The organism is Chitinophagales bacterium (assembly GCA_040877935.1).
Lineage (GTDB): Bacteria > Bacteroidota > Bacteroidia > Chitinophagales > CAIOSU01 > JBBDNB01.
The window spans coordinates 1-57671 of the sequence record JBBDNB010000028.1 but is presented as its reverse complement, the minus strand read 5'-3'; the positions used below and the strand labels follow the sequence as shown (position 1 = coordinate 57671).

The 57671-nt window shown below is 39.9% G+C and carries 53 protein-coding genes (1 of these 53 running past the window's edge); 22 read left to right on the top strand and 31 right to left on the bottom strand.

The features are described from left to right. Both WD048_07525 and WD048_07520 read right to left on the bottom strand, forming a co-directional pair. Positions 1-1035, bottom strand: partial view of a T9SS type A sorting domain-containing protein gene (locus WD048_07525; GenBank protein MEX0812052.1) — the 5' portion only. Its footprint begins 594 nt before the window's first position; the window shows 1035 of its 1629 coding nt (coding positions 1-1035); the start codon lies at positions 1033-1035; its stop codon lies beyond the left edge, outside the window. Positions 1036-1333: 298 nt separating this feature from the next. Beyond that, positions 1334-4834, bottom strand: coding sequence for a CUB domain-containing protein (locus WD048_07520; GenBank protein ID MEX0812051.1), 3501 nt, complete (start codon positions 4832-4834; stop codon positions 1334-1336). Positions 4835-5149: 315 nt separating this feature from the next. Here WD048_07520 and WD048_07515 point away from each other — a divergent pair, with 315 nt between their 5' ends. The 13 genes from WD048_07515 to WD048_07455 all read left to right on the top strand — a co-directional run bounded on the left by WD048_07515 (position 5150) and on the right by WD048_07455 (position 17102). Then, the gene (locus WD048_07515) at positions 5150-6007 is read left to right on the top strand and encodes a hypothetical protein (GenBank protein ID MEX0812050.1); all 858 of its coding nucleotides are present in this window, start codon (positions 5150-5152) and stop codon (positions 6005-6007) included. Positions 6008-6273: 266 nt separating this feature from the next. Further along, positions 6274-7386 carry a squalene synthase gene (locus WD048_07510; protein ID MEX0812049.1) on the top strand — a complete coding sequence of 371 codons (1113 nt, stop codon included), beginning with the start codon at positions 6274-6276 and terminating at the stop codon, positions 7384-7386. Positions 7387-7390: 4 nt separating this feature from the next. After that, positions 7391-8830, top strand: a complete 1440-nt coding sequence (locus WD048_07505) for an FAD-dependent oxidoreductase (GenBank protein ID MEX0812048.1) — start codon at positions 7391-7393, stop codon at positions 8828-8830. Positions 8831-8834: 4 nt separating this feature from the next. Continuing rightward, positions 8835-9830 (top strand): polyprenyl synthetase family protein, encoded by a 996-nt coding sequence (locus WD048_07500; protein ID MEX0812047.1) that lies wholly within the window; start codon positions 8835-8837, stop codon positions 9828-9830. 95 nt (positions 9831-9925) lie between these two features. Further along, positions 9926-10381 (top strand): DUF2147 domain-containing protein, encoded by a 456-nt coding sequence (locus WD048_07495; GenBank protein MEX0812046.1) that lies wholly within the window; start codon positions 9926-9928, stop codon positions 10379-10381. Beyond that, positions 10382-11653 carry an AraC family transcriptional regulator gene (locus WD048_07490; GenBank protein MEX0812045.1) on the top strand — a complete coding sequence of 424 codons (1272 nt, stop codon included), beginning with the start codon at positions 10382-10384 and terminating at the stop codon, positions 11651-11653. It abuts the gene before it with no gap. A 4-nt stretch (positions 11654-11657) separates the two neighbouring features. Next, the gene (locus WD048_07485) at positions 11658-12713 is read left to right on the top strand and encodes a hypothetical protein (GenBank protein ID MEX0812044.1); all 1056 of its coding nucleotides are present in this window, start codon (positions 11658-11660) and stop codon (positions 12711-12713) included. A gap of 14 nt (positions 12714-12727) precedes the next feature. Continuing rightward, complete coding sequence (locus WD048_07480) at positions 12728-14062, top strand: hydroxymethylglutaryl-CoA reductase, degradative (protein ID MEX0812043.1); 1335 nt, start codon at positions 12728-12730, stop codon at positions 14060-14062. Positions 14063-14254: 192 nt separating this feature from the next. Then, positions 14255-14812 (top strand): hypothetical protein, encoded by a 558-nt coding sequence (locus WD048_07475; protein MEX0812042.1) that lies wholly within the window; start codon positions 14255-14257, stop codon positions 14810-14812. Between the two features lie 121 nt (positions 14813-14933). Then, on the top strand, positions 14934-15371 hold the full coding sequence (locus tag WD048_07470) for an Rrf2 family transcriptional regulator (GenBank protein ID MEX0812041.1): 438 nt from the start codon (positions 14934-14936) through the stop codon (positions 15369-15371). A 94-nt stretch (positions 15372-15465) separates the two neighbouring features. Next, positions 15466-15855 carry a group III truncated hemoglobin gene (locus tag WD048_07465; GenBank protein ID MEX0812040.1) on the top strand — a complete coding sequence of 130 codons (390 nt, stop codon included), beginning with the start codon at positions 15466-15468 and terminating at the stop codon, positions 15853-15855. Between the two features lie 44 nt (positions 15856-15899). Continuing rightward, positions 15900-16628, top strand: a complete 729-nt coding sequence (gene ric, locus WD048_07460) for an iron-sulfur cluster repair di-iron protein (protein ID MEX0812039.1) — start codon at positions 15900-15902, stop codon at positions 16626-16628. 9 nt (positions 16629-16637) lie between these two features. Continuing rightward, positions 16638-17102 carry a hypothetical protein gene (locus tag WD048_07455; GenBank protein ID MEX0812038.1) on the top strand — a complete coding sequence of 155 codons (465 nt, stop codon included), beginning with the start codon at positions 16638-16640 and terminating at the stop codon, positions 17100-17102. 24 nt (positions 17103-17126) lie between these two features. Here WD048_07455 and WD048_07450 read toward each other — a convergent pair whose 3' ends face one another. Next, a complete protein-coding gene (locus WD048_07450) occupies positions 17127-17510 on the bottom strand; it encodes a hypothetical protein (GenBank protein ID MEX0812037.1) in 384 nt (127 codons plus the stop codon). Between the two features lie 188 nt (positions 17511-17698). On the opposite strand from WD048_07450, the gene WD048_07445 reads away from it, so the two are divergent. Next, on the top strand, positions 17699-18649 hold the full coding sequence (locus tag WD048_07445) for a hypothetical protein (GenBank protein ID MEX0812036.1): 951 nt from the start codon (positions 17699-17701) through the stop codon (positions 18647-18649). Here WD048_07445 and WD048_07440 read toward each other — a convergent pair. The 21 genes from WD048_07440 to WD048_07340 form a co-directional block, all read right to left on the bottom strand. Then, the gene (locus WD048_07440) at positions 18646-19332 is read right to left on the bottom strand and encodes an aspartate/glutamate racemase family protein (GenBank protein MEX0812035.1); all 687 of its coding nucleotides are present in this window, start codon (positions 19330-19332) and stop codon (positions 18646-18648) included. The two genes, WD048_07445 and WD048_07440, sit on opposite strands and share 4 nt — an antisense overlap. A gap of 3 nt (positions 19333-19335) precedes the next feature. Then, positions 19336-20280, bottom strand: a complete 945-nt coding sequence (egtD, locus tag WD048_07435; protein MEX0812034.1) for an L-histidine N(alpha)-methyltransferase — start codon at positions 20278-20280, stop codon at positions 19336-19338. A 3-nt stretch (positions 20281-20283) separates the two neighbouring features. Further along, positions 20284-21435, bottom strand: a complete 1152-nt coding sequence (gene egtB, locus WD048_07430; protein ID MEX0812033.1) for an ergothioneine biosynthesis protein EgtB — start codon at positions 21433-21435, stop codon at positions 20284-20286. After that, complete coding sequence (locus WD048_07425) at positions 21435-21716, bottom strand: DUF427 domain-containing protein (GenBank protein MEX0812032.1); 282 nt, start codon at positions 21714-21716, stop codon at positions 21435-21437. The genes egtB and WD048_07425 overlap by 1 nt, the downstream gene beginning before the upstream one ends. 47 nt (positions 21717-21763) lie before the next feature. Next, positions 21764-22474: an NAD(P)H-dependent oxidoreductase gene (locus WD048_07420; GenBank protein MEX0812031.1), complete on the bottom strand. Its 711-nt coding sequence runs from the start codon at positions 22472-22474 to the stop codon at positions 21764-21766. Between the two features lie 116 nt (positions 22475-22590). Further along, complete coding sequence (locus tag WD048_07415; protein MEX0812030.1) at positions 22591-22797, bottom strand: GDCCVxC domain-containing (seleno)protein; 207 nt, start codon at positions 22795-22797, stop codon at positions 22591-22593. 43 nt (positions 22798-22840) lie between these two features. Then, positions 22841-23461 (bottom strand): peroxiredoxin-like family protein, encoded by a 621-nt coding sequence (locus WD048_07410; protein ID MEX0812029.1) that lies wholly within the window; start codon positions 23459-23461, stop codon positions 22841-22843. A gap of 318 nt (positions 23462-23779) precedes the next feature. Beyond that, positions 23780-23926 carry a hypothetical protein gene (locus WD048_07405; GenBank protein ID MEX0812028.1) on the bottom strand — a complete coding sequence of 49 codons (147 nt, stop codon included), beginning with the start codon at positions 23924-23926 and terminating at the stop codon, positions 23780-23782. A gap of 33 nt (positions 23927-23959) precedes the next feature. Beyond that, positions 23960-24397: a DUF6789 family protein gene (locus WD048_07400; protein ID MEX0812027.1), complete on the bottom strand. Its 438-nt coding sequence runs from the start codon at positions 24395-24397 to the stop codon at positions 23960-23962. Between the two features lie 36 nt (positions 24398-24433). Next, entirely contained in the window at positions 24434-24790 is a 357-nt protein-coding gene (locus WD048_07395) for a hypothetical protein (protein ID MEX0812026.1), read from the bottom strand. 125 nt (positions 24791-24915) lie between these two features. Then, positions 24916-26067 carry an alanine racemase gene (gene alr, locus WD048_07390; protein MEX0812025.1) on the bottom strand — a complete coding sequence of 384 codons (1152 nt, stop codon included), beginning with the start codon at positions 26065-26067 and terminating at the stop codon, positions 24916-24918. Between the two features lie 14 nt (positions 26068-26081). After that, complete coding sequence (locus tag WD048_07385; protein ID MEX0812024.1) at positions 26082-27233, bottom strand: amidohydrolase; 1152 nt, start codon at positions 27231-27233, stop codon at positions 26082-26084. A gap of 119 nt (positions 27234-27352) precedes the next feature. Continuing rightward, positions 27353-29107, bottom strand: coding sequence for a thiamine pyrophosphate-dependent enzyme (locus WD048_07380; GenBank protein ID MEX0812023.1), 1755 nt, complete (start codon positions 29105-29107; stop codon positions 27353-27355). A 118-nt stretch (positions 29108-29225) separates the two neighbouring features. Next, a complete protein-coding gene (locus WD048_07375; GenBank protein MEX0812022.1) occupies positions 29226-29582 on the bottom strand; it encodes a hypothetical protein in 357 nt (118 codons plus the stop codon). 132 nt (positions 29583-29714) lie between these two features. Continuing rightward, positions 29715-31874, bottom strand: a complete 2160-nt coding sequence (locus tag WD048_07370) for a thioredoxin domain-containing protein (protein ID MEX0812021.1) — start codon at positions 31872-31874, stop codon at positions 29715-29717. Between the two features lie 50 nt (positions 31875-31924). Next, the gene (locus WD048_07365) at positions 31925-33394 is read right to left on the bottom strand and encodes a TolC family protein (GenBank protein ID MEX0812020.1); all 1470 of its coding nucleotides are present in this window, start codon (positions 33392-33394) and stop codon (positions 31925-31927) included. A gap of 4 nt (positions 33395-33398) precedes the next feature. Continuing rightward, positions 33399-33764 carry a four helix bundle protein gene (locus WD048_07360; protein ID MEX0812019.1) on the bottom strand — a complete coding sequence of 122 codons (366 nt, stop codon included), beginning with the start codon at positions 33762-33764 and terminating at the stop codon, positions 33399-33401. A gap of 98 nt (positions 33765-33862) precedes the next feature. Next, a complete protein-coding gene (locus WD048_07355; GenBank protein ID MEX0812018.1) occupies positions 33863-35053 on the bottom strand; it encodes an efflux RND transporter periplasmic adaptor subunit in 1191 nt (396 codons plus the stop codon). Further along, positions 35050-38154: an efflux RND transporter permease subunit gene (locus WD048_07350; protein ID MEX0812017.1), complete on the bottom strand. Its 3105-nt coding sequence runs from the start codon at positions 38152-38154 to the stop codon at positions 35050-35052. The genes WD048_07355 and WD048_07350 overlap by 4 nt, the downstream gene beginning before the upstream one ends. 150 nt (positions 38155-38304) lie before the next feature. After that, positions 38305-38694 carry a hypothetical protein gene (locus WD048_07345; protein ID MEX0812016.1) on the bottom strand — a complete coding sequence of 130 codons (390 nt, stop codon included), beginning with the start codon at positions 38692-38694 and terminating at the stop codon, positions 38305-38307. Between the two features lie 100 nt (positions 38695-38794). Beyond that, on the bottom strand, positions 38795-39154 hold the full coding sequence (locus WD048_07340; protein MEX0812015.1) for a hypothetical protein: 360 nt from the start codon (positions 39152-39154) through the stop codon (positions 38795-38797). 66 nt (positions 39155-39220) lie between these two features. Here WD048_07340 and WD048_07335 point away from each other — a divergent pair, with 66 nt between their 5' ends. Then, on the top strand, positions 39221-40324 hold the full coding sequence (locus tag WD048_07335; protein MEX0812014.1) for a BamA/TamA family outer membrane protein: 1104 nt from the start codon (positions 39221-39223) through the stop codon (positions 40322-40324). On the opposite strand, the gene WD048_07330 is transcribed toward WD048_07335, so the two are convergent. Continuing rightward, a complete protein-coding gene (locus WD048_07330; protein ID MEX0812013.1) occupies positions 40325-41263 on the bottom strand; it encodes a bifunctional riboflavin kinase/FAD synthetase in 939 nt (312 codons plus the stop codon). Beyond that, positions 41260-41958 carry a tRNA pseudouridine(55) synthase TruB gene (truB, locus tag WD048_07325; protein MEX0812012.1) on the bottom strand — a complete coding sequence of 233 codons (699 nt, stop codon included), beginning with the start codon at positions 41956-41958 and terminating at the stop codon, positions 41260-41262. The genes WD048_07330 and truB overlap by 4 nt, the downstream gene beginning before the upstream one ends. A 332-nt stretch (positions 41959-42290) precedes the next feature. Here truB and WD048_07320 point away from each other — a divergent pair, with 332 nt between their 5' ends. Next, the gene (locus tag WD048_07320; GenBank protein ID MEX0812011.1) at positions 42291-42524 is read left to right on the top strand and encodes a hypothetical protein; all 234 of its coding nucleotides are present in this window, start codon (positions 42291-42293) and stop codon (positions 42522-42524) included. A gap of 278 nt (positions 42525-42802) precedes the next feature. Here the strand turns inward: WD048_07320 and WD048_07315 are convergent, their stop codons facing one another. The 3 genes from WD048_07315 to folD form a co-directional block, all read right to left on the bottom strand. Continuing rightward, entirely contained in the window at positions 42803-44734 is a 1932-nt protein-coding gene (locus WD048_07315; protein MEX0812010.1) for an OmpA family protein, read from the bottom strand. A gap of 123 nt (positions 44735-44857) precedes the next feature. Then, a complete protein-coding gene (locus WD048_07310) occupies positions 44858-45487 on the bottom strand; it encodes a 7-carboxy-7-deazaguanine synthase QueE (protein MEX0812009.1) in 630 nt (209 codons plus the stop codon). A 1-nt stretch (position 45488) separates the two neighbouring features. Next, the gene (gene folD, locus WD048_07305; GenBank protein MEX0812008.1) at positions 45489-46370 is read right to left on the bottom strand and encodes a bifunctional methylenetetrahydrofolate dehydrogenase/methenyltetrahydrofolate cyclohydrolase FolD; all 882 of its coding nucleotides are present in this window, start codon (positions 46368-46370) and stop codon (positions 45489-45491) included. Positions 46371-46832: 462 nt separating this feature from the next. On the opposite strand from folD, the gene WD048_07300 reads away from it, so the two are divergent. Both WD048_07300 and WD048_07295 read left to right on the top strand, forming a co-directional pair. Beyond that, the gene (locus WD048_07300; GenBank protein MEX0812007.1) at positions 46833-48371 is read left to right on the top strand and encodes an acyl-CoA dehydrogenase family protein; all 1539 of its coding nucleotides are present in this window, start codon (positions 46833-46835) and stop codon (positions 48369-48371) included. Positions 48372-48440: 69 nt separating this feature from the next. After that, positions 48441-49892, top strand: a complete 1452-nt coding sequence (locus tag WD048_07295) for a CoA transferase (protein ID MEX0812006.1) — start codon at positions 48441-48443, stop codon at positions 49890-49892. Between the two features lie 151 nt (positions 49893-50043). On the opposite strand, the gene WD048_07290 is transcribed toward WD048_07295, so the two are convergent. Together WD048_07290 and WD048_07285 are read right to left on the bottom strand one after the other, a co-directional pair. Beyond that, complete coding sequence (locus WD048_07290) at positions 50044-50412, bottom strand: YrdB family protein (GenBank protein MEX0812005.1); 369 nt, start codon at positions 50410-50412, stop codon at positions 50044-50046. A gap of 205 nt (positions 50413-50617) precedes the next feature. Then, entirely contained in the window at positions 50618-51244 is a 627-nt protein-coding gene (locus WD048_07285) for a transglycosylase domain-containing protein (GenBank protein ID MEX0812004.1), read from the bottom strand. Between the two features lie 524 nt (positions 51245-51768). Between WD048_07285 and WD048_07280 the strand changes: the two genes are divergently transcribed. The 4 genes from WD048_07280 (at position 51769) to WD048_07265 (ending at position 57593) form a co-directional block, all read left to right on the top strand. Beyond that, entirely contained in the window at positions 51769-51996 is a 228-nt protein-coding gene (locus WD048_07280) for a UPF0175 family protein (GenBank protein ID MEX0812003.1), read from the top strand. A 52-nt stretch (positions 51997-52048) separates the two neighbouring features. Beyond that, positions 52049-52327: a hypothetical protein gene (locus WD048_07275; GenBank protein ID MEX0812002.1), complete on the top strand. Its 279-nt coding sequence runs from the start codon at positions 52049-52051 to the stop codon at positions 52325-52327. 204 nt (positions 52328-52531) lie between these two features. Beyond that, positions 52532-53728: a DUF2062 domain-containing protein gene (locus WD048_07270; protein ID MEX0812001.1), complete on the top strand. Its 1197-nt coding sequence runs from the start codon at positions 52532-52534 to the stop codon at positions 53726-53728. 13 nt (positions 53729-53741) lie between these two features. Next, positions 53742-57593, top strand: a complete 3852-nt coding sequence (locus WD048_07265) for an MMPL family transporter (GenBank protein MEX0812000.1) — start codon at positions 53742-53744, stop codon at positions 57591-57593. Positions 57594-57671: the final 78 nt, after the last annotated feature.

Here is a 57671-nt window from a genome sequence, read left to right as displayed (position 1 = left end):
AGTCCCTGGTTCATCTACATCATTTAATATTGCTCCAAAACCAATTGTATCATTTCCTGAAACCCAAGTATAATTAGGACTAAGTGTTGCTCCATCTATAGTCGTTGAAATATCAATATTACCTCCACAATCAAGGAGTAATGGATTTGAACCATTGACATCTATTGTAATGTCTGCGAAAGTGTATTTTACGCCTGCAGTGAAAGTTGAATCACCATCAAAAATAGTAACAGTGTATGAGTCAATAGCGGCATCTAAGTTTACATTAGTTTTAAGAGCATTAGGATCGCTTAAACCAGTAATCGGATCCCATTGAACTTGTAATTGACCTAATGGAACAGCAGCACCAGATACAGTTGTGTATAAAGTATCAGTTTCTCCTGTGCATCTTGCATTTGTTCCTTTTGAGGATATTGATGCACCAAGATCTACATTTTCTAAAGTTACCCAGCATGCGATGTTTTCTGCCCAGTTAACCCATGCATTTTCTAATTTTAACCATCCGTTGTTAGGTGCGCCCGGAAATCCTCCTATTGATCTTCCAGAATTCAAATTGTCTTCAATTGTTACTAAACCTAAAGTATCATCTATCGCAGTTAGGTCCACTTCAATAGTCACTGCAAATTTGCCTGAAACTGCTACAGGTGGGTTGAAGAAAAATAAATTGCCTCCATCAGCAAAACTTGACCCAGCAAAGATACTGTCAGAATTTACTAAGATAGATCCTAAAGAAGGTCCGGTTGGAAGGCCATTTTGGGTTGCATCGTACACCTTAATTGTAAAAGTATCAGGAGCACCAATTTTTTCTAATTCTCCTGCCCAGAATACAAAACTGGTTAGGTCGCCACTGGTTGTTTCAAATACCTGACCTATTTCAGTATTAAATAAGTTTGAACCTGCAACAAATCCTCCTCCAGGAGCAGAAAAAATTGTTGCTGCTTGTCCGTCAAAAAACGGGTAATCTAAAGTGTCGTTCTGCCCATAGGCAAAGAGTGTGAAAAAACTTGCTACTGCAAGTGCTAAAATCCTTTTCATGTGTTTGAAATTTTGTTTGGGTTTGTTTAATGTTATATTAAGTAAGGGTGAAGTTAAGTTTTTCCTTTTTAAAGGAAAAATTAATTCTCCAATTTTGTTTTGCTGATACCAAATAGAATCAGTTTTGCATTGATAAGTTGCATGCCTGTTATTAATAACCTGACTCGATAATTATTTAAGAGCTCAAAAAAGCGGTCTGACGGCTGCTTAATGGAATTGTCAGATGCATATTGGGCTACCTTGCAAATTTTTGAAAAGCCGTCTGACCGCTATTTCCCGCCCGCCTAAAATCATGATGTTAATACTGAATAAACAATTTGCGACTGAGTTTTTCAGTATTTAGAATAATTTCTACAAAATACAAACCTGCAGCTGCCTGATCGAGTGCTATACGCTGGGTGTGTTTGCCCTGAATTTCAATTTTCTGTGTACTGTATATTGTTTTGCCTATAGTGTTGAGCACCCTAAATTGAACTTCACTGGATTCTTTACTCTCCATTTCGATATAAAATGAACCAGTGCTTGGATTTGGGAAAATACTTAAACTATTCAAGCCATCAATATTTTCAATCGCATCGATGTTTACACAAGCGGGATTGGATTCATTGAAGCAACTCGGATTTCCAAATTCAGTAATGCGCACTTTATAGCAGCCATTAGAAGTAACCGTATAGAATTGTCCGGAAGCTACAGGTGTAGGATCATTGCTTTTGTACCAGGCATATTCAACATTGCCATGGTTACTTGCCAAAAGTTGCGGTTCGTTGTTTCGGTTGATCGTAGGTTGGGCTAGGCCACAGCCACTTGTATTGGCAGCCTGAACTACTGTATGTGTTTGGTTGCCCACTAAAATAGTTGCAACTCTTGGATTGGAATTGAGATTGTCAGCTACATCAAAAGTAACAATACCGGAGCCGTTTCCTGATGCTGAAGCCAAAGATATCATATTCCCGGGATTGTTGATCAGGCTGGCTGTCCATGAACAATTGCTGCCGCTTGCAACATCTACCTGGAAAAACAACCCTGTTCTTGCAGCAGCAGAAATATTGGTGCTATCAGGATCCAATACATATGTGCATTGTTGAGGTGGACATGGAGGTGAACTTGTGGTGATAGTTACTCTTTCTGTTCTTACAACCGAATTAACCCCATCACTAACTGTAACAGAGTAGTCAGTAGTATTAACGGGAGTTGCAATGGGAGAAGGGCAGTTGGAGCAACTTAATGTCGTGGGATTTGACCATGAATAGGTATAGCTGCTTCCGCTTCCTCCATAGGCATTGGCCGACAACTGACTTTGCCCACCAATACAAATGGTTTCAGGACTTGCACTTGGGGAAGCCCCCAAAGGAATATTGCAATTTGCAGAAGCTGTTAGTCCACTGCTTCCTGTATTTACGGGAGGGCAATTGGAACCCTGGGTATTTTTTACTCTTAAGATTAGTTTAAAATCGGAACCATTACCGCCAACTACTAAATCTATAAAATTCTCAAGAGTTTCATAAATAACGATACCATCAAGATCAATTTCAATATAGGTGTCCAAATTGTATTGACCGGCAGGATCATTGCTGATGCCATTAAAAGTAATGCAGGCCACTTCTCCTCCATAATAAAATCCATTTGGCCGGTCAAGGGTATAATTGATACCGCAGGGTATATTGGAAATGTTATCAATTTGGATTGAATTGACTGTAGTTCCACCTATGCTTTGTGGCACTTCAAATTCTACTTGCTCAGAATAAAACTGTCCATTTACAATACAGTCCACAAGATTGTTGTCCGGCCTGTAAAATGGTTGACCTGTTGCAGGACCCGGGCAGTTACTCGTGCCCGTATTACAGGAATAATTGGCCGACCATCCAGATTCAGTTATAGAAGCATCAGTAGTAAAACGTACCAACATACTGCCTCCTGAAGAAGTTACAGAAGGGGGAATTGATGAACCTGAAAAGTATCCAATTGAAGGTGCAGATGTAGTAGCACCATCATATACCTCTACATAATCACAACAGGATTCAGTATTGAATGAAGAGAAATTTAAAGTAATAGAATTTGCCCCGGAAGGTTGTATCAGCCAGCTACAATCTGTATTGTTTAAATAATTGCTTCCACCGCTTCCATCATTAAAACTGCCTGAGCAATTTGTAAGCGTAGTAGTGCCGCTGCAATAATTGCTTCCACCGCAATTTTGATCTACAATATATGTAAATGTTCCACCTTGTCCAGAAACTGTTATGTCACCAATTCTGGAGCCAGTACCTGTACAAGCATCGTAAGCAAAATTTACAGAACCACTCCCACTACCAGAACTAGTTAAAACGGTAATCCAGGGATCATTGGTAAAAGCATTCCATGAGCATGAACTTCCACCGGATTCGTTCACAAAAAATGATGCTGTACCTGAGTTTGAACCGACATTTGTGAAAGTACTTGGGAGTGTAAGATTACAGGTTTGGCAATTTTGCACTGTAATGCTTTTTGTTGTGCTTAAGGTACATGAACCTGAATTGCCTTCCAGGGTTATATCATAGGTTCCTGAAGGGAAGGTTTCGCTCAGGTTTTGGGTGCTTGAGGCAAAGAAACCGTCAACAAACCAGGAGAAACTCCAGCCGGTCAGAATATCTGAAGTATTGGTTAATGTAGTTTGTTGTCCTGCACAAATTTGGGAAGGGATGTCAAAATCCAGGTTTTGACTGCTGTTTAAGACTACATCAATTTGATCTTCAGCAGAACACCCAAATGCATTTGTTCCGGTAATAGTATATGTGCCGGGTTCATCCACATCTAAAAAACTTGTACCAGAGCTGCTCGTATTGTTCGGCCCGCTCCAGGTAAAACTCGACCCTGCTGTTACGCCCCCGATTGAAGCAGAAAGATCTACACTACCGCCACAGGGCAATTGTACGGGGTCTGACTGATTAATAGCCACAGCCAGGTCATTGAAACTGTAATTTATGGTTTCTGTATAAGTGTTGTTCAGAACCGGGTCATAAACACTGACCGTATAAGAAGGAACTGAAGCATCAACTACTATTTCTGTTTGAAGACTGAATGGGTTAGAGACCCCGGTTGTGGGACTCCATTGTACATTTAATTGATTTTGAGGTGCTGCCGAACCTGAAAAAATTGCAATAACCGTATCTACATCTCCTGAGCACCAGGAATTGCCCTTTGAATTAATAGATATTCCGGGAACCACATTTTCCAGGGTAACCCAGCATGCAACATTTTCTGACAAATCAACCCAGGCATTTTCAAGTTTTAACCAACCTCCACCTCCTGGGAAGCTTCCTACTGATCTTCCAGTGTTCAAATTGTCTTCAATTGTTACCAAGCCTAAAGTATCGTCTTTTGTGGATAGATCAACATCAATAGCAACCGCAAATTTCCCCGAAACTGCTACAGGTGGGTTGAATAAAAATGAATTGACCCCATCAGCAAAAGCTGATCCACTAACAATATCACTTGCGGATAAAACTCGTGAAGCCAATGGAGCACCAGTAGGAACCCCATTAGTGTTGACATTGTAAACATTAATGTTAAAATTATTCGGGGTACCGATGATATCTAATTCTCCTGCCCAGAATACAAAACTGGTTAGGTCGCCACTGGTTGTTTCAAATACCTGACCTATTTCAGTATTAAATAAGTTTGAACCTGCAACAAATCCTCCTCCAGGAGCACTGAATAAAGTTGCTGCTTGTCCGTCAAAGAATGGGTAGTCCAGTGTGTCGTTTTGACCATAGGCCAAAAATGTGAAGAAACATGCAAGTGCAAGTGTTAGAACCCTTTTCATGAGCTTAATATTTTGTTTGTTTTGAGATAAAGTGAATATACTGCGTCAGCACATCTAATTTTCGCAAGGTGAATTTAAAAATAATTTATGAATTAATGGAATGACATTCTAATTGCATTAGTTGAGTACTTGATTTTGGAAATGAAACCGACATGTTAAAAATAATCATTATCTTGTATGTTAATGATTATTTTTAACATCAAAGGTTCCATGTGACCATATAAGATAAATATAAACACATGAAATAAAAGCACTCATATTCTTGTTATTAAAGCTTTAGATTTATCTTTGAAGGAGTTTAAAAATCGAATTATTATGTCTCGTGAATTTCAGACACTAAAAGAAAAAATACAGTACTTATTTGCCAAAATAGATGCGGGTGAAGCTATACTTCCTGTTGAACTGGATTTACTGAAAGCCTATTCCAATGGTCTTGCACAGGAAATTGAAAGTAATGGCACAGATTTACTGGAGCATTTTTCAAAAAATGAAAATGAACCAGGGCAAAAGCAAACGGTAATTGATAAACAGGAATCAATAAGCCAAAAACGGGAAACTGCACCTGACAAAAGTAGCGAAAGTGAAAAGATAGCAGGACCTGAAGCAGAAAGATCAGCACCTCCAATAACTGAAAAAGAAAAGACAGCAGAGCTCTTCTCTAAAGAGCCCACACAAGTACCGGACGAAAAAGAAAAGCAAGCAAATAAAGAAGAAACAGCTACTCCTGAACCAGAAAAAACTCCTGATAAAGCAGTTGATAAAGCGGAAAAAAGTGCGGCAGAAAATGAAGTTAAAACAGCCACTGAAAAGCCTCTTGAAGCAGAAAAAGACCCAGATTCTAAAACTGAAAAAGTGCATGGCAGTAATAATGGAAAACAAACTGAGGAAGAAGTTGAATTGGATGAAGATTATGGCATTGGCCTGAAATTCAAACAAGCCAAACCCCTGAGAGAATTGATCGACCTGAGTGAGAAATATGTCTTTATTCAATGCCTCTTTGACCACGACCCCGATCGTTTTTCCAAAGCACTCAGAAAAATGGATGAGGCAGGAGGTGTATCCGAAGCATTGGATATTCTAAACAATTATTTAGTTGTAGCTGATGAAGCTGAAAAACAAAGTGAAGAACTTCTGCAAAAATTGAAAACCTATTTGAGAATCCGATTTTCTTAAGGTAAACATAGATTTTAAAATGTTTTTTTGTGATAAACTTTTTACTACAAATCCCAGATTTATGGTTATCCACAGCATTGAAGTTCAGCTTGACTAAAAATTGATTCATTCAAACGCTTGATTGTTTTAAACGAACTTCGTTAACTTTCTGATAATCAATCAAATACTTCCTTTTGCTACTATAAGTCACTTTTTTTTGTTTAAGCAGCCACTACGCCTCTTGTTGACACTTACTTTAGCTAATGAACAATCAAAAGCTAAGTATTATGTCAAATTCAATCCTAAAGTATAAAGAGCGCGTTCGCCAAATTGGCAAATACGCCAAAAGCAGCATACTCCCAAATACAATCAGCAAAAATGAAGCAGAGCAGTATTGCTATGAGACCCTTGAAAAAGTGTCCCGTTCATTTGCTGTAGTCATACGTGAATTAAGACCGGAATTACGGGATGGTGTTTGTGTCTTTTACCTTTCGCTCAGGGCGCTTGACAGCATAGAAGATGATCTTGAAATCCCGCTTAGCATTCGCTTGAAGTACTTGCATGCATTCCACAAGCACTTGGGGGATGAAAGTTTTTCACTCCAAAATATTGGTGATCATCCCGATTACAGAAATCTTCTCGAAAACTACGGCCTGGTAGCTAAAATGTACAATCAATTGCCAGAACCCTACAGAAATACCATTCATGAAATAGCCTCAAAAATGGGGCAGGGCATGGCCTATTACAGTCAGACACCGGTAGAAAGCAAGCACGATTACAATGAATATTGTCATTATGTGGCCGGATTGGTCGGTATGGGCTTATCGGAGCTTTTTGTAGCCTCGGGAACTGAAAGTAAGGAATTGGTAGATAAGTGGGAAAAATCCAATGCAATGGGGCTGTTTCTTCAGAAAACCAATATTACCAGGGATTTTGCCGAAGACCTGGATTCAGGCCGCTTTTTCTGGCCGGAAGAAATCTGGGAAAAATACTGCAATGCGCCATCGGAACTGCAGGCAAAACCGGAAAGCCCCGAAGCACTTATGTGCCTGAACGAAATGATCCTGAATGCACTGGAGCATTTCAATGAATGTATTGATTATATGGAGCTTTTGCAGGATAAATCTGTATTTCGTTTTTGTGCCATTCCACAGGTAATGGCATTGGCCACACTGAAAAAATTGTACAACAACCCATTGGTTTTTACTGAAAATGTGAAAATCAGCAAAAAGGAAAGCACTAAAGTATTTCTCGATTGCAATGATATGCAAAGCTTCCTCAGCCTGTGTGCATCAATTTTAGATCAGTGGGAAATAAACGGGGAGACCGCAATTGACCAGTCATTGAAAGTAGTCTTGAAAAGGATTGCTGAAAAAAATAAGGCTGCTTTAGTGGCCTGAAATTATGGGAACTGTAGTTTTTGATAAAAAACCGATTTCAGGAATTTTCAATCCTGTTTCGGCAGTAAAAGATCATTTTGACCTTTGTATAATCGGTGCCGGGGTTACCGGAGCTGCACTTGCCGCTTATCTCGGTAGAAAAGGTTTGAAAATTGCATTGGTAGAAAAACAGTGGGAAGCACCGGACAGGATTGTTGGTGAACTCTTGCAGCCCGATGGTGTACGGCAGCTTGAATTGATGGGCTTGTCTTCTGTGCTGGAAAATATTGATGCACAGCCTGTCAATGGTTATGCTGTTTTCCACAAAGGGGATCATCTGTTGCTGAATTATCCTGAAAAAGACGGAATGCCCAAAGGCTATGGTCTGCGCAACAAGTATTTGTTGGAAGCACTTAGAGCAGAAGTTTCAGGCATTCATAATGTAAAAATATTTGAGGCTAAAGCAGAGCAAATTTGCTATGAGGGAAACAAAGCAACAGGAGTGCGCATCAAGTCTAACAATGTAACTCAATCCAACAAAATTACTGCTGCATATACTGTGATCAGCGATGGTTTCTTTTCAGTTTTGAGAAAAGAGCTGCATTTGTGTCAGCCAAAAGTTACAGGTTTTTTTATTGGAATGCTGCTGCACGATACCACCCTGCCTTTTTCAAATTACGGGCATGTTTTTATTGATCAAAAAGCAAAATTTCTGGCATACCCTACTGCTACAAATACCATCCGGCTTTTGATTGAAAGAAAGGACAAAGGGCCAGCACTGAAAAGTGCAGCTATGAAAGAATGGCTCTATGAGAATATTATGACACAATTGCCGGGGCATATGTATTCCGCATTCGACAGAGCAGTAGAAAAAGCTGATTTTCAGATGATGCCCAGCCATATGTTGCCCGGAAAAGTACAGCAAAAAGAAGGACTCGTATTGCTCGGAGATGCCTTGAATATGCGCAATCCGTTAACAGGCGGGGGCATGACAGCCGGGCTTACAGATGCCCGGAATTTGGGCAATATTTTAATTAAAATACGTGAAAATGGGGAGCCTAAGACACCCGGAAATTTGATTGCGGGATATTATCAACAGCGCAAGGAAAATGCAAGCATTAATATCCTTGCTGATGCACTTAACCAGGTGTTTTCTGATCCCGAATTGGCAACAGCTTGTTTTGATTATTTAAAAAGAGGAGGGCTTTATGCAGAAGAACCGCTTGGTTTGCTTGCCGGCCTCAATCGTGATCAACAGGTTTTGCTCCGCCATTTTTTTGCAGTGGCGCTTTACGGAGCATCCCGGCAAATAAAACAAAGGGGAATTGCCAAAGGCTTTAGCAGTGCAGGGAAAATGCTCGGCAGGGCAAGTGGCATACTTTCTCCCCTGATTCTAAATGAAGATCAGGGTTTGTTTATGCGGACGGCATTTAATATTGCTGATAAATTCAACCGAAAAAAATAAGAACATGGATACATTATTGAAAGAACAAAAAGCACTCAGTAGTGCGAAGCTGTTGGAGCTTTTCGAAATTCAACTTGAAAAAAACAAGATCAATGCAGCTTCTGAAGAATTGACTGGTGCGGCCAATCATATACTCAGTACAGGAGGCAAACGCATTCGCCCGATGTTGCTAATGCACTGTGGGCAAATGTTTGGTGCAGAGGCCCAAAACCTGATCCCCGCAGCTATGGCCGTGGAATTGTACCACAATTCTACGCTTATCCATGACGATATTATGGATGCAGCAGATGTGAGAAGAGGAGTTGAAGCAACGCATTTACGCTATGGAATAAATACGGCCATTAATGCCGGAAATCTTTTGACATCCCTGGCATTTCAGTCGCTTTTAAAGTATGAGGGCTATACTTACAGGCAACTTATAGGACAATTTAATGAAGTTACCATTCAGGTGATTGAAGGCCAAAGCATGGATATGGATTTTGAAACCCGAAAGCAGGTCACTAAGCAGGAATATTTGAAAATGATTGCCTGGAAAACTTCTGTGCTATTGGCGGCTTCGGCTGCTATGGGGGCTATTGTTGCGGGTGCAAGTTCTGAAAACATTCGCAAGATTTATGATTTTGGACTCAACCTGGGCATTTCCTTTCAGTTGAAAGACGATTATTTAGATGCTTTTGGCGATATGGAAAGCTTTGGAAAGAAGAGAGGCGGAGACATTTTGCGCAATAAAAAGACACTTTTGCTAATTGAAGCGCAGCACAGAGCTGATAAAGCCGACAGGGAAATTTTAATGCAGCTGGAAAATTCAGATGATGCTGAGCAAAAAGTAAAGCAGACACTGGAAATATTTGAACTATCTGGTGCTAAATCTGCTGTGGAATCAGAAATGGAAAATTATTACAATCGTGCTGTAACTGCTTTAGAAGGTGTTTCACTTGATCTTGAAAACAAGCAGGCTTTATTTGGGCTTGCCGAAAGTGTTTACAATAGAAAGTATTAGTTGGGAGTTGGGATTGAAAGTAATTTATTTAAAAGCGGCACGATAGTTCCAAATTATTATAAAAGTATCTTTGCGTTATAAAGCGTATCTGAATTATGTTAAAGCTTCTTACACAAGTATTTTTCTACATTTTTATTCTGAGTTCTACAGCATTGTCACAGCCGGCAGAGGAACTACTGGAAGGACACTGGCAGAATGAAGAAGAATCCATGGTCATAGAGTTTTATGAAAAAAATGATCTGTGGCATGCGCGTATTGTAGCTATTGAAGACAGTCTTGATCGCTATGGCGATAAGAAAAGAGATATCTACAACACTGATGCCTCCATGCGGGCAAGAAAAATCATCGGCATCGATTATCTCTATGGTTTGAAATACAAGGAAAATTCCAAAAAGTGGACAGGTGGGACTTTGTACAATTATCAAAACGGCAACACCTACAATGCTATAATGAATATGGATGAAGACGAAAACCTTTACATCAAAGGCTATTGGTCGTATTTCCGCTTTTTGGGCAGTGCAACACTTTGGCAAAAAATAAAAGAAAAATAATTGGCAGACGATCTGGTCATATTGTGTTATGTGGGCTTAAGCCAAGCTATTTTTGCAGTGTTTTTGCTGTTTACCAAGCGGCCTGTACTGTTGCCCGACCGCATTATGGTCTTTTGGTTGCTGATCATCGCATTGCGGTTTTGGCTGGTAGCCAATGGAATCAGGCACAAACCATTTTTTGACATCAATTTCTCAGATGCTTTGATTCCGCTTACTTTTGGCCCTTTTCTATACCTCTATTCCAAATACCTGATCAGTGAGGATACTAAAATGGCAGCAAAGGATTATGTGCATTTCATTCCTTTTATATTTCTTACTGTTTATTTCCTGGTGATTAAAAACATTGACAATCGTATATCCGACCTGGATTATGGGATATCGCTGAATTTACTTTTCCTGATTTCTATACTGGTTTATTCATCGCTGGTATTTATTCAGTTGAGAAAATACCGTCAGAAAATCCGCTTTCAGTTTTTCTCCTATGACACTTCCTCAAACCGCTTGTTCTGGCTCAATTATGTAGCAATTATCTCTGTAGTGACTTTCGTACTCTATTTTTTCTATATGCTCATCAGTATTCCCGATGAAGCTTCAAATTATAATTTGCAGTTTATCAGCAGCCTCGGGCTTGTGATCTTCTCTTTTTCAGTAAGCTACTTTGGCGTCAATCAGCGGGCATTAAACATAAGTTATAGCAAGGGAAATTATTACGGCATCAGAAATATGCTCAGTGATCTGGTAGATAAAGTTTTCAGGATTTCCAAAATTGGCAGAAGTGATTTGGTAATTGCAAAAAACATAAAAAATAGTCCGGTTGAAGCAAAAGCATCTGAAATAGAGGATGAAGAAATTCCGGAAGCTAAAAAAAGACAGATTGATCATTTAATAGAGCATATGGAAAGTGATCGCCCCTATATGAATCCAATGCTTACACTTCAGGATTTGGCAGAACAAACAAATATCCCAAAACACCAATTGACCATACTTTTCAATAGCCATATGGGGCTGAATTTCTTTGAGTTTGTCAATCAATATCGCCTGGATGAAGTGAAGAAAAGATTGCTGAACCCAAAATATGCGCATTATACTATTATGGCCATTGCATATGATTGTGGGTTTAATTCAAAATCGACTTTCAATACGCTTTTTAAAGAAGTAACAGGCAAGACACCAACACAGTGGAGAAAAGACAGCAATGATGAAAACGAGAAAAAAAAGTCTGAAGAGAATGATCAATTGGATGAAAACGAAAAATTAATGCCTAAACAATAGTATTATGCAAAAGGAAAATTTCACAGTTCAAACAGATAACAATACGGATACCAATGCAGCAGGCCGTAAAAAAGATCATATAGAGCTTGCATTTGCTTCGCAGAAAAATTCCTCCGGGGCAGATCCGCGCTTTTATTATGAACCGGTATTGTCCGGCCATCCCGATAAGGCTGTTTTACCTGAATTTAAAATAGCCGGAAAATTGATGAAAGCACCGCTGTGGATTTCGAGCATGACTGGTGGAACTGAGAAAGCTGCACGCATCAATCAACACCTGGCAATGGCATGTCGTGAATTTGGTCTTGGTATGGGGCTTGGTTCTACACGCTCTTTGTTGTACAGCAATGAAAGGTTTGACGATTTCAATCTACGTCCATTAATAGGAACCGAACAAGCTCTATTGATCAACCTGGGAATAGCACAGGTGGAACAGCTGCTGACTGAAAATGAAACATACAGGATTGATGCACTATTAGAGAAATTAGATGCCGATGGCCTGATCATTCATGTCAATCCATTGCAGGAATGGCTGCAACCCGAGGGCGATCATATTGCAGAAGCACCAATTAAAACAATAAAAGCTTTACTGGAAAAAGCGGATTATCCCATTATTGTAAAAGAAGTAGGGCAGGGAATGGGCAAAGAAAGCCTACGTGCATTATTGCAATTGCCCATAGAAGCCATTGATTTTGCAGCACATGGAGGTACCAATTTTTCTAAGGTGGAATTGCTCAGGAAAAAAATAGGTGAACAGGCTGAATTATTTGAGCCACTTGTTAGTGTTGGACATTCAGCAGAAGATATGTTGCAAATGTGCAGCGAATTAACACATGAATTAGGCTCCAAAAGAAAATGCTCTAAACTGATTATTTCCGGTGGGGTAAAAGATTTTTTAGACGGTTACTACTTTGTGCATAAAAGTCCATTGCCGGCAGTTTATGGCCAGGGATCGGCACTGCTGAAATATGCACAGGAAGATAATTATGAACCGCTTCAAGCATTTGTGAAGCAGCAGATGGATGCTTATAAGGTGGCCACTGCATTTTTAAAAGTGAAATAAAAACAACAGTTATAATGAAAGAAATTAAAGGATTTTCAAAGCTTTCGAAAGAAGCAAAACTCGAATGGGCAGCCAATACATTTTTCAGCGATCCTGAATCTGCAGTTCAGGAATACAGCAGCTACTGGCATCCTGATAAATCCCAGCAAAAACTTTTTGACGAATTCAGTGAAAATACGGTGAGCAATTTTGTAATGCCTTATGGACTTGCCCCAAACTTTCTGATCAATGGCAAGCTTTTTTGCATACCAATGGTTATAGAAGAAAGTTCTGTAGTGGCAGCAGCCTGTAAAAGTGCCAAATTCTGGCTGGACAAAGGTGGTTTTAAAGCAGAAGTGATCAGTACTACAAAAATTGGGCAGATTCACTTTATATGGAATGGAAGCACTGCTAAATTGAGCAAATTCATTACAGATGTAAAACCTGTATTGCTGAAAGAGGCTGCTCCGCTCACCCGAAATATGGAAGCGAGGGGAGGAGGAATTTTGGATATTGAGTTGGTGGATATGACTGACCACGATAAAGGTTATCACCAGTTGAAAGTACATTTTGAAACCTGTGATTCTATGGGGGCCAATTTTATCAACTCTGTTTTGGAAAAATTTGCAGCCACTTTAAAACAACAGGTTTTGACTTATCCCGATCTGCAAGATGAAGAGAGGGATATTCGAATAATCATGTCTATTCTTTCCAATTATACGCCCGAATGCAAAGTACGTGTAAGTGTTTCCTGTCCGGTAGAACAATTGGCAGGGCTTGAAAATGAACTGGAAGCTGAAGATATTGCCGAGCGTTTTTCCAAAGCAGTAATGATAGCCAAAGCCGATCCGCACCGGGCTACTACCCACAACAAAGGGATTTTTAATGGCATTGATGCAGTAGTCCTTGCTACCGGAAATGATTTTCGAGCAGTAGAAGCCTGCGGACATACTTATGCAGCGAGAAGTGGCAAATACACCAGTTTAACCGATATGAAAGTGGAGCATGGCATTTTTGAATATTACCTGGAAGTTCCTATGGCACTCGGCACGGTGGGTGGCTTGACCAATCTACACCCCATGGTAAAGCGCTCAATGGAAATGCTTGGGAATCCCGGAGCCCCTGAATTAATGATGATTGCAGCAACAGCAGGTCTGGCCAATAATTTTGGTGCATTGCGATCCCTGGTGACTACCGGCATTCAGAAAGGACATATGAAAATGCATTTGCTGAATATCCTCAACAGTATGGACGCCACAATGGGTGAGGTCAAAAGAGCAAAAGAGTATTTTAAAGACCATGTGGTGAGCTACCGCAATGTGTGTGATTTTTTAGAAACCATCAGAAGCAATAAGCCCGAACTATTGTAAAATAGCTGCATTAGAATTCTAATCCAAAATGCTCAATTATAAATCATTGTGATAGGGCTGAATAAATTTTATTTGCCCTGTAGTGTAGAGTAGGAGCCATTCAGTGATAAATTGGACAACATTTTTTAGAAAAGTGTAACCTCTTCAATTGGCTTGCGTAAAAGATGTGTGTAAACAAAAAAACACACAATCATGACAACTAAAATTTCAACAATCATTTTCAGCGCAGTCACAACATTCTGTTTTATGCTGCAACCGCTGATGGCACAAAATCAAAAAGATTTTGATCTTAAATCCCCACAGGGATGGGAAATGGAAAGCACTGTTGCTGAAAAGCAAGGCTTGAAATATGTCTTTGTTCCACAGGGAAAAACATGGGAAAACACAGATGCAATCCTTTTTTCTAATCAGGCTAAACTGAAGTCATACGAAAGTATCTTTGATTATATCGATGATGATATTCTCTTCTATACTGCATCAGTAAATGATCTTCAGGTAAAAAGAGCCAGAGTCATTGAAATTGGAGAAGGACACAATCTTGCAGTGGTAAAACACTTGATTTCAAAAGCAGATGGTGTTTATGAAGCATATGCCTACATACCTGAAGAAGGACATGTAAACTTCATTACACTACGTGCCGACACAGAAGAAGCTTTTAACAGCAACCTTGCTAAATTTGAAGAGTTGGTTACTACCTACCGATTTGAAGAAACTGCAACAGCTCCGGGAATGATGGTTGATAGCGAATAAAATTAATGTACCTAAATATTAAGAGGCCTCTTTTTAGGCCTCTTTTTTTTGATTGTTTTCTTATTTCGGATAAATTTGTCCGAAATAAAAAATATTAGTAACTTTGATTCAAATTTGAGCAATGATTTTTTCAAAAGCATGTGAATACGGGATAAGGGCTACGCTATATATTGCTCAACGTTCTTTGGATGGAGAAAGGGTAAGCCTAAAAAATATTGCAAATGAAATTGATTCACCAGTTGCCTTTACGGCAAAAATACTTCAACTACTGGCAAAAAACAATATTGTAGAATCTTTAAAAGGTCCCACCGGGGGATTTTATATTCAAAGAGAAGACATTGATAAACTCAAGTTGGTACAAATTGTAACTGCCATTGATGGGGATGCTATTTTTAAGGGGTGTGGCCTGGGTTTGAAAGAATGTAATGAATCATATCCATGTCCGGTGCACGATAAATTCAAAGCTATTAGAGATGATCTTCAAGAAATGCTTTCCCAAACAAGTATTTATGAATTGGCAACAGGACTTGAAATTGGTCTAACTTATTTAAAAAGATAAAAAAAAATTCAGAAATAAAAGGATAAAAAGGTATTAATATCGTTTTAAGACTAAATAGAAATTAAGAACGAACAAGCAGAAAAATTTTAAACAGATGAAAAAGCAAATTGAAAACAGGAAGGATATTGAATTTTTGGTAGATGCTTTTTATTCAGAAATAAGAAAGGACGATTTGCTGAAGGATATTTTCAATCAAATCATTCAAGACAAATGGCCGGCACACCTGGAGAAAATGTATCGTTTTTGGGAAACTGTTTTATTAGAAGAGCACAGCTATTTTGGAAGTCCCTTTGTTCCTCATGCCAAATTAAAAGTAGAGCGCAAGCATTTTGAACGATGGTTGCAACTTTTTTCTAAAACCCTGGACGAACATTTTACAGGTGAAAAAGCAATAGAAGCCAAATGGCGGGCAGAGAAAATGGCAGAAATGTTTTTACTAAAAATACAATACTACCAAAACAATCCATCTAAGCCTGTTATTTGAAAGTATATAAAACGCAAATTAAATTATAAATAAAAAACAAAATTATGAAACTGCAAGAAAATAATATCATTGGTGATTTGGTTGCTAATGATTATCGCACAGCAACAATATTCCAGGCCTATGGAGTGGATTTTTGTTGCAATGGAAACCGAAGTATAGCAGATGCCTGCAAAAGCAAAAACATTGATACTTCAAAGCTTATTGGTGATTTAGAGCAAATTGTCCAATTGAAGGAAAGCACATCAATAGATTACAATTCCTGGCCGGCAGATCTGTTGGCTGATTACATTGAAAAAAAACACCACAGATATGTAGAAGCTAAAATTCCTGAAATAAGCGCATACCTTGAAAAAATCTGCAAAGTACATGGTGCCATGCATCCTGAGTTGCATGAAATTGCAGAACAATTTGAGGCTTCAGCAGGAGAACTGGCCATGCACATGAAAAAAGAAGAGCTGATATTGTTTCCTTTTGTCCGCAAGCTCATGAAACACAAACAAAGTGGCACCAACCCGGAAACACCACATTTTGGGAGTGTAGAAAACCCTATTCATATGATGATGGAGGAACACGATATTGAAGGAGAAAGATTCAGGAAAATAGCAGCACTGAGCAATCAATATACGCCCCCTGCTGATGCCTGCAATACTTACAATGTTACATTTGCTTTATTGAAAGAATTTGAGGAAGATTTGCACTTGCACATTCATCTGGAAAACAATATTCTATTTCCCTCTGCTATTGCAATGGAAAAGGAATTAAGCAATTTGTAACGCACAATTATGGAAAAAAGAAACCCAATAAAACGACACAAGTACCTTCAGCCCTTTAGCAGAGAACATCACCACAGTTTACTTTTGTGTTGGAAAATCAGAACCGGTTTTACAAAAGATATTGATGTAAAGCGGATAAAAAAATACGCTGATTGGTTTTTTGAAAATTATATTCGCGAACATTTTGAAATTGAGGAAAAACATATTTTCACTATACTGGGCAATGATCATAAAAATGTGCAAAGGGCAATAGAAGAACACCGGAAATTAGAGACGCTTTTCCAAAGTAAGGATAATTTAAAGGCAAATCTTAGTGAAATTGAAAAACAACTGGATGCCCATATTCGCTTTGAAGAGCGACAACTTTTTAATGAAGTGCAGGAAGCTGCAAGTGAAGCACAGCTGCAATCAATATCAAAATTCCATCAGGAAAAAGCTTTTCAGGAGAATACAGAGGACGAGTTTTGGAGGTAAAACTTTGACGGGAACTGTCTATTGTTAGTGTCTGTCCATAATGTTCGGTTTCTTCAAAGCCCTGTATTGATTGGCCGCCATAGCAAATACCACAAGGGCAATAATGAAAATGATTTTGTTTCCCGCTGATGAAATTCCAAACGGCTCTGCAAGCAAAACAATGATGCTGCCAACAACCCAAAGCATATCCTGTGCGATGATCCACAAAACTGCCAATCTTCTTTGCTTTTTTATTTCGTAAACAATAGTCAATGCAAAGTATATCAACGCAATACCGATTGCCCAAAAGGCCGTACTGTCTTGTATTTCAAAAAGGGACGCTATTTTTTGGTGCAGCGATATCATTAAAATTCCAGATGCGCCAGAAAATAGGGCGTTTGCCAAAAGTGCTTTTTGTAAAGGATTCATAGCTTTTTTTAAGCAAAGATATTTTGATGAAATTATTAACTGTTGATATTTTACGCCAATTTTACTCGATAATCGAGATTTAAACCTGCCTGACTAAGCAGGTGGGTGCTCCGAGGCCTGTCTGCCCTGCCTTTTCCGGCTAGCAGGCGACAAAGGCAGGCTTGCCCCGAAGTAGTTTACTTGTTAAGATGAAAATTTCCGCACCACATATAGCCAACCTGTTCCACTATGCAGCACATTTGGGCTATGAAGATGCTGAATTGAGGCAATTTCTTGAAAATCCCAATCAAGATATTAGGGATGTTTCAGGGAAAATAAACAGCTCGGAATTTGTCAATGCGTTGGGATTATTGTCTGCCAATACAAAATATGCGGGTCTGTATTTTGGCTGTTCTCTAAATTATAAGACATTGGGTTTTGTAACGCAATTACAGCTCAATTCATACAGTTTTGAACAAGCTGTATTTATATTGCAGAATTATCTCCAAAATGCTTTCCCAATTGTTTTTTTGGAAGCAAGTGTCAAGAACAAGAATTATACGGTTTCCCTTAAAAGCAATATTGAGGATGAAAAACTAAGACTTCAGGTCTTGGATATGGTGTTCTGTTTTATTTATAGGGAGTTTAAATTGATTCTATCCACAAAATATTTCCCAAAGTTAATTTTGCCTTATTCTAACTTGAGTGAATACAGGCAAATGCTGAAAATAGATTTGGCCTCGGGTCAGGAGCATCTGTTTGTTTTTGATGCTAAGGTTATGGAGGCAGAGCTCAATCAAGGAAAAATAAAAGCTATAGAAGTTTTACTCCCGAAATTCATGGATTTAATAGGGTTCCATAAATCAGCTTATCCTACTTTTTCGGCAAAGGTCAGGAGCATGATATTGAACATGAGCACTCCAGAACTTCCGGATTTTTCTCAAGTTTCAAAAGCAATGTTGATGAGCGAAAGAACCGTTCAGCGCAAATTAAGCATGGAAGGGCAAAGCTATAGAAAAATCAAAAATGACATAAAAAAAGAGCTTTATCAATACTTGTCTAAAGCCAGGCAAATCAAAGTCAGGGAATTGGCTATGCTGCTGGGCTATTCTGATTCCAGCGCGCTATTACATGCCGTAAAGGAATGGAAAAGGCCTTAACGGTTTTCACTGAAGATATCCAGGGCCTTTTGCAACTGAAGCGTTGCAAGATCAATAAAATTATTGCTGTTCTTTTTATTCAGTGCAAGGGACAATTCAGTACAGGCAATTAAAACCCTTTGCTTTCTATGGTATTTGTAAAGAATTTGTTCAAAAGCAAGCTTAGATTCTCTTGTTGATTCACCGATATATACTTCATTTCTCAGTTTGTCAATTTGTATAACCTCATTTTGTGTAGGTGCCAAAAGCTTTATTCCCTGCTGCTTAAATTTCTCTTTGACATATCTTGATTTCATAGTGTGAACAGAACCCAATACCAGTACTTCCTTTGTGTTTTCACTGCGCAATTTTTCAATGGCAAGTTCATAAGGATGAATGATTTTATGTTTTGGAAGAAAATCTTCTGGCAAGTGATCAACGGTTTGGTGCAGGGTAATGTTGGGAATTAGGATTTTATCTACGCCTAACCGGTTCATTGCTATTAAATGCCGATGTAACTCAGGAACAAGCTTTTCATATTGATTGGGCAAATAGGGGTTGAAAAGATTGAAATTGGCATTGAGCATTTTAAAAGGACAGGTGCTGTCCCCACCGAATTTTTGGTGATAAAGGATATTGAGCTTTTCTATATAAAAAAGCGTAGTGCTGCTACCCATGCCCAATACACCTAATTGCTGCTGCATTTTTCAGGTTTTTACCAGGATATAATCAGCAAAATAGCCTTTTGAATCGGTGAATTTGGCTTTGGTTTCAAAAGAAGTATCGCGTGTGATTTTTTCAATCATCGCATCATTGTACTTGCGCGATATTTCAGTATTTATGCGCTCACCTTTTCTGAAGCTATAGCTTTTACTAATTTGCCCAATATAAACTTTTTGGTCTTTATTGCTTACAAGGTAACTTTTTACAATACCTAATTCTTGTGTATAATCTACTTCGTGGTGGAATGCACTGAGGTCAAAATCACCGTCCAGTTCACGGTTTATTCTTTCCAATATATTCAAGTTGAATGCAGCGGTTATGCCTTTTGCGTCATTATAGGCCGGTACCACAATTTCTGCTGGTTTGATCAAATCCACCCCGAGCAGCAGATGATCTCCGGTACTGAGTTTTTGGCCGATTTGCTTCAAAAACTTTTGGGCATTTTCATCTTTTAAATTCCCGATATTAGATCCCAAAAACAAAACCAACTTGGGATGGTGTGTGTGTTTTATGCCTTCCAATACTTGAAAGTAATCCCCTTGCATGGGTGCTATTTTCAGGTTGGGAAACTCTTTCAGCATCGAATTTTGAAGTATTCCCAGTACATTTTGTGAAATATCAACAGGCATATATTTGAACTTGAAATTTTCCTGCATTAAATAGCGGATAAATTCCTTGGTCTTTTCGCCATCACCTGCCCCTAACTCAATAATTTCAAATGTTGTATCAGGATTTAGGGAAAGCGTTTTGGTTATCTCAACCGCTTGCTTTTGCAGGATTTCAAATTCAGCCCTTGTTAGATAATATTCAGGCATTCGCATTATTTCAACAAATAGCGCATCGCCTTTTTTATCGTAAAAATACTTGGAAGATAGGGTCTTGGATGCTTTGCTCAATCCTTCATCAACATCTTTTATAAAATTTGCCATCATTTATCTTGCTAGTCTAATGCCCGAATATTGCCACTGCAAATGCGGATGAAAAAAATTGCGATAAGTCTTGCGGGAATGTCCCGGAGTTGTTGCCACTGAAGCACCACGCAGAACCATTTGGTTGATCATAAACTTGCCATTGTATTCACCCACTGCTCCCTCGGCAATCTTAAATCCCGGATAGGGCAAATAAGCAGAATTGCACCATTCCCAGCGTTTTCCCCAGCTCAATTGATCGGCTGCCGCTTCCCACTCAAACTCAGTAGGCAAGCGCATTCCCTTCCATCTGGCGAATGCATCGGCTTCGTAAAAAGAGATATGTGCTAAAATTTGCTCTCCTTGAATCTTCCTTAAACCAGATAGGGTAAACTGAAACCACTCATCCTCTATTTTTTTCCAGTAAAGCGGTTGGGAAATATCCTTTTCGATTTTCCATGCCCATCCATCATCCAGCCATAGATTAAAATCTTCATAGCCTCCTGCTTCAATAAAATCCAAATATTCTCCATTTGTCACAAGCTGTCTGGCAATTTGAAAATCCTGCAAATAGACTTTGTGGCTTTTGTGCTCATTGTCATACGAAAATCCATCTCCATCAAAACCTATTTCATACAGTCCCTCCTGCATTTTCAGCCAGCCACTTTCTTTGTTTTTGTCACTTAGAAAATCATTTTTTAAGTCATAAGCCGGGTAAACAGGATTTTGGAAAAAGGTGTATTTCAAATCAGTAAGCAAAAGTTCCTGGTGTTGCTCTTCGTGGTTTAGCCCCAGTACAATCAACTCGCGGCATTTTTCAGAAGGCCTGGATTGGATTAATTCCAGCATTTTTTCATCCACGAACTTTCGGTATTGGTAAATTTCATCTAAGCCCGGTCGCGTTATAAAGCCTCGATTATCACGTGGGTTTTTGTCTCCAATATTGTTGTAATAGCTATTGAACAAATAACTGAAGTCGGGATGAAAAACTTTATGGGTTTTTTTAAAATGCTTCAATACCATTTCTTCAAAAAACCAGGTGGTGTGGGCTAAATTCCATTTTGCAGGACTTACAAAAGTTTCTGGCTGAGGCAGGTAATCTTCCACTTTTAGCGGTTTGCAAAGCAAGACAGACCTTTGTCGGGTTTTTTGATAGTAATTCTCTAAATCCAGCATTATTCCTTAATCTCCACGCCCCTCCAAAAAGCTATTCTTCCCTCGATCTGCTTGGCCATGTCTTTTGGTTGCGGATAGTACCAAGCTGCATCTTTATTGGTTTTACCATCAACATTTAGATTGTAATAACTTGCCTCACCTTTCCACGGGCAAACGGATTTTTGATCCGATTTTTCAAAATATTCACGCTTAATTGCATCAGCAGAAAAATAGTGATTGCCTTCCACAACCACGGTATCATCACTTTCCGCTATTACTTGATTGTTCCAAATTGCTTTCATGTCAGTTTTTTTATTTTATACCCGATCACTATGAATTAAATAATATTTTATCGATACTCGGGATTTTCAAAACTCCAGCGCTCACCATCTTGCCAGTCTTTTATGGCATTTCCATAAGTAGGGTAGCCACCATTTGATTTGAGCATTTTAGCCAGGTGCATAAGATTATAGGTCATAAAGGTGGTGTTTCTGTTGGTAAAATCGCTTTCTGATGAATTTGCTTCTTTGTCGAGATAACTTGGCCCTGGGCCAATCTCGCCTAGCCAGGCACAATCTGCCTGTGGTGGAATGCTGTAGCCAATATGTTGCAGGGAATATAAAATACCCATAGCGCAGTGTTTTGCGCCATCTTCATTTCCGGTAATCACACATCCGCCAGCTTTTCCGTAGTATAGGTATTGGCCTTTGGCATTGCGTTCCCCGCTCATGCTGTAAAGTCTTTCTATCAGTTTTTGGGCTTCAGATGATCTTTCTCCCAGCCAAATAGGAGTTCCAATTACAAGTATATCAGCCTCGAAAACTCTTTTGAATAAATCTGGCCACTCGTCCTTTTCCCAGCCTTGCTCGGTCATATCCGGATAAACACCTGATGCTACATCATGGTCAACCAAACGGATATAATCTACTGAAACACCTTCTTTTTCCATGATATTGATGGATAAATCCATCAAACCTTTGGTGTGGCTTTGTTTGGGTGATTTTTTTAATGTGCAGTTTACAAATGCAGCTTTGAGTCCTGAAAATTCTTGTTTACTCATTTTTTTCTTTATTAGTCGTATAATATAAACAAAACTGACAAGCCAATTGAAAATAATAATTGTTGATACAACTGCCCTAATTTACAATAGCTCGGTACATTCGTGTGTGATTTTTATCAACAACAATTTTCACCTTGCTGAACTGGCGGGCATTTCGCACTTCCAAAACTACAATACACGCAACAATCACCTTGCTTTGGTTTTAATATTGTCTTGCAATTTTCACATTCGTAAAAATACTGGCAGGCATCAGTTGGCATTGTTTCTTCTTTTTGATGTCCGCATATTGGGCAGGTGATTGTGGATCGTAACTCAGTTGTCATTTCAGCCTGTATTTGCTCGTGAATTTTTTAGCTGTTTTTGATGCTACAATTTCTCAAGTGCAGAAACAATAGAAGCAACCGATGCCCTTTCTTTATAATTCCTATCGAAATGTCGCCAAACGACTTCTCCCTGTTGATTGATAACAAAAGTAGCCGGAACTGGCAAGCGCTGTGATTCATCTGAATGGGCTTCAGTAAGATTTGCGCCCAAGCGCTTGTTATAAACCGATGTGGTTTTCTCTTCGGGACGGAAAAGGACATCAAACATTTTTGAGATTTTGTAATCCTTGTCATAAAGCAAGGTAAAAGTGGCATTGCTTTTTTCCTGGGTCTTTTTCAGATATTCTTGTTTTTCAGGGGAAATTGCTATTACTTCTGCGCCCATTTCATTGATGAAAGACAGGCTATCCTGTAAATTACTAAGGTGGCGGCTACAAATTGGGCACCATTGGCCTCGGTAGAAAATTACAACTACGGGCTTTTCTTCTAATGTTTCCTTGAGCCTAAATATTTCTCCATTTTGATCTGTGGCTTCAAAATCCGAAACGCTTGCACCAACCTGAATGCCATTGGTTTCTTCTACAGTTTTATATTTTTCCTGCGCCTGGGATATTGAATTAGTGAAAATAAGGAGTATCAATAAGAGGTTGGTAAGCGTTTTCATGGTATGGGTTTGTGAAGTTTGGGTGTAAATTAAGTTTTTCTTCTTAATCAAAAAAAGGACAGCGGCTATAAAAAAGCCACTATCCTGTTTTTTCATCAATCTTTGGCATTAAACTGTAATAATTTGGTATCCATCATTTACAAGGTTGCGAACACTCGGGTGTCCCTTATAATCTTCAAGGAATGAGACACCTGATTTTTTCACATCATCTTCAGCTTTAAAAGCCTTTGAACAGAAAGCGCAAGCTCCCAGAATATTTGGTTTTACCTTTTTGAAAATCGGGTGAATTGGGTGGTCTTCATCCGCCAATTTGCCCGGTCAGGTTACGCCTGCTCCATCGAATATCAATGTTGCTTCATCTCCTGCTTCAGTAAATTCGTTCACGATTTCCATTGCATTTGTTACCCTACCCATATCTGCATGGGATTCAGAATCTGCAAATACAATTACGGCTACTTTAGTCATAACTTTTAATTTTTGGCCTAATAGTCAAAAGGTTTATGAACTTGCGTTCACCTGTTTAAAAAAGAGCGCCACCACGATCGCAAAGATCACGTGGCCGACAATGCTACCAACAATCATCAACATCATGTTTCCCTGTGGGGCGGGCATAGAAGAAAACATTGCTCCCATAACTTGCATCATGATCTGCGCAAAGACAAAAATAATCACCCCGTAAATGGCGCCTTTGGCGACCTTGCTCTTGATCTTTTGAACCTTTGGCAAGAACAGGTATCCATAAGCCAGGGCAAAAATAATCCCGATAATGAAGTGCATGATCCATCCCATAGCAACTGAGAAACCCATAGTGGTAGCCAGCATTACAGGCGGATTCATTTTTGGCATTCCCATTTTAGCGGCAAGAAACATAATTACCGTCATTACAATTGTGCCTACAATACCTCCTACAATAGAACTTGTCAATTTATTATTCATCGCTTAAAATTTTTATTTAGATTAGATTTTATGAAATTAGACAGTAATTATTTGATAACCCTCTTTCACTAAATTTCTCACGCTGGGGTGACCCTGATAATCCTCTAAAAACGGAATTCCCGATTTTTCAACTCCCTCTTCCGCTTTAAAAGCTTTTGAGCAGAACTTGCAAGCTCCCAGGATATGGGGCTTTATTTTATCAAATGACTTGTGCAAGGGATGATCTTCATCGGCTAGTTTTCCGGGCCAGGTCACTCCGGCACCGTCAAACAAGAGCTTGGCATCGTCTCCGTTTTCTGCAAACTCCGAAACTATTTCCATGGCATTGGCAATGCGTCCCATGTCTGCATGTGATTCTGAATCTGCAAATACAATAAGTGCTACTTTACTCATAATTCTGTTTTTTTAAAGTTTTCAAAAGATGAGTCGTATGATACTTCAAAACCTGACAGAATAAGTCAAAGTTTTAGAAAGTGGGCATTAGAAACACCACCGCTCTGATAGTTCATCTGATTGTTTTATGCGATAACTTTTTTGGGAATATGATCTGGCAAACGGGTCAAGAGTTCATAGTTCATACTGTTATTCATGTCGCTGAAAGAATCTACAGTTATGGCCTCCTCTCCCTGTTTGCCGATAAGTACCACTTCATCACCTACTTCCACAGTATCCAAATCGGTAACATCCACCACTACCATATTCATGTTCACTTTACCCACTACAGGCACAAGCTTTCCGTGAATCAAAACATGCCCCTTGTTGCTAAGTGTACGACTGAAACCATAACCGTAACCGACAGGAATAGTAACTATTGTGGTGGGGCGATTGGTTAGATATGACTTTCCATAACTTACATATTCATTTTCGGCCACATGTTTTACACTTAATACAACACTCTTCCAGTTCAAGACCCTTTCAAGCGGATCTTCTTCACCTTCCTTTTCTCTCAAATGAAGCAGCTTCGTTTCGGTACTTGGCCAGAAACCGTAGCTCGAAATGCCAATCCTCATAAGATCCATGGCGGTATCAGGAAAATTAAACAGCGCAGCAGAACAGGCAGCATGCCGATACTCCGGATAGATATTTTGCTCATTAATCCATGAACACGCTTCATTAAAGTTTTGAATCTGCTTTTCTACACGGTCAAAACTGGCCATTTCCTCGGCCCCGGCAAAATGCGTGCAGACTCCCTTGACCTCAAAGTAATCTTCGTTATCCTTAATAATCTGCACAGCTTCCTTTAGCTCTTCAGTATCAAATCCAGTACGATGCATACCAGTTTCCACTTCAATGTGAATTCCAGCAGGTTTCCTCATTTTTTTTGCTACTTGACAAGCTGCACGAAGTCGTTCAATTGTGAAAACGAAAAATGAAACTTCATGCTCTATCGCCCAACTTATCTCATCGGTATCAACCCACCCTAAAATCATTAGGTCGCAGTCTTTATTTTTAATCTTATGTGCCCGCTTGGCTTCTGCCACGCTGAATACAGAAAAGTGATCTACCCCACACTCCTCTATTAATGGTAAAATATCCTCTATTCCATGGCCATAAGCATTGGCCTTGATCACCATTGAATAACGCGTATCCTTTTTTGCAAGGCTTTTGAGATAGCGAATATTGTTATTTAAAGCCTTTTTGCTTAGCTCTATATATGAAGTATGTAGCATAATTATTCATTCGTTTAATCCCCAAGAATTTGATCAATAATCTCCCTAAACATCACCACTCCAGTTTCAATTATATCATCCGGGAAATCAAAGTCATTGTTGTGAAGCTGTGGTTGATTTTTTCCGGAACCTAAGCCAAAAAGTGCCCCATTGTAGTGGCTGGTGAACAATCCAAAATCCTCTGACCAGGGAAAAGGGTGATCGACCACACGGGTTTTTATATCCCTGTCTTCAGCCACAGCTTTAATGAACTGCATGCAATTTTTATTATTTTTTACTGCTTCGAATTCTTCCGTCCAGGATATTTCGGCTTCCAAGTCATGTACATCGGCAATTTTATGAATCACTTCCTGTGCTTTATCGGCAATATTTTTCATATCATCGTCCTCATGAGTTCTGAGAGTCGCCATCACTTCGCCCTCGCCCGGTGAAGTTCCAAAAGAGGGACTCCCTACCCTTATATAAATAGGGGTGATCAGAGAGGCTTTGTGAAATAAAGTATGCATTTGCGGAATTTCAAATAAATGTTGGGTGATTTTAGAAGCTGCAAGAGAAGGGTTTCTTCCATCTTCAGGATGGCTGGCATGAGAAGGGGTGCCTTTAAGCTTTACTATCAATCCTCGAGATGCAGAGGCGAAAATATTATCTTTAATTATAATTTGGTTTTTTTCAAAACCCGGAAGATTGTGCAAGGCATATATAAAATCGGGCTCCAATGCTTTAAATTTCTCATCTTTGAGAATTTTTCTGGCCCCCTCACCAATTTCTTCTGCCTGTTGGAAAAGCAATATCACTCGTCCTGAGGAAGGACGATTCTTGGATAGTAGCGTTGCCAAACCACATACGATAGTCATATGACCATCATGCCCACATTTATGGCTAACACCTTCGTTCACTGACCGATACTCCATGTCGTTGACTTCTTCAATCGGAAGAGCGTCCAATTCACAACGGATCATAACCGTAGGACCTTTTTTCTCCCCATTAAAAATAGCTGCAATACCATATTCGCCTATTTCATTGATGAGATCATCAGGTTCCGTTGTTTTTAGAAATTCTGTGATTCTCTTAGCCGTATGTTTTTCTTTATTTGATACTTCAGGATGCTTATGAAGCTCATGACGCAAGCTGATGAGCTTTTCCATATTGAGAGATGTGTCTTTCATAAAGTGAGTTTAATGATGTGAAAAAAAATTCTTAAATAGAAAAACCTAATTTTTACTTAAAAAAGGAAATCGTTAAAAGTTGCTAACACTCCTTCAAATTGGACATAGTGAACTTCCATTCAAGACTCTTTATCAAAGTAGGCTTGCACCTCACTCTTTATATTTTCCCATTGAGCTTTATTTCCTTTTGCCGCTTCAAGAAGTTCCTTCATTTTTGATAAACCAAAATTCTTAGCCTGACTAAAACTTATATGAGAGGGCAATGATAATTCCCCGCTTGAAACATGAGCGTTTAGTATAAAAGGCTTTTTTGATTTTTGAGCCTTTTTTATAGCTGGAATAATTCCATCATTTTGGGTTACATTCAACCCATCGCCTCCCACTAATTTTGCATAGGCTGCGAAATCAAAATTCTTTACCTCAATGGCATCAAAATTAGGTGCAAAACCGGCTTCCTCCATCTCTATTTTCACAAAACCAAGCTCCGAATTATTAAGCACAATAATCTTAATGGGCAATTCATATTCTACAGCTGTTGAAAAATCCTGAAGTGACATATTAAAAGCTCCATCCCCCACCAAAGCCCAAACTTCCCGGTCAGGAAATTGCATTTGAGCTCCAATAGCAGCTGGTAGCCCTACAGCCATGGAGCCATGATTAAAGGAGCCAATAATTCTTCTCTGCGAGTGGAAATTCATAAAGTTACTCGACCAGATAGCGGATGTACCTGTATCAATGACAAATATTGCATCATCGGCAGCAATATCGCTTATTTGCCTGGCCACCACCTGCGGATGCATGATTTTGAAGTCCTTTTCTCCGTCAGAGGTTTTGCAGTTATGATCGAGCCAATTTTTAAACTCTTTATTTAATTTTTTAACCCATTCAGAATTCTTCTTGATCTCGCAGTTTTGACTAACATAATTTACAAAATGCTTGATATCAGCATGCAAGCCAAGCGTAACAGAGGTACGGTTACCAATATTTTCTGGACGTATGTCTACCTGAATGGTTTTGGTGTTGTCAGGCAGGAATGAGGTATAAGGAAAATCAGTACCCAGCATGATTAACAAATCACATTTCATCACTGCCTCATAGCCTGACGGATTGCCGATAAGTCCTGTAAGTCCTACTACATTTTCGCTGTTATGATCAAAAATATCGGATGCTCGTACGGTGTGCGTAATAGGGGCATTTATTTTCTTTGCAAACGCCAGCACTTCTTGCCGGGAAGAACGGCAACCGGCTCCTGCCAAAATCCCTACTTTATCGGCCTGATTAATTAATCTCACAGCTTTTTCTAAGTTTTCCTGATTTGGCATCACTGTAGAATGAGATCGAAATACAGTATGAACAAAATCCTCATTTGCTGAAGGCATTTCCGCTATATCAGCAGGTAATTCAATCCTGCATACACACTTACGATTAATAGCAATACGCAAGGCTCTCAATATAACCCGTGGAGCTTCTTCAGGTGAGCGAATAATTGCCTGGTATTCACATATATCGTCAAACACTTTGGTCAAATCTACTTCCTGATGATAGTTTGTGCCAATGTGTTCTACAGGTACTTGCCCGGTAATAGCTAAAACAGGTGAACGCTCTTTTTTGGCATTATATAATCCATTTACGAGGTGCAATGCTCCCGGGCCAACCGTGCTGGCACATACACCGATATTATCATTTAGTTCACCTTGCGCAAATGCGGCAAAAGAAGCATTTCCTTCATGTTTCGTTTTTACCCATTTCACCTCACTTTGCTTGGCCATAGCAGAAATAAGAGGGTTGAGAGCGTCACCTGCTACTCCAAAAATATGCTTTACGCCTTCATTGGTTAATATTTGCAATAATTGATCAGATACATTTGTACTCACAGCTTTTGTTTTAATGTTTGAAATCCAAAAAATAATCTGTAGCTAAAAGAACCTACCGATACAGCACCTGAGTCAAGCGATAGTTTTTCTTGAACAAAAAGTCTGTGGTGCATACGGCTTAGGCAGTGATAATCTGGTAGCCATCTTTCACCAGATTTCTTACACTTGGGTGGCCATTATAATCCTGTAAAAAAGGAATTCCTGATTTTTCTACCCCGTCCTTGGCATTAAATGCCTTGGAACAGAAGTGGCAGGCACCAAGTATATGAGGTCTTATCTTCTGAAATGACTGGTTAAGGGGATGGTCTTCGTCAGCAAGTTTCCCGGGCCAGGTCACTCCGGCTCCGTCAAATAGGAGTTTTGCCTCGTCTCCGTTTTCGGCAAATTCAGAAACTATTTCCATTGCGTTGGAAATACGTCCCATGTCTGCATGTGATTCTGAATCTGCAAATACAATTACTGCTACTTTACTCATAATCACTATTGTTTTTTAGTTTTAACATTTGTGCAAAATGCGTTTAAAAAGACGAAATGAATACTAAACCTGACAGATAAAATGAAGAAAATCTGAATAAGGGATGCTGAATTCAAAAAACAAGGATTTTCATTATTTCCATTTTTCAATTTGCTTAAGCGCATCCTCCACCTGCTGTACTGGTAATTTGCAAACTTTATTTTTACAGACATAGATTATAGTTTCATCCTTTACCAATTTATTTTTGAGCAATGACAGATTTTCCTCAGCACCGCCCATAAATATTGCAGTTGGCAAATAATGGCTTTGCATGGCCAAATTTTTATTTTGGGCTGCATCCCCCATAATCGCTATTTCGTAGGGTTCGTAGGCCATCAGCCCCAAAAGTGATGCCCAGTTGGCATAATAAGGCCCTGCCTCTGGAATATCATCCACCACATGATTGAGCATAGTTTTGCTCATTTGAATATAGGGTTTGTGGTAGTAATATTCACCCATTTTATAAAGTACGTGGGCCATTAAGGAGTTCGAGGCAGGAATAACATTATCGGTAATTTCCATTTTACGGGCAATCAACTTTTCAGATTGATCAGAGGTATAGTAAAACATACCGCTTTTTGGATCTTGAAAATGCGCAATGCTGTAATCAGTAAGCTTTTTAGCCAAATCCAGCCAGTGCTTATCAAAAGTAGCTTGATAAAGATGGATATAAGCATCAGCCAGCAATGCATAATCGTCCAAAAAAGCTTCAATTCCTGCTTCACCGTCCCAGCCTTTCCGGCTGGCAGGATTATAATTTCTCCACAATCTTCCATTTTTACGCATCATATTAGCCTCCAGAAAATGGGCGTTTTTCAGTGCTGTTTTCAAATAAGCCTCATCTCCCAAAGCCAGATAAGCATCTACGTAGCCTTTTAACATCAAGGCATTCCAGCTTGTGAGCACTTTATCATCAGTGGAGGGGCGTTCCCTTTTGCTCCGCGCTTTTAAAAGCTTCTTTTTGGCAGATTTGAGCATTTTATCCCATTCTTGCAAGCTCATATCATTGTTTTCTGCAAATTCCATTTTTTCACTTTCCCTGTACAAAATATTATTGCCGTGCTCCCAGTTGCCTCTGTTTTTTACCCCGTAATAATCCTTAACAAGTTCAGCAGTTTTCCCATCCAGTACCTGGTCAATCTCTGAACTGGTCCAAACGTAAAACTTACCTTCTTCGCCTTCGCTATCGGCATTGAGCGATGAATAAAAGCCGCCCTGTGAACTGGTCATTTCCCTCTTTATGAATTCAAGTGTCTCGCGAATCACTTCTGCATAGGTTTCATCTTTCGTCAACTTGTAAGCATGGGCATAAAGACTTATGAGCTGCCCATTATCATAAAGCATTTTTTCGAAATGTGGCGCAAACCAATCAGCATCGGTGGAATAACGGGCAAAACCACCTCCTATCTGGTCGTAAATTCCTCCTTTTGCCATTTCATCCAGTGTTGTAACAACGGCTTCCAGTGCCTTATCTTTTCCCGTGAGATAATGGTATTGCAACAAAAACTCCCAACCGGTGGGTAATGGAAATTTCGGGGCTTTGTCATATCCACCTTTTTTGAAATCAATTCTCGAAAGCCAATTTTGGAAGAGTGTTTTGTAAGAATTTTTGAGAAACTCCGCAGTACTATCCCCGGCTACCGTGATTATTTCTTGGCTTTGAATACCCTTTGTGAGTTGTATTGCCTGTTGCTGGACTTTTTCATAGTCATTGCGATAGACATCATTCATTTGATTCAAAACCTTTATCCACTGGTCTTTAGAGAAATAGGTTCCTGCATAATATGGTTGTCCATTGGGCAGGGCAAAAGCATTGAGCGGCCAGCCGCCTCTTCCCGAGAGTAATTGCACGGCATTCATATAAATCTGATCGATATCGGGCCGTTCTTCGCGATCAATCTTAATGGGCACAAAATGCTCATTCATGATTTTAGCTACTGTGCTGTCCATAAAAGATTCATGTTCCATCACATGACACCAATGGCAGGCTGCATAGCCAATGCTGATCAGCAAGGGCTTGTTTTCTTTCTTGGCTTTTTCCAACGCTTCGGCCCCCCATTCATGCCAATTTACCGGATTATCGGCATGTTGCCTGAGATATGGACTTTTGGCATCAGCCAGGTCATTGAGTTCAGAATTCTGATCCTTACTGTTTTTCGAGTATTCATTCGTTTCACCGTTTTGCCCACATCCCGTGAGTATTACGAATTGAAAAAGAAGAACTGATAAAATATATTTACTATTCAACATCATTTTTTTTATTTAAAATTCATCCATTGTCCATTGTCCATTGCCCATTGAAACTAAAGATCATTCCCCAAGGCCACGTAATAGCTGTATTGTGCTTTGTTGTAATCGGCTACTGCTTTAATATAATCCAATCTTGCCTTGATATACACTTCCTGCGCCTGCAAAATCTCAAAGGGACGGGCAGTACCCAGTTTCTGTCGCTGAATGCTTTGCTTCAAAGCTTCTTCTGCAAATTGATTTCCCTCAAAAGCTATTTCCATTTGCTCTTGGGCAGCGGAAATAGAAGCTTTGGCCGCCAATATTTCTTCATTGATCTCTGCCTTTTGCCGCTCGATTTTTGTTTGCTGAATACCAATGCGCGCATTGTACTGTTTCAGGTCGCCACCATAAAACAAGCGGCCCAGGGGAACCTGCCACATCAATGAAAGATTGACTGCACCAGTGGGGTACAATTGATTGGTTTCAGGATTCTGTATAGGATCCATAGCACGTACATCATCCGATAAACCACCAAAATAAGTACCGAAAGTGTTCAGTCTCAGTTCGGGTATTAGCAAGCCCGTAGTAGTGGTTTTCTTTTCCATTAGCAGCGATTGTTCCTCAAATTCCAGTGCTTTGATTTCCGGTCTGTTTTGATAGCTGGAATCAAAATCCACTGTGGATATTCCATTTTCCAAATTCAATGGACTTACTGCCGTATCAATGCTTACGAGTTTTATACCCGGTTTTAAGTTCAGCAATTTCACAAGCCTGGCAGATTTTCTATTGTATTCGGCTTTGGCATTCAGCATCTGTACTTTCAAGTGATTCACATTGCTTTTTGACAACAAGGATTCCGATTCATAGGCAATACCCGATTCTACCTGAATTCCGATTTGCTGTGCAATGGTATCGGCTTGCTCCACCAATTGATCGTAGGCTTGAAAATAGAGTTGGGCAGACATGAAATCGTAATAGGCTTCAATACTTTCCAGCAGTGCCTGATTGCGCTCCGACTGTGTGCGGTATTCTGCGGCACTAACTTTTAATTGTGCTGCTTTCTTTTTGTAAATGCCATTTGCAAAATCCAAAGAGGCATCGAGTCCAAGACCTGCCCAAAGATTGTCGCGATTGACATCCAGAAAAAAACCTCCATCGGCATTCATGGCCGCTCCCCAAAGCTGATGGGTTTGCACACCTGCATGTAGGTCGGGCAGCCACCATTCTTTGGCTTTGCTCAAATCGGCAGCGGCAAGCTCCTGTCGTTGTTTGAATTCCTGAATGGTCAGATTGTTTGCTCCGCCTAATTTTAAAACCGTTTCTAAGTTAATAGGAATAGTATCTTGAGCAGTTGCTTTTTGTCTATTTAATAATAGGCAACTGGCAATTAGCAATAGGCAAAAGCTTCGCTTTAGTAAATTAGCAATAAGCAATTTGCAATAGGCAAATTTATCCTTATTACCATTTGCTAATTGTTCATTGCCCATTGTCCATTGCGTCCGCAGGACATTTTCCAATTGCCAATTTTTATTTAAACATTTCATAATTTCAATATTTTTCAGGATTATTTAACATGTGATAAAGTAATCTTCCTACTTCTTCATTTCTTTCTGTTAGTGCTTTGTAGAGTTCAGTTTTGATGTATTCACAATTAAGGGCAAAATCCAACCAGACACCAGTTTCTGAGTTTTCAGCATCACAATCAGAGATTTTAGAAACAAAATGTGCCGGATATTGTCGCTTGCGATAAGCTTCTGCCATATTCGTGCACACGCTTCTTGAGGACCTTCTGATCTGATCAGTCAGCGAATACCGCTCTTCCTTTGGAAAGGACTTACTAATTTGAAAAATATCCATAGCCAGTGAAAAAGCTTTCTGATACACCTTGGTTTCTTTAAAATTTTTAGCCGCCATATTTACGTGATTTAATTATAAATTAAAATATTATTTACCAATCGCATATTGTCCATTGCCCATTGCCTATTTGCTCATTGCGTCCGAAGGACAATTGCCTATTGAATAATTGGTTCAACAATTTGCCCTGGTTTCACCAGGCTCTTTCCCTGCACGATTACCTGTGTTTCTTTTGTTATTTCAGGATTCAGGACTTCAAAATAATCCCTGCCTGTTAGCCCTATTCTCAAAGGAATGCGCTCCACAATTCCCTCTTTCACAATCAAAACATGCGCTTCGTCCTGATGCATGGTTTTGGCTATATGGGGCAAGGAAGGCACATCTTTGCGACCGCTTATTTGCATCAATGCTTTGGCGTACATTCCTGTCAGAATCTTATTGTCAGGATTGGGAATATCAATTTCCACCTGCATGGTTTTTGAACCCGGATCAAGTGCATTGGCCATACGAGTAATTTTGGCCTGAAATGATTCACCGGGCAATTCAGGAAAACTGATCTTGACATCCATTCCTACCCGGACGGCTGTAGCATCTCTTTCCGGCAATGGAACAGTGATTCTTACCGGATCTGTTTGTTGTATTTCAGCAATAGATTGCGGATTATCTTCATTCAAACCGTTTTGCAATAAAGCTCCATTATCTACAAAGCGTTGGGTAATGACGCCATCAAAAGGAGCATTAATAGTTAAAAAACCAATGCGGTCATTGATGGCATTCTTTTCAGCCTGAAGTGTTAGAAAATCGGCTTCTGCTTCTTCAAGTTGTTGGATAGTTGTGAGGGCCGGAGTTTTCTCCCTAATAGATTTCAATCGCTCATAAATGGATTTTTTCGCCTGCAATTGGGCTTTCAACTTTTCGAGCTGTCTGTACAATTCAGGATTATCCAATATGGCAATCACTTCCCCTTTTTTCACTTTGTCGCCTATGTCCTTTCGCATTGCTTTTACATAACCACTTTCCATGGCATAAAGCATTACTTTTTGATTGGGCATAGCCCTTCCCGTAATCAGAACTTCGGCAGTAAACTCCCTGGCTTGAGGATGAACAACCTCTACTTTTTGAGTTTTATTTGATTCCTTATTTCCATCAGAAGTTTTCTTTTTTTGAGTATCGTTGTTGCAAGCAGACATGAAAACAAGCAATAGACAACAGGCAATAGGCAATATTTTACGGTGAATAGAACTTTGCAAATTGTCCATTGTATATTGCTCATTGTCAATTGCCAATTGCATATTACTCATTGCCAATCGCTTATTTAATTTTAATACTATGTTTGTTATAAATTTCATGATTCTTCTTTTTTAGCAATTAATGAATAAAGTACAGGGATAATATAAAGTGTGAGCAGTGTGGCCATAAAAGTTCCACCTATTACAGCTATGGCAAGCGGCACATTAGCTTCTGAGCCGGGACTTGTAGCCAATGCCGTAGGCAATAGACCAAAAATAGTTGTGGAAGCCGTCATCAAAACCGGCCTGAACCGATCGCTTGCTCCGTTTACAATCGCTTCTTGTCGCGCCTTGCCTTCCTTGACCAGGGCATTGATTCTGTCGATCAATATATTTCCATAAGAAACAGAAATACCCACCATCATAATAATGCCCATGATGGATTGAATACTTAGGTATGTACCTGTAATCCACATCAAGGCAGCTATACCAATAATTCCGAGCGGGAAGGCAAAAATGATAATCAAGGGTTGCCTGAAAGACCTGAACAGCGGTGTTATAATCAGAAAAGCCAGCGCAATGGCCAATCCCAAACCTAAGCTCAGTCCGCCAAATGCATCTTTAATGATGGCCACTTCCCCCTGAAAATTCACTTTATACCCAGGTGGAATATCCATATTGTCAATGATATTTTGAATTTGATCGGATACACTACCTATATCCGAGCCTTCTACATTGGCATATACATTGAATGCTCTTGTCAGGTTGTGGTGGTTGATCTCTACCGGATTGGTGCCATCACTTATTTTTGAAAAATGCCTGAAAGGAATGGTTTTGTCAAAGGTTTGACTGCCTACACCCACATTTTCCAAAACAAACTTATTGTCAATGTTTTCCTCGGTATAGGTTACTCCTACATAATAATGGTTTCCATTATTTTCATCTATCCAAAAAGCCTTGTCAAAAGTAGCAGAGGAATTTAGCGCAGAAACCATGTTTTTGATGGCATCTACTGGCTCAACACCAAGCTCTGCAGCTTTTACCCGGTCAATATCAATGTTTTTTGCAGGTTGATCAATACGCTGAAGAACACGTACATCCCTGGTGGCTGCAATACTTGAAATGGTATCCCTGATTTGTTCTGAAATATCGCGAAGTACTTCAAGGTCGTCTCCTTTTACCTGTACATCTATTGGAGCAGGTTTGCCTTCATTCAATGCCGCTGTAATCAGCCCTCCCGTATTGAAACTAACTTCCACACCGGGAAATTTTTCGTGAAAAAGCTGGCGCAATTGCGAGGCATAATCAAATGTGCTCCTACTGTGTCCTTCCTTTAACTGCACCCCGATAAAGGCATCTTGTGTGCCCGAATTGGGCGTATAAGCTGCGGGCAGGTCGTAAAATACGCCAATATTGGAAATGATTTGCTCCAGGTCGCCTCCGGTTTCATTTCTGACGACCTGTTCCATTTTGGCAATGGTTTTTTCGGCATCCTGTAAAGTAGTGCCCGACTCCATGCGCACCTGTATTTCCATTTGACCCACATCCGATTTTGGAAACAATTCATATCCGGTATTGGACAATAGAAATAATGAGCCAAAGAAAAGCAGCCCGGTAACAATCAATACGGGTAATCTTAATTTCATCACATGCTCAAGGCTATTTTGGTAACGGATTTTCAAACGATCGATAAACCGCTGAAAAAATCCCAAGGCATTGGTTTTGCTTTTTTCTTTTGACTCGGGGAGATAATTCCGGAAAAAATATGCGGCTGCAATGGGTATCAGGGTCAGGGAGAAAATATAAGAGCCAATCATTGCACCTGCCACTGTTATCGCCAATGGCGAAAAAAGAAACTTGGTAATTCCCGTAAGAAACATCACCGGAAAAAACACGACTATAATCACCAATGTAGAAGCCAGGACAGGATTGGCCACTTCAAGGGCAGCATCCAATCCAGCTTGATAGGAATTTTTGCCCATTTTGAGATGCCTGTCTATATTTTCAAGCACCACTATGGAATTGTCCACCAATAAACCTAAAACCAAAGCAATGCCGCCAAGCGTAATGCTATTGATAGCCTGCCCTGTAATGAACAGCACTACAAAAGCAAAGAGAATAGAGAGTGGCAAACTGATAGATACTACCAAAGCCGAGCGGAAGTTGCCCAAAAATAATATCAACACGATCACCACTAAAATCAGTCCGCCCAAAACGGCATATGTCAAGCCCGAAATGGCATTTCGCACGTAGGAAGACTGGTCGAAAATGACATTCATCTCCACATCATCCGGCATGCGCTCCTTTAAATTTGGGATGGCATTTTTTACTGCATTTACAGAAGCAATGGTGTTGGCTCCCGAGCGCTTGAAAATAGGCAGATAGACCTGCTCTTTTCCATCCACACGGGCAATATTGGTTTGAATGGCGCTTGCATCTGCAGCTCTTCCCACATCTTTAATATAAATTGGTTTCCCATTTTTATAAGAAATGACTATATCATTGAAATCTTCCACATCAATGATCATTCCCTTGGCATCCACTCCATAATTGATATTTCCAATCTTGGCAATACCAGAGGGAATCATAGTGGTGTTTTTCTTAATCGCCTCATTCACCTCTGTTTGCGAAATGCCCAGTGCCTCTAATTTTGATGGATCTGCAAAAATATAAATCCGCCTAAGCGTGCCGCCATAAGCTGCCGGTGCAATAATACCTTCCACACCGCTTAGCATTTGCCTGAGATTATAGTAGGCCACATCGTACAATTCCTTGCCGGTCTTTTCCTCACTGCTCACCGTAAGTAGCATCAAGGGTTTGGAAGCCGTGGGGTCAAAAGGTTGCACCATAGGCGGCAAAGTGCCGGGAGGTTGATAGTACATATCGCTCATGGCATAGGAAGAAGTATTGGCCATCGCTTCAGCAGGGTCAATGTCTTCACCATAGAAATTAGTGACAATACTCACGCCCATAATGCTCTTGGAAAGCTGCTTTTCGATTCCGGGCGATTGCCCAGTCCAGCGTTCCATACGACTGGTAATATCCTTTTCCACTACCTCGGCCGGCATACCGGGATAGAGCGTTAATATTTGCATGGCTGATTTTTTGAATTGAGGAAGGATGTCCACCGGCATCCTCGGGATAAACACTCCCGCCAGTACTGCCACAATTATGGCAAATACAAGCACCAGATATGGGTTCTTGAAAGATAATTTTATCATGAATTTTTCCTTTTATTTAGAAATATGCAATTAGCAATGGGCAAATTTTGCCTTCAGCAAAAGCAACTAGCAATAGGCAATTTGCAATAAGCAAAAAGGGCAACTCATACCCATTATGCCAATTGTGTATTGCCAATAGCCAATTAAATTCTAAATAAAAGGAGGTGCCCGTAGCGGGCTGTCGCTAAGTAAGGGAGGGCCTGTATTGCACCGAATTTCGGGCAGTGGGCTATAAGGGGTCTTAGTTTGTGGTAATTTGACAAGGTCAAAGAGTACAGCTACTACAACTATGTTTTCTACTGAAATTCTTTCGCTCTGAGGAATTTGAAAATCGTCAATATCTGCACTGACTTGCCCACAGTGCATGGGCGGCAACAAAGCTGTTTCTTCACCATCATATGCTTCCCAAATCTCACAGGGACTGGGGCCATCATATTCATGCTCGCCATGTCCGAGCGGATGGCCAATACAAATCATCTGCCAGGGGAACAGTATTGCCCCCATAAGAAATAGCAGTATTATGGATTTGAATTGTTGCATTTCCGCCAAATGTAATAATTTAAATGCTATGCAAAAAATAACTGAATTAATACAAGCCTGTATTGTAAAAATTAACTTCTTACACCAATTCCCCACAATTTCACTTACTCTTATAAAAATATTTGATTGCTTCAAGTGCCAGGTTAATCCTTTGTATTTCGCGGTGTACTTGTTTTTCAGGATTTGAGCTTGTTTTATCAAAAAAGAAAAACTGCCTTTCTTTTACGGGCATGTCATTTAAATAAGCGATAAAACATTGCAGGTTGAAATCTTTAATGCGCATTGTAATCAAGGGATTGAGCTGCTTTTGGTGCGGCCATTCCATAAAAGCTTTTATTTCGCGCAGGTAATCTTCCAATAATTCTTTTTTTTCATCTTTTTCCACTTTGGAAACAATAGCTTCGCCCTGTTGCATCAGTGCTTCTAAAAATCGGATAATTTCACGGTCGGAAGAACGCATAATTCTGGATATCTTTACTTTGTTTATTCACGGCAAAGTTCTGCATAATTTATTTCTATTTCAGCGATGATCAAATATGGCCTGTTACTTTTTGTCTGTTTGCTTTCACTTCCAATTAAAGCACAGCGACTTGCCGAATTTATAAGCAATTGGGAAGAAAAGCGCCATCGTTTCCTACCTATACCGCTTATAGCCTACACTCCTGAAACCAATTGGATGTTTGGTGCAAGTGTGGCACATCTTTACAGGTTGAAAGATGATTCATTGTCGAATGTATCCTACACTTCACTCACAGGATTTTATACGCTCAATAGACAGTATGTTTTTAATCTGCAATTTCAGTTTAATTTCAAAGAAAACACCAATAGACTTGAGGGAGCGGCAGTTTTTGAGAAATATCCTTTTCAATACTTCGGTCTGGGCAATTGGAATACTTCAGAAGATCGTGAAGCTTATAATTCCAATCAAATGGTTTTGAAATTGCGCTATTTAAGAAAAGTACTGCCCGGGTTTTTTATAGGGCTTCAGGTGCGCCATCAAAGTGCCTATAATATTGAAGCGCAAAAAGAGGGAGGCTTGTTTGACCAGGGGCTGGTTCCGGGAGGAGATGGCTTTGATGCAACGGGAATTGGAGCTAATCTTACTTACGATACCCGGGATAATCCGTTTTATCCTTTTGAAGGGCATTATATGCAGCTTTCCAATCACAATTATCTGGATATCCTGGGCAGCGATATGCAATTTTACAATCTGAAATTTGATTTGCGCTCTTATGTAAATCCTGGCAACAGGGCACATGTGCTGGCCTTTCAGAGTGTTTTTGATTTTAATATTGGAGAACAGCCACCTTTTCTAATGATGGCACAAATAGGTGGGGAGCAGCTACTGCGTGGGATTTTGCGGGGAAAATACCGTGACCGGCATATGTTGTTGACTCAGTTTGAATACCGCTTTCCAATTTGGTGGCGTTTTTCAGGAGCTGTTTTTGGCGGAGCCGCTGAGGTGATGGATCAATGGAGTGATTTGGATTGGCCTGGTGTGCGATTGGCAGGTGGTGCCGGTCTGCGGTTTACGCTTAATGCGCAGGAGCGGCTCAATATCCGATTTGATGTAGGTTTTGGCCCCGATGGTTCCTGGAATTGGTATTTGGTATTGAACGAGGCTTTTTGATTAGTTCTTGAAGTAAGCAATAGTTGCTTCCTTGTCTTTGTCCATTGCTTTTACCAGATTTTCCAGGCTGTCGAATTTTTTTTCTGAACGCAGGTATTTGTAAAACTCTACTTTAAGGGTTTCTCCGTATAGGTCTTCATTAAAATTTAAAAGATAGACTTCCAGGCTGCGGATTTTTTTATCGTTGATAGTTGGCCGAAGTCCGATACTGAGCATTGCCAAATGCGTACTTTGGTCTTTTTCGCGCCAAACTTTTGCACAGTAAATGCCATCGGCAGGAACGAGTTTGTTTTTATCTTCTATCTGAATATTGGCTGTGGGGTAGCCAAGCGTTCTTCCAATTTTATCGCCTTCCTGTACTTGCCCGGTAATAGAGTAGGGGTGTCCCAGCATTTTCATAGCCTTGTCCACTGCTCCTTCAAAAAGTGCCTTTCGTACTTTGGTAGAACTCACGGCAATATCATTGACCAATTGCTTTTCTATTTCTATTACCCTGAAATCCAGTTCATCGCTAAATGACTGAATAGTCTGTATGTCACCTTTTCGGTTTTTTCCGAATTTATGATCATAACCAATAACAATAGTATGTGGATGGAATTTTTCCCAGAGCAATTCTTTTACATAATCTTCAGGACGTGTATTGGCAAATGCTTTGGTAAAAGGAATAACTACAAGGTTGTCAATGCCGTATTTTTCTAAAAGCTCGATTTTTTCATCCAAGGTATTGAGCAATCTAAGACTATCATCATCGGGATTGACCACAAGTCGCGGGTGCGGGTGAAAAGTGAGTAAAATGGTTTCACCATTGCAATCCTGTGCCATTTTCTTTAATTGTCGGATGATAAATTGATGGCCAAGGTGCACTCCATCAAAGGTACCGATGGTTAAAACGGCATTTTTAAAAGCGGGTAAATTATCCAGCGATCTGAAAACCCTCATGTGGCTTGCTTGTTTTTGAATTCTTTTAAATGTGCACTAAGTTCTTCAAGGTTCCAGGCATCTTCTAAACTGTAGGTGCCGATTTTTGTTCGGACAAGGCTGTGCAAGTAAGCTCCGCTGTTGAGGCGTTTTCCGAAATCATGCGCCACACTTCTGATATAGGTACCTTTGCTGCAAAGGATTCTAAAATAAACCAGGGGCATTTCTATTTTTTCTATTTTAAAAGAACCAATGACTATAGGGCGGATTTTTGTTTCTGTTTTAATACCTTTCCGAGCCGATTCATACATAGGTTTGCCGGCTACTTTCAATGCGGAAAAGGCCGGAGCTTCCTGTTCACTTTTACCTATAAAGCCTTTAGCTGTTTCGAGAATCGCATTTTCCGTGATGTGGTCGATTGGAAATTCCTTATCAATTTCTGTCTCTCTGTCAAAAGAAGGCCGCGTAGCACCGAGAAAAATACTTCCGGTATATTCCTTTTCCATACCCTGGTAATCCTGTATTTTCTTGGTGTTTTTTCCTGTGCAAATAATCAATAGGCCTGTTGCAAGCGGATCTAAAGTGCCAGCATGTCCGGTTTTGGCTTTGCAGAGATTCCGTATTTTTTTCACCACATCAAAAGATGTCCAGCCCAGTGGTTTGTCTATTAGTAGTGTGCTGCCTTCATTAAATTCGTATGTAAGTGAATGGGGCATTAATCGGAGTCTGTCTTGAGTGGCAAGTAAATTGAATTTGCTATTTGCCTGCAAATTTAAGGAAATATAGCAAGGGCATTAGTAGAAACTCCAAGAATTAAAAAGAGCTGAATTTTATTGTTTTCTGGCATTCCCCGCCTGAATGCCCGCCTGTCCCAGTTCGGGCAGGACTTTATTCGGGCAGGTGAGCAATAATTAATTTCCAGGCTCCTATTATGACATCAGTTTTTATTGTGTATTGAATAAATATTTAAATCCAATATTAGCAAGTTGATATTTTTGTATATTTAATCGATATAAAGATGTCTTGCTAAAAATTAAAATCAGAACACATGAAAAGGATTAAAAGAATCGGAATTTTTCAAACAGCCAAGGTTTTCGGAATTGTTTATTTTTTAATAACGGCATTTTTCATGATTCCATTTGCACTTATCAGTACAGTAATGAGTGATTATATTTTTCCTGAAATTCCATTTAGCAGTGGCATTGTATTTGTAATCCTGCCATTTATATATGGGGTTCTGGGCTTTGTTGTAATACCGATTGTGGTTTTAAATGTCGCATAAAATGCTCCTTAAAACCTACTTCGGCATAATACTTTTCGGAAATGCCTTAGCGGCATTAAATAATTTAATTGGTATAACAGCTATTGGTTGTTTTGTTTATAATATAGTGGCCGCCAGAACAGGGGGCATTGAATTTGAAGTGGAAACAGACTGATAAAGAGCCATAGAAATGATTCAGGTTATTACATTTTGGATGCGAAAACTGGATTCCCAGGCTAAATTCAAATCGGATGCTGATTTAAAATAATTTGTGCGCCTACAGGAGGTTCTGTTTTTTGCTATTCCTTTACTTCCAAAACCTTAAATTGTGTTCTGCGGTTGAGTGCGCGGCCTTCTGCTGTATTATTTTCAGCAATAGGTTGCTCTGAGCCATAGCCTTTGTAGCGCAGCCGATTTTTGTCTATACCCTGCTCAATTAAAAATTGATAAACAGATTTGGCTCGATTTTCTGAAAGCGTTTTGTTGTGTGCCTCACTTCCAGTGCTGTCTGTATGTCCAGATATTTCAATCACCAGGGATTTATTTTCTTTTAAAAAACCGGCAAATTCTGTCAACTCGGTTTTGGAAGCTTCTAATAATTCATATTTATCCACCTCAAAAAAGACATTTTTCAGCACTACTTCATTTCCGGCCTCTAATGCCTTCAGTGCAATTTCAAGGCTGTAATTCTGCATTTCAGCATCTTTAAGCGGAAAACTCTCCGAGTGGTACAAATATCCAGGCTTATTGATTTTTGCTGCATAATTTGCTCCATATGGCAGGCAGATCAAAAACTTACCATTTTCCTTATCGGTATTGATGCTTTCTACTTTTTCCTGGATATCGGTATCGTAAAAATCAATTTTAGCTTTCAGGCCTTCCTCACTTTCCTCATCGGTGACTTTCCCTTTTACATAAACCACATGTTCGGGGCGGGCAGCTTCGGGAATCATAAATTCATAAATATTAAACTGCAAACGCTCGCCAAAACGATCGGAAGCAATATAGCCTTTTGATCCGTTCAGTGAAACATAAATTCCCGCTTCATTAAAAGCAGAGTTGACAGGGAATCCAAGGTTTTCGGGTTTGCTCCATTGCCCATTTGCTTGTAAACGACTAAAAAACATATCGCTTTCACCAAATCCGGGATGTCCGGCAGAGGAAAAATATAGGGTTTTGCCATCGGGATGAAAAAATGGTCTTTGTTCCGAATAAGGGGTATTAATCGTTTCTCCCAGGTTCTCCGGCTTGCCCCATTGCCCGTTTTCCTGCAATTCACTTTTCCAAATATCAAGATGTCCAAAACCGCCTTCTTTTCTGTCGCTTACAAAAAATAAAGTTTTGCCATCCGCTGAAATATTGGGCTGGGTTTCTTTCATTTTACTGTTGATGGGAGCCGGCAGCAATCTTGGTTTTCCCCAGCGATCACCGGACTTTTCAGCCACTAAGATATCACAACCGCCAAAGCCGCCTTCAAATTCGCAGCGCGTAAAATACAAATGACGCCCATCTGCCGAAATACTATGTGCACCTTCATTGTCGGGCGTATTGATCAAAGGCAATCTTCTTGAAGGCATCCAGTCTCCCTGCCATTCACTCACATAAATATCTTCCTGCAACATGCCTTTTGAATCGGGCAGTTGACGTGTAAAATACAGCTCTGCCCCATCCGCAGTCATCGATGGAAAGTATTCTTTGTTTTCAGTATTCACATTTCCATTCAGGGCTTTGGGTTGGAAGGCTACTTTTACCTTACTGGCTTTTTCTGCAAAAGCAATATTTCTTTTGAGTTGCTCCAGTTCCATTTTTCTTGAGGGCGACATGCGGTCAATCATTCCATATTGCTCTACAAAAAGTCCGGCTTCTTGAAATTTGCCAATAGCAAAACTCATTTTTGCCAGGCGAAAATATAATTCAAGAGGAAAGCGCATGGTAGATTGAGCAATATCATTGTAGAGGTGGTAGGCTTTGTCGTAGTGGCGTATTTGTTCATAAAGATTGCCCAGTTCATAGTAGGCTTCAAGGTAATCTTCGTCTTTATCTATTGCTTTTTTAAAAGCTTCTTCAGCTTCTTTAATTCGCCCCCAATTCATGTGCTCTTTTCCTTCATTAAAATAGGAAAGGGCTTTTTTCTTGGGCTTGTAGGTTTGTGCACTTGTTGCCTCGCAGGAAAAGAAAAAGCAAAGGAGCAACAGAAAAAGAGTGTGGTTCAGGATTTGTATAGCTTTCATTCCTATTGATAGTATCTTAATCTCTATTTAAACATTGCTTTTTAAAACTGGAATTATTGCTGTCTATTGTCCACTGCCATTTATTGATCTCACTCATTTCTGTTTTTTTCCTGCCCGATTTTTTCAGGGAATTTGTAAATATTTATGCGTCTGTAAAGAAATATTCCAGCGCGGGTTTTGTTTGACATATTCAACGATTGAAGCACTGACTTTCTTGCGCATACTCCATTCCGGCTGAAGCGTTAAAATACAGTTTTTGTTCACGATTTCTGCATATTTTTCTGCCCATTCGAAATCACTTTTATTAAAAATTATGATTTTCAGCTCATTGGCTTTTTGAATAATCTCAGGTCTTGGGGCTTTGAATTTTTTAGGGGAAAGGCAGATCCAGTCCCATTTTCCTGTAAGTGGATGTGCGCCAGATGTTTCAATATGAATGCTAAAACCTTTTTTATGTAATGCAGCGCAGAGCACATCCATGTTATACATCAGCGGTTCACCACCAGTAATTACAGCCAGTCTCGAAGCTTGTTGCTCAGCTCTATTTATAATTTCCGAAATAGAAAGAATAGGATGTTCTTCTGCTTTCCAGCTTTCCTTTACATCACACCAATGACAACCGACATCACAGCCTGCCAGGCGAATAAAGTAGGCAGCTTTACCGGTATGGTAACCCTCTCCCTGTATAGTGTAGAAATCTTCCATTACAGGCAGTGCAATGGCTGCGTTGATATGTTTTGTAGAAATGCTCAAATCAATTGTAAATTTCTTTTTTTCCGGCTTTTAAGGTATTTAATAATAGCGAAATTCGAGTCATTGGCCCCACACCACCCGGCACTGGGGTAATATAACTGCACTTTTCAGCCACCTCATCAAATTTAACATCGCCTTTCAGCTTAAACCCAGATTTCTTAGACGCATCAGGTACGCGAGTAGTTCCCACATCAATTACAACTGCACCTTGTTTTACCATTTCGGCAGTCACAAATTCGGGTTTCCCAAGTGCTGCAATCAGGATATCGGCCTGCAAACACTCTTCTTTTAAATTTTGTGTACGGCTGTGACAAAGCGTTACTGTGCTGTTGCCCGGATTGGAATTGCGCGCCATTAAAATGCTCATGGGGGAACCCACAATATTGCTTCTCCCCAGAATCACACATTTTTTTCCACTGGTTTCTATATTGTATCTGCGCAGAATTTCAACGATTCCTGCAGGTGTTGCAGGTAAATAACAGGGCAGGTTCTGTGCCATTCTCCCAACATTAATCGGGTGAAAACCATCTACATCCTTTCTGAAATCTATAGCCAGGTTTATTTTGTCTTTGTCTATGTGTTTGGGCAAAGGCAATTGCACAATGTATCCATCAACATCGCTGTCATTGTTTAAATCACGCACGCATTTTAGCAATTCCTCTTCAGTTACTGAATCGGGGAAACGTACCAAACTCGATTTAAAACCAACCTCTTCGCAATCTTTGATTTTGAAATTGACATAGGTTTCGCTGCCCCCGTCATTGCCCACCAAAACAGCAGCCAAATGTGGTGTTTTGCCTCCATTGGCCTTTATTTGATCTACCTCGGCTTTTATTTCTTTCTTTATTTCGTCTGCTAATTTCTTTCCGCTGAGTAATTCCATTTATTGGTTTATTTATAGAAAAATTTGGATCAAAGTTCTTAAAACTGGTAAACGCATGCAAAGATAATTAACCTGAGTGCAATAAAGTCTTAATAATGATTAAACCCAGATTATTCATTAGAAATGAATAACCTGCCCTCTGGGCAGACGATTTTGCCCGGTAAATGGGCAAAATGTCTGGGTTTAACCATGACAATGAAAATCACCATTTTGGTATTCTCCATTTCATGATATTTATTGATTTTCATTCGTCAAATTATGCAATTGCTTTTCAATTGCATAATGCGGGTTAAATAAGGTTGAAAGCACTATTGTTCTGAACATACTGCCATTCCCCGCCTGTCCGCCCGGCCATAGCAGTCGGACGGGAATGACTTTAGTCGGGCAGGTGGGTGTTAAATAATTTCCAAATTCAGGTTTTTAGTATATTGCCGCTTCAATTTTCAGTTTTAAGCAATAGAAATGATGAAGCACCCCTATTTCAATGAAGACCATGAAATGTTTCGCAGCAGTGTAAAACAATTCGTAGAAAAGGAAATTCTCCCTTTTGCCGATCAGTGGGAAGAAGATAAAAAAATACCAAAATCCCTCTGGACTAAAATGGGGGATCAGGGTTTTCTGGGCATCAATTTTCCTGAAAAATACGGAGGCACTGACAATGATTTTTTCTATTCCGTAATCCTGCTCGAAGAACTGGCAAAATCAGGCTATGCAGGTGTATCAGCAGCCCAGGGTGTGCATCAGTATATGTCAACAGCGCATTTGCTCAGAACCGGCAGCGATTTCCTGAAAGAAAAATATTTGCCCAAAGCCATCAGTGGAGAATGGATTGGTTCGCTGGCTATAACAGAACCGATAGCTGGCTCTGATGTGGCCAATATCAAAACAACGGCTGTCAAAAAAGAGGGGCATTACATCATCAATGGTCAAAAGACCTTTATTACCAATGGGGTGTTTGGCGATTTTATTTGCCTGGCTTGTAAAACAAAACTTGAAGATGGCATCAATGGCATTAGCTTGATCATGGTAGATCAAAATTTACCAGGGGTAAAGAAAAACCAACTTAAAAAAATGGGCTGGCACTGTTCTGATACAGCAGAACTCTTTTTTGATGATGTAAAAGTGCCGGAAAACCATTTGGTGGGAGAGGAGAACCAGGGTTTTTTCTACATCATGGATTGCTTTCAGTTGGAAAGACTGGTTACTGGAATTTCATCAGTTGCTGGTGCTGAAGCCGGAATTGATGCTACACTGAAATATATGTCTGAACGGGAAGCTTTTGGCCGAACTTTAAATAAATTCCAGATTTTGCGCCATCGTCTGATTGATTTATATACTGAATTGGAATCGGTACGACAGCTTAGCTATTATGCCAGTTGGAAACACCAAAATGGACAAGATGCTGTAAAGGAATCCTGCATGTCGAAATTGAAAGCAACTGAATTGGCAAAAGAAGCATCTGATGTGTGTTTACAGATGTTTGGTGGCAATGGATACATGCACGGCTACCCGATTGAAAGAATGTACAGAGACGCACGGGTAGGCACTATTGTGGGCGGAACTTCTGAAATTATGAAGGAAATCATTGGTAAAATATGGCTCGATGACGTATCTTACAAGCCCGTTTATAAAAATTCCCAAAAAGATAAATTAAAAGAAGAGAAAATGAGTAAAAAACCAGAAACAGCAAGAGAAATTATTGAATCATTACCGGAAAGGTTTAAAAGCGAGAAGTCAGAAGGAGTAGATACAGTCTTTCATTTCGACATTGAAGGCGAAAGAGGAGGCCAATGGACTATTACAGTTGCCGAACAGAAACTGGATTTGAAAGAAGGCTTGCACGGTGAAGCCAAATGTGTGCTGAAAACCAAAGATGCAGTTTATGAAGACTCAGAATTGGGCCGTACCAATGCTCAAATGGCAGTAATGATGGGGAAAATAAAAATTTCCAATATTGGTGAGATGATGAAATTTGTGGGGCTCTTTAAAAGACTGCACTAATAAAGGATTCCGCAAAATATAGAGCTGTCCCTTGCGGGCAGCTTTTTTTGTTTCTAACAAATGGCAATCATGGAAGAAAAAAACATTTTCCAAAGCATTTTTAAAAGCATCCCTCAAAGGTTTTTGCCAAAACGCTGTAAGCGAAAATCCGTTAGTGTTTTGTTTGAATTTTCAGATCAGATGGACAAGAGTTTTATAGTGGCTATTGATCAGGATGTGTGCAAGACAATCTATCCGGTAGAAAAGCATGTATTTGACTGCAAGGTAGAAAGTACCTTGTCAGACTATGTTGATCTGGAAACCGGGAAATTAAGCCCACAGGAAGCCTTGATGAGTGGTCGCCTTATGGTCAGCGATATTGAGTTGATGCTGGATTTTAGCAATGCTTTTATGCCATTCAGCGAATTTGAAAAAACCCGGCACTCAGGTTCAACGCAAGCCAATAAAACAAAAGCAAAAACACATCGTCCGGAAAAATCCGGCACTCTGAAAGATTTGCTGGTTTTGGATTTCACCAAGCTATTGCCCGGTCCTTTGTGCAGCAGAATATTGGCCGATAGGGGTGCGGATGTAATAAAAATAGAAGATCCCTCCAGCCCCGACAGTATTCGGGGATTTCCTCCTTTTGAAGGCGATCAGAGTTTGTTTTATAAAGCTTTGAACAGAAACAAAAAAAGCTGGAAAATCGCTTTTAGGGACAAATCGGAAAAAGAAGTATTACTGGAAAGAATTGAATCAGCTGATGTTTTAATTGAGCAATTCCGTCCCGGGGTGATGAATGCCTTTGACCTGGATTATGAAACGCTGAAAGCCGTCAATCCTTCCCTGATTTATGTGTCCATAAGTGGCTATGGCCAAAAAGGTGAGTACGCTTCCGAACCCGGCCATGATATCAATTATATGGCAAGGTCGGGTGTGTTGAGCCAGATCAAAGATGAGCACGGTAAGCCTTTTGTTCCCGCAGTACAGATTGCTGATATTTTTGGCGGATCTATGCAGGCTGTGCAGGAAATTCTGTTTGCATTGATAGAAAGAAACCAAAGCGGAAAAGGACAGCACATTGACATCAATATGACGGGCGGTGTTACCCCGCTTTTAACGCTTACTGCCACACATTTGCAGGGAACCAGTGATGAAAACAGCTTTGTGCTGAACGGACAACACATCAATTACAGCATTTACCAAAGCAAAGAGGGCGATCATTTTGCGCTGGGTGCACTGGAACCTAAATTCTGGAACCGCTTTTGCGAACATATTGAAAAAGAAGAATGGAAAAGCCGCCTGCTCAGCAATGACAAGAAACACCGCGATGAACTTAAGGCTTTGTTCAAAAGCAAAGACAGCGACTACTGGCGAAAAATAGAAAAAGCGGGTGACTGCTGTCTTAGCGAAGTCCTGGATATATCAAAGGGCATAGACAAATTCCCCGAATTCTGGTCTGAAACCAGTGGAGGGAATAAATTTCCAGCAGCACCTGGATTTAATTTCTGGGAGGCACCGGATTTGGGGGAAGATGAATAATGAGTCCTAAGTACTGAGTTAAGCAGTGAATTCAAAGGCGTCACGAGCGGAGCGTGGTGATCTCTATGGGTTTTTCTCAAAATTAATTTCTCGCAAAGCCGCAAAGCCGCAAAGATTGCAAACCATTAAGCACAAAAGTTTATGAAAGCCTCTACTGCGACAAAAGCCACAGGATTCGGTCGTAGGAAATGGTGTAGTGCAGGATTACAATTAACCCAAAAGCCAAACCCACCTTTGTCATTCCCATATCATAAAGAGACCAGCTGGCAAGGGCAAAAAAGCACAATTCAATAAGCAAGCGAACGAGACCGGGCGTAACAATGGGTGCAGCACCTGAACGGCTTGAATCATTGGGTACGGCAAACATTCCCCAAATTAGGGCAAGCACAAGAGGTATTCCAATGGCCAATGCATAGCGCAACCATCCTTCACTTTGTCTCCAGCCCCACATACCTACTGAAACAAGCGCAGTGATTTCCAGCAGAAAGCGAAGTGCAAGATTGATTGGATGTGATGCCATGATTGTGAGTTATAAGTGATGAATTATGTTATGGGTAAAAGTAGTAAAATCAAAGGCGTTATCACGAGCGAAGCGTGGTGATCTTTAAGGGTTTAGGGGAAGTTTATTTCTATGGATAAGAACCGCTTTGCTAATTCCTGCGCAAGAGGGGGAGGGGCCGAAACTCACTTCTTCAGAAACGAAAGAGGAAATGACTGTATTAGCTTTATTTTGTGCTGTGTACAATTTTTTTTATTATCTCTTTTCTTTTTTTATCAAACAGGTCTGGATGACGCTTCATATCATAGAGAACAGGATTTTCAATAATAGATAGAAGTCCTGCCAACTCCTCATTATTCAAATCTTGTAAATCTTTATTGAAGTAAGCCCAGGAAGCATCCCAAACTCCATTGACATCACGCAAAAAATTATATTTGCTACTAATGTAGTTCAGACATTGTTCTTGTGAAACATAGTCTTCTAATTCTAGTCCAATCATCGTTGGAGCTAATTTGTAAAAACCTCGAGAGTAATTAATATTTTCACTTGATGTAAATAATGCTACCTTTCTGCAAGGACATCGTCTGTCTGAGTTCTTATTAATCAAATGTTCTGTGACATATCCCCAGTAATTACTTTTCAGAGAACCTGGATAAAGTTTACAGTAGGCTTGCAGAAAGTTCTCAGGAAGTTCTTTACTTTGTTTAATTGAGGCAACTAATTCCTTCTTAGTATCTGTTTGCAAGTATTTTTTTCCTCCAGTTTCCAAGATGATTACTACACCTGAAACCAAAAGGAAACCGAAAAAGATTAAAAAGATTAAAACTCGTTTTGTGATTCTCTTCAGTTTCATTGTTCAAATTGTCCCAACATGTTTATACTCATCCAACCACCCTTAGCTGTCTATGTATGACTATTGTCATGCTTTATTGTGAAGTTAACTCTTTTCATAAATAAAGTAAGACCCCTCTGGGGTCTATGAAAGTTTAACCCTCCTTTTTATAAACATTGGATACCTCCGGCATCATTCTTATTGTACAGTATTGCATTTTATGCACTCCAGAAAGCAAGCGTATTAGAAACCCTAATTACATTCAAATATATTGTTGTAAAAATGAGTTCATCCTGGAAGGATGATATGTCTATAAACAGGCTAAACTCACCCACTCCCTGATCCCGGAGGGATCATATGTTATAGTCCGAATGATGTGTCTGTAATCAACCCGAATCCATTCAAGCTTTAAATATTCTGTTAGCAGATAAGTCAATAAAAAACCCCATTACCTTCTCATTGAATGATATCCATGATTTAATATAATTTTATCCACACCGAACTTTGATCAATGGAAATCGTTAAATTTGAATAAAACAAAGCATATGAGAACACTGCGCCTGAACATACCTGATTCGGTTGAAAAAAACGACTCGGAATTAACAATGCTAATAGCAGCCAAATTATATGAAGATACTACGCTTTCTGCCGGACAAGCAGCTGAATTGGCAGGGGTTTCTAAAAGAACATTTATTGAAATGCTCGGCAAATATGGTGTTTCAGTTTTTAGTAAATCTTCTGATGATTTAGAATCGGATATTTCCAATGCATAGTTGTGTAATAGTAGATACAAGTGTACTTATTATCTTCGATAAACTCAACAGATTGGATTTACTAAAGAGTATCTATACTAAAGTTTATATAACTGATGAAATAGCAAAGGAATACAATAAACCATTGCCTGATTGGGTAATTCCTGAAAATGTTAAGGACATTAAGTATCAAAGGTTTTTATTGGCCCAGATTGATCTTGGAGAGGCTTCTGTTTTAGCTCTTGCCATAGAAAAAGAGAACCCATTAGTGATTCTTGATGACTTAAAAGCGAGAAAATTTGCAAAGAATATAGGTTTTAAAATACACAGGAACATTGGGTGTAATTCATAAAGCCAAATTACTTGGCTTGATAAATAAAATAAAACCGTTTTTAGATCAATTACAGAATACGGATTTTAGAATTTCTGATAATATTTTAAAAGAATTACTTCAAAAAAACAAAGAATAATATCAACTTTCACAAGTTTCTTATCTGCCAATAACAAACCCCATTTCCCATATTTAAATTGCTATTCTAAGCCTTATCTTTGAGCGATGAATCGAACTGGCGCAATTGATGATAAAATGGAGGCACTGGGAGCAGTCGTGCTGTTGCCCACCTACAACAATGCCGCCAAATTGCCTGCCGTTCTTGAGGATATTCTAAATTACACCCATCACATACTGGTCGTCAATGACGGTTCCACAGACAATACCCGTCAGATTCTCAAAAAATATCCCGATTTAGAAATATTGCATTTTGGGCAAAACCAGGGAAAGGGTATGGCCTTGCGCAAAGGTTTTGAAAAAGCCCTGGAACTCGGCTATCGCTACGCCATCAGCATCGATTCAGATGGGCAGCACCTGGCAAAAGATATGCCTGTATTTTTAGATAAAATTGAAGAAAACCCTGGGGTGCTTTTGGTAGGGGCACGAAACATGTTGCAGGAAAATGTACCCGGCACAAGCAGCTTTGGGCATAAGTTTTCCAATTTCTGGTACCGCATTGAAACGGGCATTGATCTTCCTGATACGCAATCGGGCTATCGTTTGTATCCGATTGAGCAACTCAGTAAAATGCGTTTTTTCACCAGCAAATACGAATTTGAGATAGAGGTGTTGGTTCGCGCAGCATGGGCAGGCATTAAAGTGCTTCCTGTCCCAATAGAGGTTTACTACCCGCCACAGGAAGAGCGTATATCCCATTTCAGGAAAGTGCCCGATTTCACACGGATCAGTATCCTGAATACCGTATTGGTGCTGCTGGCTTTTCTTTTTGTCAGACCCTGGCAATTCATTCGCTCTTTTCAAAAAAAAAATATACGGCAATTGGTCAAAACCCACTTATTCAATCCCGAAGAATCGGCAGAGAAAAAAGCGCTTTCGGTGGGCTTTGGCGTTTTTATGGGCATTGTGCCGATTTGGGGTTATCAACTTGCAGCTGCTTTGTTGCTGGGGCATTTTTTAAAGCTCAATAAGGCCATTGTGGCCATTGCTGCCAATATCAGCATTCCGCCCAATATTCCCTGGATAATTTTTCTGAGTTTTAAAATGGGTGGTTTGTTTGTGGAAAGTCCGGCTGACATTGACTATAATGCAGAATTTCAATTGTCCAATTTGCAAAACATCGTGCAGACCCATTTGCTGCAATACGCCCTAGGCAGTTGTCTGTTCGCTGTACTAATGGGGCTTGCGCTGGGATTTGTGGCTTATGTATTTGCTTCGGTAAAGACACAGCATAAAACAATGTAATCAATCTGAAAAAATGCAGCGTACATTTCTGTTTATTTATGAATCAATAAAAAGCCAAAAAGCCTTTGCTGCTATTGTTTTGCTGCTTTTTTTGCTTGCAACAGGCTGGATGAGCTCACAGTTGGAATTCAAAGAGGACATCAACAAGATCATTCCCAATGATGATGAATTAGAGAAGGTCAACCTGGTATTTGAGAACAGCCGCTTTATGGATAAAATGGTGCTGACTATTTATGCCAAAGACAGCAGCAAAAGCGATCAAGATCAATTGCTGAAAGCAGGTGATCATTTGGTTGGACAAATGGACAGCCTTTTCAGGCCAAATTACATCCGCAAGATCAATTATGAATTGCCACAGGATGTTTACAATCAGTTGTACGATGAGTTTTATGCCAATTTACCGCTGTTTATCAATGAGGCAGATTATGCTGAAATTCTGAAAAAAACAGACAGTGCAGCTTTAAAGGAAACGGTAGCGGCCAATTACAAAGCCCTGCTCTCCCCGGCAGGCTTTGCCATGAAGAAAAACATTCTGAAAGATCCGCTCAATCTCACCGGGCTTGCATTCGATAAGCTTTCTGAACTGGAGTTTGGCGAAAACTACAATATTTATCAAAACAGGATATTTTCAAGGGATGGAAAACATCTGATGATTTTCATGGAAACAGCCAATCCTTCTAATGAAACTGGTGAAAACGGGGCTTTTCTCGATGCGCTTGATACCTTAATTACCGATTTACACAATGATTTTCCCGGGCTGAAAGCTGAATATTTTGGCGGAGCTGCTGTGGCGGTGAGCAACGCCCGACAGATCAAGCAGGACGCTATACTTACCGCCTCATTTGCCGCTTTGGTTTTGGTTTTCTTTATCAGCTTTTTTTACCGCAGAAAACGCATTTTTGCGCTGATCTTTTTTCCTGTAGTACTGGGCGGACTCACAGCTCTGTCGGTTTTGTATCTGATCAAAGGAGAAGTTTCCGCCATAGCGCTGGGAGTCGGCTCTGTTTTGCTGGGCATTTCTATAGATTACTCCCTGCATATTTTCACGCATTTAAGAAAAGTGAACAATCGCAGAAAACTGATCCGCGATCTGAGTTTTCCTATTCTTATCAGCAGCATTACTACGGCCAGTGCTTTTTTCTGTTTGTTGCTGGTGCGTTCTGAAGCACTGCACGATTTGGGGCTTTTTGCCGGAATCAGTGTTTTGAGTGCCGCCATTTTTGCATTGATTATTTTGCCTCAACTCGCTCCTGATTTAAAACGGGAAGAAAAGAAGCGGTTTTCACCGGTAGGAATTATTGAGAAGCTTTCGATACTGCAACTCGATAAAAGCAAATGGATATTAGCAGCGGTTTTGCTTTTGAGCATTTTGTTCTATTTCAGCAGCAAGAAAATTGGCTTTGAAAGCGACCTGAACAACATGAATTATGTGAGGCCGGAATTGCAACAAACCGAAGACCGCCTCAACCGCATCAATGATTATAAGCTGAAATCTGTTTTTGTGTTGGCTGAAGGCGCTACGCTGGAAAAGACCTTACAGCACAATGAAAAAGTGCAGCAGGATATTCGCCAGCTACAGGAAAAGGATATCGTACAGAAATACACCAACCCGGGAAGTTTTATGATTTCTGATAGCCTGCAATCGGTGCGCATTCAGAAATGGCAAAATTTCTGGGCTGAAAATGGCCGTGGAGATTCTGTACTTCAGCAAATGCAAAGGTATGGCGATGATTTTAAGCTAAAGGCAAAAGCCCTGGATGGTTTGCGTCAGCAGATTAAAGGAGATTACCAAGCCAAAGGTCCTGCTGCTTATACCAAACTTCAGGAGCTTTTTCTCGATGGCTTTGTAAGCGAAAATCAAGGCCAGAGTACCGTGATCAATGTACTAAAAGTAGAAAATGAAGATAAAGAGGCGGTTTATGCAGCACTCGAACCGCTGGAGCATATTTTTATCCTGGACAAGCAATACCTCACAGGCCGCTTTATGGAGGTGCTGAAAAAAGATTTTGATGTGCTGGTTAAATACAGCCTGTTGGTGGTGTTTATCATTCTTTTGCTGGCTTATGGCAGAATTGAACTCACCCTGTTCACTTTGATTCCCGTGGCACTGGCCTGGCTCTGGACTACCGGAATTATGGGATTGTTTGGTATGCAGTTCAATATTTTCAATATCATCATTTCCACTTTTGTGCTGGGGCTGGGCATTGATTACAGTATTTTCCTGATGCGTGGTTTGTTGCAGGAATACCACAAAGGCAAAAGAATGCTGGAGTCCTATAAAACCTCCATTATACTTTCTGCATTTACTACACTCACGGGAATTGGTGTTTTGATTTTTGCCAAACATCCAGCCCTGCAATCTATTGCGCTGATGTCCATTATTGGGATCAGTAGTGTGTTGTTTATCAGTTTTAGCATTACGCCACTGATTTTCCGCTTTTTTGTGCAAAGCCGAAAAGAAAGAGGTCTGCCGCCATACACCCTTATCCGGTGGTTTTCTACACTCTATACCTATGGCTATTTTGTAGTGGGATGCCTGTTTATCAGCTTCTGCATTTTGATTCTGTTTTTTGTCCCCATTTCCAAAAAAATCAAGAAACGCTTTATTCACAAGCTGATACAGCTCGGAACAAAAACCCTGGTTTACGGCACTGTGATTGTTAAAACGCGTGTGCAGGGACTGGAAAATGTAAACTGGGCCAAGCCAAAAGTGATCATTGCCAATCACCAGAGTTTCCTCGATATCCTGGTGATATTGATGCAAAATCCAAGAATAATAATGCTCACCAATGACTGGGTTTACAATTCACCGTTTTTCGGTTTTTTGGTGCGCTATGCCGATTTTTATCCCGTGGCTTCGGGTTATCAGTCAAGTGTTCAACATTTAAAAGATGTGGTGAATGATGGCTACAGCATTGCAGTATATCCCGAAGGTACACGCAGCCCTGATGGGCAATTGAAGCGATTCCACAAAGGCGCTTTTCTTTTGGCCGAAAAGCTGAATATTCCCATTCAGCCATTAATGATTCACGGCTCGGGTGATGTGACCCGCAAGCACGATTTTATGACCGATTTTGGGCAAATGACTTTGCGTTTTTTACCTGAAATCAGTTTGGAGGATGCCAAATTTGGAACTGATTACAGGGAAAGGACAAAAATTATCGGCAAGCATTTTAAATCTGCTTATGAAGCTATGAGTAATGAAATTGAAACGCCTTATTATTTCCGGCATAAATTGCAAAGTGCTTACCTCTATAAAAGCCCTGTCTTGGAGTGGTACAGCAAAATTAAAATCCGCCTGCAGGATTATTATGTACAGTACGACCAGATTTGTCCAGAGGAAGGAAAAATTGTGGATTTGGGTTGTGGCTATGGTTATTTGCCCTATATGCTAATGCTGACTGGCAGAAAGCGACAGGTATTGGGAGTGGATTTTGATGGCGAAAAAATTGAAACCGCAAAAAATATCTGGCTAAAAAATGAGCGCATTCAGTTTGAAGTGGCAGATCTCAATAATTATGAAATTCCGGCTGCCGATTGCATCATTCTGAATGATGTGTTGCATTATCTTAAGTACAAAGACCAGGATAAGTTGATTGAAAGATGTGTGAATGCATTAAGTGCCAATGGCAAATTGATCGTTCGCGAAGGAATAAAAGATTTGGGCGATCAGCACAGGAAAACCGAGCAAACGGAATTTTATTCTACAAGACTATTCAGGTTCAATAAGCAGAAACACGAAGATTTGTACTTTATGCGTATGGAGGATATTGAACGGAATTGCCAGAAACACCAATTGAAAATGGAAATTGTAGAAAGAGCTGGGAATACTTCTAATACATTGATTTTGCTTACCAGAAAATAATGTAAAGAAAGTGTAGGTATTTATTGCTTAATAATGCGAATCAAGGGTTGGATATCAACAAAAAAGATGTTGATATAA

Excerpts from the sequence above, each read along its gene's own strand:
- WD048_07520 (MEX0812051.1), bottom strand. The coding sequence starts at position 4,834 with ATGAAAAGGGTTCTAACACTTGCACTTGCATGTTTCTTCACATTTTTG.
- WD048_07515 (MEX0812050.1), top strand. The coding sequence starts at position 5,150 with ATGTCTCGTGAATTTCAGACACTAAAAGAAAAAATACAGTACTTATTT.
- WD048_07510 (MEX0812049.1), top strand. The coding sequence starts at position 6,274 with ATGTCAAATTCAATCCTAAAGTATAAAGAGCGCGTTCGCCAAATTGGC.
- WD048_07505 (MEX0812048.1), top strand. The coding sequence starts at position 7,391 with ATGGGAACTGTAGTTTTTGATAAAAAACCGATTTCAGGAATTTTCAAT.
- WD048_07500 (MEX0812047.1), top strand. The coding sequence starts at position 8,835 with ATGGATACATTATTGAAAGAACAAAAAGCACTCAGTAGTGCGAAGCTG.
- WD048_07495 (MEX0812046.1), top strand. The coding sequence starts at position 9,926 with ATGTTAAAGCTTCTTACACAAGTATTTTTCTACATTTTTATTCTGAGT.
- WD048_07485 (MEX0812044.1), top strand. The coding sequence starts at position 11,658 with ATGCAAAAGGAAAATTTCACAGTTCAAACAGATAACAATACGGATACC.
- WD048_07480 (MEX0812043.1), top strand. The coding sequence starts at position 12,728 with ATGAAAGAAATTAAAGGATTTTCAAAGCTTTCGAAAGAAGCAAAACTC.
- WD048_07475 (MEX0812042.1), top strand. The coding sequence starts at position 14,255 with ATGACAACTAAAATTTCAACAATCATTTTCAGCGCAGTCACAACATTC.
- WD048_07470 (MEX0812041.1), top strand. The coding sequence starts at position 14,934 with ATGATTTTTTCAAAAGCATGTGAATACGGGATAAGGGCTACGCTATAT.
- WD048_07465 (MEX0812040.1), top strand. The coding sequence starts at position 15,466 with ATGAAAAAGCAAATTGAAAACAGGAAGGATATTGAATTTTTGGTAGAT.
- ric (MEX0812039.1), top strand. The coding sequence starts at position 15,900 with ATGAAACTGCAAGAAAATAATATCATTGGTGATTTGGTTGCTAATGAT.
- WD048_07455 (MEX0812038.1), top strand. The coding sequence starts at position 16,638 with ATGGAAAAAAGAAACCCAATAAAACGACACAAGTACCTTCAGCCCTTT.
- WD048_07450 (MEX0812037.1), bottom strand. The coding sequence starts at position 17,510 with ATGAATCCTTTACAAAAAGCACTTTTGGCAAACGCCCTATTTTCTGGC.
- WD048_07445 (MEX0812036.1), top strand. The coding sequence starts at position 17,699 with ATGAAAATTTCCGCACCACATATAGCCAACCTGTTCCACTATGCAGCA.
- WD048_07440 (MEX0812035.1), bottom strand. The coding sequence starts at position 19,332 with ATGCAGCAGCAATTAGGTGTATTGGGCATGGGTAGCAGCACTACGCTT.
- egtD (MEX0812034.1), bottom strand. The coding sequence starts at position 20,280 with ATGGCAAATTTTATAAAAGATGTTGATGAAGGATTGAGCAAAGCATCC.
- egtB (MEX0812033.1), bottom strand. The coding sequence starts at position 21,435 with ATGCTGGATTTAGAGAATTACTATCAAAAAACCCGACAAAGGTCTGTC.
- WD048_07425 (MEX0812032.1), bottom strand. The coding sequence starts at position 21,716 with ATGAAAGCAATTTGGAACAATCAAGTAATAGCGGAAAGTGATGATACC.
- WD048_07420 (MEX0812031.1), bottom strand. The coding sequence starts at position 22,474 with ATGAGTAAACAAGAATTTTCAGGACTCAAAGCTGCATTTGTAAACTGC.
- WD048_07415 (MEX0812030.1), bottom strand. The coding sequence starts at position 22,797 with ATGACAACTGAGTTACGATCCACAATCACCTGCCCAATATGCGGACAT.
- WD048_07410 (MEX0812029.1), bottom strand. The coding sequence starts at position 23,461 with ATGAAAACGCTTACCAACCTCTTATTGATACTCCTTATTTTCACTAAT.
- WD048_07405 (MEX0812028.1), bottom strand. The coding sequence starts at position 23,926 with ATGACTAAAGTAGCCGTAATTGTATTTGCAGATTCTGAATCCCATGCA.
- WD048_07400 (MEX0812027.1), bottom strand. The coding sequence starts at position 24,397 with ATGAATAATAAATTGACAAGTTCTATTGTAGGAGGTATTGTAGGCACA.
- WD048_07395 (MEX0812026.1), bottom strand. The coding sequence starts at position 24,790 with ATGAGTAAAGTAGCACTTATTGTATTTGCAGATTCAGAATCACATGCA.
- alr (MEX0812025.1), bottom strand. The coding sequence starts at position 26,067 with ATGCTACATACTTCATATATAGAGCTAAGCAAAAAGGCTTTAAATAAC.
- WD048_07385 (MEX0812024.1), bottom strand. The coding sequence starts at position 27,233 with ATGAAAGACACATCTCTCAATATGGAAAAGCTCATCAGCTTGCGTCAT.
- WD048_07375 (MEX0812022.1), bottom strand. The coding sequence starts at position 29,582 with ATGAGTAAAGTAGCAGTAATTGTATTTGCAGATTCAGAATCACATGCA.
- WD048_07370 (MEX0812021.1), bottom strand. The coding sequence starts at position 31,874 with ATGATGTTGAATAGTAAATATATTTTATCAGTTCTTCTTTTTCAATTC.
- WD048_07365 (MEX0812020.1), bottom strand. The coding sequence starts at position 33,394 with ATGAAATGTTTAAATAAAAATTGGCAATTGGAAAATGTCCTGCGGACG.
- WD048_07360 (MEX0812019.1), bottom strand. The coding sequence starts at position 33,764 with ATGGCGGCTAAAAATTTTAAAGAAACCAAGGTGTATCAGAAAGCTTTT.
- WD048_07355 (MEX0812018.1), bottom strand. The coding sequence starts at position 35,053 with ATGAAATTTATAACAAACATAGTATTAAAATTAAATAAGCGATTGGCA.
- WD048_07350 (MEX0812017.1), bottom strand. The coding sequence starts at position 38,154 with ATGATAAAATTATCTTTCAAGAACCCATATCTGGTGCTTGTATTTGCC.
- WD048_07345 (MEX0812016.1), bottom strand. The coding sequence starts at position 38,694 with ATGCAACAATTCAAATCCATAATACTGCTATTTCTTATGGGGGCAATA.
- WD048_07340 (MEX0812015.1), bottom strand. The coding sequence starts at position 39,154 with ATGCGTTCTTCCGACCGTGAAATTATCCGATTTTTAGAAGCACTGATG.
- WD048_07335 (MEX0812014.1), top strand. The coding sequence starts at position 39,221 with ATGATCAAATATGGCCTGTTACTTTTTGTCTGTTTGCTTTCACTTCCA.
- WD048_07330 (MEX0812013.1), bottom strand. The coding sequence starts at position 41,263 with ATGAGGGTTTTCAGATCGCTGGATAATTTACCCGCTTTTAAAAATGCC.
- truB (MEX0812012.1), bottom strand. The coding sequence starts at position 41,958 with ATGCCCCATTCACTTACATACGAATTTAATGAAGGCAGCACACTACTA.
- WD048_07320 (MEX0812011.1), top strand. The coding sequence starts at position 42,291 with ATGAAAAGGATTAAAAGAATCGGAATTTTTCAAACAGCCAAGGTTTTC.
- WD048_07315 (MEX0812010.1), bottom strand. The coding sequence starts at position 44,734 with ATGAAAGCTATACAAATCCTGAACCACACTCTTTTTCTGTTGCTCCTT.
- folD (MEX0812008.1), bottom strand. The coding sequence starts at position 46,370 with ATGGAATTACTCAGCGGAAAGAAATTAGCAGACGAAATAAAGAAAGAA.
- WD048_07300 (MEX0812007.1), top strand. The coding sequence starts at position 46,833 with ATGATGAAGCACCCCTATTTCAATGAAGACCATGAAATGTTTCGCAGC.
- WD048_07295 (MEX0812006.1), top strand. The coding sequence starts at position 48,441 with ATGGAAGAAAAAAACATTTTCCAAAGCATTTTTAAAAGCATCCCTCAA.
- WD048_07290 (MEX0812005.1), bottom strand. The coding sequence starts at position 50,412 with ATGGCATCACATCCAATCAATCTTGCACTTCGCTTTCTGCTGGAAATC.
- WD048_07285 (MEX0812004.1), bottom strand. The coding sequence starts at position 51,244 with ATGAAACTGAAGAGAATCACAAAACGAGTTTTAATCTTTTTAATCTTT.
- WD048_07280 (MEX0812003.1), top strand. The coding sequence starts at position 51,769 with ATGAGAACACTGCGCCTGAACATACCTGATTCGGTTGAAAAAAACGAC.
- WD048_07270 (MEX0812001.1), top strand. The coding sequence starts at position 52,532 with ATGAATCGAACTGGCGCAATTGATGATAAAATGGAGGCACTGGGAGCA.
- WD048_07265 (MEX0812000.1), top strand. The coding sequence starts at position 53,742 with ATGCAGCGTACATTTCTGTTTATTTATGAATCAATAAAAAGCCAAAAA.